Source organism: Sinorhizobium terangae, assembly GCF_009601505.1.
In the GTDB taxonomy this organism is placed as follows: Bacteria; Pseudomonadota; Alphaproteobacteria; order Rhizobiales; family Rhizobiaceae; genus Sinorhizobium; species Sinorhizobium terangae.
The window spans coordinates 1-57,355 of sequence record NZ_WITC01000017.1 but is presented as its reverse complement, the minus strand read 5'-3'; the positions used below and the strand labels follow the sequence as shown (position 1 = coordinate 57,355).

The 57,355-nt window shown below is 62.4% G+C and carries 50 protein-coding genes (1 of these 50 cut by a window edge); 25 read left to right on the top strand and 25 right to left on the bottom strand.

From position 1 onward, the window contains the following. On the top strand, positions 1-1,398 hold the 3' portion of the coding sequence (gene lpdA, locus GHK62_RS02065; RefSeq protein ID WP_153436691.1) for a dihydrolipoyl dehydrogenase. Its footprint begins 9 nt before the window's first position; 1,398 of the gene's 1,407 nt are visible here — the last part of the coding sequence; its start codon lies beyond the left edge, outside the window; it ends in the stop codon at positions 1,396-1,398. An 86-nt stretch (positions 1,399-1,484) separates the two neighbouring features. After that, entirely contained in the window at positions 1,485-1,958 is a 474-nt protein-coding gene (locus tag GHK62_RS02060) for a DUF2867 domain-containing protein (protein ID WP_153436690.1), read from the top strand. A 69-nt stretch (positions 1,959-2,027) separates the two neighbouring features. Here GHK62_RS02060 and GHK62_RS02055 read toward each other — a convergent pair whose 3' ends face one another. Continuing rightward, a complete protein-coding gene (locus GHK62_RS02055; RefSeq protein WP_153436689.1) occupies positions 2,028-3,113 on the bottom strand; it encodes a TraB/GumN family protein in 1,086 nt (361 codons plus the stop codon). A gap of 224 nt (positions 3,114-3,337) precedes the next feature. Then, positions 3,338-4,273, bottom strand: coding sequence for a tyrosine recombinase XerC (locus GHK62_RS02050; RefSeq protein ID WP_153436688.1), 936 nt, complete (start codon positions 4,271-4,273; stop codon positions 3,338-3,340). A gap of 152 nt (positions 4,274-4,425) precedes the next feature. Here GHK62_RS02050 and GHK62_RS02045 point away from each other — a divergent pair, with 152 nt between their 5' ends. Further along, positions 4,426-5,340 (top strand): GNAT family N-acetyltransferase, encoded by a 915-nt coding sequence (locus GHK62_RS02045; RefSeq protein WP_153436687.1) that lies wholly within the window; start codon positions 4,426-4,428, stop codon positions 5,338-5,340. Between the two features lie 212 nt (positions 5,341-5,552). On the opposite strand, the gene fsa is transcribed toward GHK62_RS02045, so the two are convergent. Continuing rightward, positions 5,553-6,206: a fructose-6-phosphate aldolase gene (gene fsa, locus GHK62_RS02040; protein ID WP_136508991.1), complete on the bottom strand. Its 654-nt coding sequence runs from the start codon at positions 6,204-6,206 to the stop codon at positions 5,553-5,555. Positions 6,207-6,385: 179 nt separating this feature from the next. On the opposite strand from fsa, the gene GHK62_RS02035 reads away from it, so the two are divergent. From GHK62_RS02035 to GHK62_RS02005, 7 genes are all read left to right on the top strand, one after another. Continuing rightward, a complete protein-coding gene (locus GHK62_RS02035; RefSeq protein ID WP_153436686.1) occupies positions 6,386-8,590 on the top strand; it encodes a primosomal protein N' in 2,205 nt (734 codons plus the stop codon). Positions 8,591-8,714: 124 nt separating this feature from the next. Beyond that, on the top strand, positions 8,715-9,101 hold the full coding sequence (locus GHK62_RS02030; protein WP_153436859.1) for an AGROH133_08824 family phage infection protein: 387 nt from the start codon (positions 8,715-8,717) through the stop codon (positions 9,099-9,101). Between the two features lie 249 nt (positions 9,102-9,350). Then, the gene (locus GHK62_RS02025) at positions 9,351-9,917 is read left to right on the top strand and encodes a F0F1 ATP synthase subunit delta (RefSeq protein WP_184108648.1); all 567 of its coding nucleotides are present in this window, start codon (positions 9,351-9,353) and stop codon (positions 9,915-9,917) included. Further along, entirely contained in the window at positions 9,917-11,446 is a 1,530-nt protein-coding gene (gene atpA, locus GHK62_RS02020; RefSeq protein WP_153436685.1) for a F0F1 ATP synthase subunit alpha, read from the top strand. The genes GHK62_RS02025 and atpA overlap by 1 nt, the downstream gene beginning before the upstream one ends. A gap of 27 nt (positions 11,447-11,473) precedes the next feature. Further along, complete coding sequence (locus GHK62_RS02015; RefSeq protein WP_153436684.1) at positions 11,474-12,355, top strand: F0F1 ATP synthase subunit gamma; 882 nt, start codon at positions 11,474-11,476, stop codon at positions 12,353-12,355. Positions 12,356-12,378: 23 nt separating this feature from the next. Next, the gene (atpD, locus tag GHK62_RS02010; RefSeq protein WP_153436683.1) at positions 12,379-13,893 is read left to right on the top strand and encodes a F0F1 ATP synthase subunit beta; all 1,515 of its coding nucleotides are present in this window, start codon (positions 12,379-12,381) and stop codon (positions 13,891-13,893) included. 122 nt (positions 13,894-14,015) lie between these two features. Continuing rightward, positions 14,016-14,420: a F0F1 ATP synthase subunit epsilon gene (locus tag GHK62_RS02005; RefSeq protein ID WP_153436682.1), complete on the top strand. Its 405-nt coding sequence runs from the start codon at positions 14,016-14,018 to the stop codon at positions 14,418-14,420. Positions 14,421-14,958: 538 nt separating this feature from the next. On the opposite strand, the gene GHK62_RS02000 is transcribed toward GHK62_RS02005, so the two are convergent. Beyond that, a complete protein-coding gene (locus tag GHK62_RS02000) occupies positions 14,959-16,062 on the bottom strand; it encodes a saccharopine dehydrogenase family protein (protein ID WP_153436681.1) in 1,104 nt (367 codons plus the stop codon). Positions 16,063-16,185: 123 nt separating this feature from the next. Here GHK62_RS02000 and GHK62_RS01995 point away from each other — a divergent pair, with 123 nt between their 5' ends. Then, positions 16,186-16,617, top strand: coding sequence for an Lrp/AsnC family transcriptional regulator (locus GHK62_RS01995; protein ID WP_153436680.1), 432 nt, complete (start codon positions 16,186-16,188; stop codon positions 16,615-16,617). Positions 16,618-16,629: 12 nt separating this feature from the next. Here the strand turns inward: GHK62_RS01995 and GHK62_RS01990 are convergent, their stop codons facing one another. Then, on the bottom strand, positions 16,630-17,517 hold the full coding sequence (locus GHK62_RS01990; RefSeq protein WP_153436679.1) for a DUF6030 family protein: 888 nt from the start codon (positions 17,515-17,517) through the stop codon (positions 16,630-16,632). 125 nt (positions 17,518-17,642) lie between these two features. Beyond that, positions 17,643-18,554 carry a LysR substrate-binding domain-containing protein gene (locus GHK62_RS01985; protein WP_234886741.1) on the bottom strand — a complete coding sequence of 304 codons (912 nt, stop codon included), beginning with the start codon at positions 18,552-18,554 and terminating at the stop codon, positions 17,643-17,645. Between the two features lie 205 nt (positions 18,555-18,759). On the opposite strand from GHK62_RS01985, the gene GHK62_RS01975 reads away from it, so the two are divergent. The 4 genes from GHK62_RS01975 (at position 18,760) to GHK62_RS01960 (ending at position 24,891) form a co-directional block, all read left to right on the top strand. After that, positions 18,760-19,902 (top strand): iron-containing alcohol dehydrogenase, encoded by a 1,143-nt coding sequence (locus GHK62_RS01975; RefSeq protein ID WP_153436677.1) that lies wholly within the window; start codon positions 18,760-18,762, stop codon positions 19,900-19,902. Position 19,903: 1 nt separating this feature from the next. Then, positions 19,904-21,403 carry an aldehyde dehydrogenase gene (locus GHK62_RS01970; protein WP_153436676.1) on the top strand — a complete coding sequence of 500 codons (1,500 nt, stop codon included), beginning with the start codon at positions 19,904-19,906 and terminating at the stop codon, positions 21,401-21,403. A 45-nt stretch (positions 21,404-21,448) separates the two neighbouring features. Continuing rightward, positions 21,449-22,573, top strand: a complete 1,125-nt coding sequence (locus GHK62_RS01965) for a mandelate racemase/muconate lactonizing enzyme family protein (protein WP_153436675.1) — start codon at positions 21,449-21,451, stop codon at positions 22,571-22,573. 302 nt (positions 22,574-22,875) lie between these two features. Continuing rightward, positions 22,876-24,891, top strand: a complete 2,016-nt coding sequence (locus GHK62_RS01960; protein WP_153436674.1) for an acyltransferase family protein — start codon at positions 22,876-22,878, stop codon at positions 24,889-24,891. Between the two features lie 35 nt (positions 24,892-24,926). On the opposite strand, the gene GHK62_RS01955 is transcribed toward GHK62_RS01960, so the two are convergent. The 4 genes from GHK62_RS01955 to GHK62_RS01940 are packed head-to-tail and all read right to left on the bottom strand — an operon-like array spanning position 24,927 to position 28,463. After that, the gene (locus tag GHK62_RS01955; RefSeq protein WP_153436673.1) at positions 24,927-25,778 is read right to left on the bottom strand and encodes a metal ABC transporter permease; all 852 of its coding nucleotides are present in this window, start codon (positions 25,776-25,778) and stop codon (positions 24,927-24,929) included. Beyond that, positions 25,775-26,635 carry a metal ABC transporter permease gene (locus GHK62_RS01950; RefSeq protein ID WP_153436672.1) on the bottom strand — a complete coding sequence of 287 codons (861 nt, stop codon included), beginning with the start codon at positions 26,633-26,635 and terminating at the stop codon, positions 25,775-25,777. Before GHK62_RS01950 ends, GHK62_RS01955 begins: the two co-directional genes overlap by 4 nt. Next, positions 26,632-27,561, bottom strand: coding sequence for a manganese/iron ABC transporter ATP-binding protein (locus GHK62_RS01945; RefSeq protein WP_153436671.1), 930 nt, complete (start codon positions 27,559-27,561; stop codon positions 26,632-26,634). Before GHK62_RS01945 ends, GHK62_RS01950 begins: the two co-directional genes overlap by 4 nt. Continuing rightward, the gene (locus tag GHK62_RS01940) at positions 27,558-28,463 is read right to left on the bottom strand and encodes a metal ABC transporter substrate-binding protein (protein WP_153436670.1); all 906 of its coding nucleotides are present in this window, start codon (positions 28,461-28,463) and stop codon (positions 27,558-27,560) included. Before GHK62_RS01940 ends, GHK62_RS01945 begins: the two co-directional genes overlap by 4 nt. Positions 28,464-28,597: 134 nt before the next feature. On the opposite strand from GHK62_RS01940, the gene GHK62_RS01935 reads away from it, so the two are divergent. Then, entirely contained in the window at positions 28,598-29,026 is a 429-nt protein-coding gene (locus GHK62_RS01935) for a Fur family transcriptional regulator (protein WP_153436669.1), read from the top strand. A 7-nt stretch (positions 29,027-29,033) separates the two neighbouring features. On the opposite strand, the gene GHK62_RS01930 is transcribed toward GHK62_RS01935, so the two are convergent. The 11 genes from GHK62_RS01930 to GHK62_RS01880 all read right to left on the bottom strand — a co-directional run bounded on the left by GHK62_RS01930 (position 29,034) and on the right by GHK62_RS01880 (position 41,236). After that, positions 29,034-29,954 carry a DMT family transporter gene (locus tag GHK62_RS01930; protein ID WP_153436668.1) on the bottom strand — a complete coding sequence of 307 codons (921 nt, stop codon included), beginning with the start codon at positions 29,952-29,954 and terminating at the stop codon, positions 29,034-29,036. A gap of 166 nt (positions 29,955-30,120) precedes the next feature. Beyond that, entirely contained in the window at positions 30,121-30,726 is a 606-nt protein-coding gene (locus GHK62_RS01925) for a deaminase (protein ID WP_153436667.1), read from the bottom strand. Positions 30,727-30,824: 98 nt separating this feature from the next. Continuing rightward, positions 30,825-32,297 (bottom strand): nucleobase:cation symporter-2 family protein, encoded by a 1,473-nt coding sequence (locus GHK62_RS01920; RefSeq protein ID WP_153436666.1) that lies wholly within the window; start codon positions 32,295-32,297, stop codon positions 30,825-30,827. Between the two features lie 336 nt (positions 32,298-32,633). Next, positions 32,634-34,358, bottom strand: a complete 1,725-nt coding sequence (locus tag GHK62_RS01915; protein WP_153436665.1) for an ABC transporter substrate-binding protein — start codon at positions 34,356-34,358, stop codon at positions 32,634-32,636. Between the two features lie 81 nt (positions 34,359-34,439). Beyond that, a complete protein-coding gene (locus tag GHK62_RS01910; protein ID WP_153436664.1) occupies positions 34,440-34,859 on the bottom strand; it encodes a DUF2160 domain-containing protein in 420 nt (139 codons plus the stop codon). Then, positions 34,859-35,683, bottom strand: coding sequence for a carbohydrate ABC transporter permease (locus GHK62_RS01905; RefSeq protein WP_153436663.1), 825 nt, complete (start codon positions 35,681-35,683; stop codon positions 34,859-34,861). Before GHK62_RS01905 ends, GHK62_RS01910 begins: the two co-directional genes overlap by 1 nt. A gap of 20 nt (positions 35,684-35,703) precedes the next feature. Then, entirely contained in the window at positions 35,704-36,570 is an 867-nt protein-coding gene (locus GHK62_RS01900; protein ID WP_153436662.1) for a carbohydrate ABC transporter permease, read from the bottom strand. 3 nt (positions 36,571-36,573) lie between these two features. Beyond that, entirely contained in the window at positions 36,574-37,644 is a 1,071-nt protein-coding gene (locus tag GHK62_RS01895; RefSeq protein ID WP_153436661.1) for an ABC transporter ATP-binding protein, read from the bottom strand. Positions 37,645-37,664: 20 nt separating this feature from the next. Beyond that, the gene (locus tag GHK62_RS01890) at positions 37,665-38,735 is read right to left on the bottom strand and encodes an ABC transporter ATP-binding protein (RefSeq protein ID WP_153436660.1); all 1,071 of its coding nucleotides are present in this window, start codon (positions 38,733-38,735) and stop codon (positions 37,665-37,667) included. Between the two features lie 89 nt (positions 38,736-38,824). Then, positions 38,825-40,342, bottom strand: coding sequence for a glycerol-3-phosphate dehydrogenase (gene glpD / locus GHK62_RS01885; RefSeq protein ID WP_184108649.1), 1,518 nt, complete (start codon positions 40,340-40,342; stop codon positions 38,825-38,827). Between the two features lie 129 nt (positions 40,343-40,471). Then, on the bottom strand, positions 40,472-41,236 hold the full coding sequence (locus tag GHK62_RS01880) for a DeoR/GlpR family DNA-binding transcription regulator (protein WP_153436658.1): 765 nt from the start codon (positions 41,234-41,236) through the stop codon (positions 40,472-40,474). A 269-nt stretch (positions 41,237-41,505) separates the two neighbouring features. On the opposite strand from GHK62_RS01880, the gene GHK62_RS01875 reads away from it, so the two are divergent. The 7 genes from GHK62_RS01875 (at position 41,506) to GHK62_RS01845 (ending at position 49,761) form a co-directional block, all read left to right on the top strand. Beyond that, the gene (locus GHK62_RS01875; protein ID WP_153436657.1) at positions 41,506-42,276 is read left to right on the top strand and encodes an SDR family NAD(P)-dependent oxidoreductase; all 771 of its coding nucleotides are present in this window, start codon (positions 41,506-41,508) and stop codon (positions 42,274-42,276) included. A 122-nt stretch (positions 42,277-42,398) separates the two neighbouring features. After that, on the top strand, positions 42,399-43,313 hold the full coding sequence (locus tag GHK62_RS01870; RefSeq protein WP_153436656.1) for a LysR family transcriptional regulator: 915 nt from the start codon (positions 42,399-42,401) through the stop codon (positions 43,311-43,313). A 240-nt stretch (positions 43,314-43,553) separates the two neighbouring features. Then, a complete protein-coding gene (locus GHK62_RS01865) occupies positions 43,554-44,033 on the top strand; it encodes a formate dehydrogenase subunit gamma (protein ID WP_184108651.1) in 480 nt (159 codons plus the stop codon). Further along, positions 44,030-45,586, top strand: a complete 1,557-nt coding sequence (locus GHK62_RS01860) for a formate dehydrogenase beta subunit (RefSeq protein WP_153436655.1) — start codon at positions 44,030-44,032, stop codon at positions 45,584-45,586. Before GHK62_RS01865 ends, GHK62_RS01860 begins: the two co-directional genes overlap by 4 nt. Positions 45,587-45,810: 224 nt before the next feature. Then, complete coding sequence (gene fdhF / locus GHK62_RS01855) at positions 45,811-48,693, top strand: formate dehydrogenase subunit alpha (RefSeq protein ID WP_153436654.1); 2,883 nt, start codon at positions 45,811-45,813, stop codon at positions 48,691-48,693. 20 nt (positions 48,694-48,713) lie between these two features. Then, positions 48,714-49,541: a formate dehydrogenase accessory sulfurtransferase FdhD gene (gene fdhD / locus GHK62_RS01850; RefSeq protein ID WP_153436653.1), complete on the top strand. Its 828-nt coding sequence runs from the start codon at positions 48,714-48,716 to the stop codon at positions 49,539-49,541. Beyond that, the gene (locus GHK62_RS01845) at positions 49,531-49,761 is read left to right on the top strand and encodes a formate dehydrogenase subunit delta (protein WP_153436652.1); all 231 of its coding nucleotides are present in this window, start codon (positions 49,531-49,533) and stop codon (positions 49,759-49,761) included. The genes fdhD and GHK62_RS01845 overlap by 11 nt, the downstream gene beginning before the upstream one ends. 111 nt (positions 49,762-49,872) lie before the next feature. Here the strand turns inward: GHK62_RS01845 and GHK62_RS01840 are convergent, their stop codons facing one another. The 3 genes from GHK62_RS01840 to rocF form a co-directional block, all read right to left on the bottom strand. Beyond that, entirely contained in the window at positions 49,873-50,352 is a 480-nt protein-coding gene (locus tag GHK62_RS01840; RefSeq protein ID WP_153436651.1) for a chemotaxis protein CheW, read from the bottom strand. A 230-nt stretch (positions 50,353-50,582) separates the two neighbouring features. Next, complete coding sequence (rocD, locus tag GHK62_RS01835; protein ID WP_153436650.1) at positions 50,583-51,788, bottom strand: ornithine--oxo-acid transaminase; 1,206 nt, start codon at positions 51,786-51,788, stop codon at positions 50,583-50,585. Between the two features lie 78 nt (positions 51,789-51,866). Next, positions 51,867-52,790: an arginase gene (rocF, locus tag GHK62_RS01830; RefSeq protein WP_153436649.1), complete on the bottom strand. Its 924-nt coding sequence runs from the start codon at positions 52,788-52,790 to the stop codon at positions 51,867-51,869. Between the two features lie 140 nt (positions 52,791-52,930). On the opposite strand from rocF, the gene GHK62_RS01825 reads away from it, so the two are divergent. Both GHK62_RS01825 and GHK62_RS01820 read left to right on the top strand, forming a co-directional pair. Next, entirely contained in the window at positions 52,931-53,365 is a 435-nt protein-coding gene (locus GHK62_RS01825) for an Lrp/AsnC family transcriptional regulator (RefSeq protein WP_153436648.1), read from the top strand. 237 nt (positions 53,366-53,602) lie between these two features. Beyond that, positions 53,603-54,079 (top strand): VOC family protein, encoded by a 477-nt coding sequence (locus tag GHK62_RS01820; protein ID WP_153436647.1) that lies wholly within the window; start codon positions 53,603-53,605, stop codon positions 54,077-54,079. Positions 54,080-54,214: 135 nt separating this feature from the next. Here GHK62_RS01820 and GHK62_RS01815 read toward each other — a convergent pair. Next, on the bottom strand, positions 54,215-57,355 hold a 3,141-nt coding region (locus tag GHK62_RS01815; protein ID WP_167528125.1), incomplete at its 5' end, for a translocation/assembly module TamB domain-containing protein.

Sequence of the window (57,355 nt, the reverse complement as noted above, 5' to 3'; positions counted from 1 at the left end):
GATCTCATCGTTATCGGAAGCGGACCCGGCGGCTATGTCTGCGCCATCAAGGCAGCGCAGCTGGGCATGAAGGTTGCCGTGGTCGAAAAGCGCAGCACCTATGGCGGCACCTGCCTCAACGTCGGCTGCATCCCCTCCAAGGCGCTGCTGCATGCTTCCGAGATGTTCCATCACGCACAGCATGGTCTCGACGCGCTGGGCGTGGAGGTCGCAAGCCCCAAGCTCAATCTTGAAAAGATGATGGCCCACAAGGACGCGACCGTTAAGTCGAATGTCGACGGCGTCGCATTCCTGTTCAAGAAGAACAAAATCGACGGCTTCCAGGGCCTGGGCAAGGTCCTGGGACAGGGCAAGGTCTCCGTCACCAACGACAAGGGCGAGGAACAGGTCCTCGAAGCGAAGAACATCGTCATCGCCACCGGATCCGACGTCGCCGGCATTCCGGGCGTCGAGTTCGAGTTCGATGAGAAGGTCATCATCTCGTCGGACGGAGCGATCAAGCTGGAAAAGGTTCCTGAGAGCATGATCGTCGTCGGCGGCGGCGTCATCGGCCTCGAGCTCGGCTCGGTCTGGGCGCGTCTCGGCGCCAAGGTGACCGTGGTCGAATTCCTCGACACGATCCTCGGCGGCATGGACGGCGAGGTGGCCAAGCAGCTCCAGCGGATGCTGACGAAGCAAGGCATCGACATCAAGCTCGGCGCGAAAGTGACCGGCGTTGCGAAGCCCGGCAGTGGCGCGAGGGTCACCTTCGAGCCTGTCAAGGGCGGTGAAGCCACCACGCTCGATGCGGACGTCGTCCTGGTCGCGACCGGCCGCAAGCCGTGCACGGAGAATATGGGCCTTGCCAAGGCGGGCGTCGTGCTCGACTCGCGTGGCCGGGTCGAGATCGACCGTCACTTCCAGACGAGCCTGACCGGAGTCTACGCGATCGGCGACGTCGTGCGCGGTCCGATGCTTGCTCACAAGGCGGAGGACGAGGGCGTGGCCGTGGCGGAAATCATCGCCGGGCAGGCCGGTCACGTGAACTACGACGTCATTCCGGGCGTCGTCTATACCCAACCGGAGGTCGCTTCCGTCGGCAAGACCGAGGAGGAGCTGAAGGCTGCGGGCGTCGCCTACAAGGTCGGCAAGTTCCCCTTCACCGCCAATGGCCGTGCCCGCGCGATGCTCCAGACGGATGGTTTCGTCAAGATCCTCGCCGACAAGGAAACCGACCGCGTGCTCGGCGGCCATATCATCGGCTTCGGCGCCGGCGAGATGATCCACGAGATCGCGGTGCTGATGGAATTCGGCGGATCGTCGGAAGACCTCGGCCGCACCTGCCATGCCCATCCGACGATGTCGGAAGCGGTCAAGGAAGCGGCGCTCGCCACCTTCTTCAAGCCGATCCACATGTGACAATTGGCCGGGGGCTGCGACAAGCGCCCCCCTGCTAATCACCGCCACGGGACGCGAACATGGGCGAGCCGATATGAGGATCGCTCATGAGACCGCGAAGCGTCGCCGCCCATCTTCCGAACGCATTGCTGCCCGAAGCCGACTGGGCGGATCGCTACGAGCTTCTCATTTTGAACGAGCGGCTGACGGCGGGCGAGGCGGCCCGGCGCATGCTCGGCCGCTTGCCGGCCTGGGTCCGAGCGCTTCTGGTACTTCGCAACCGCATCGTCTCGCCCGTCGGGCTGAAGACCGCTGCACCCGCCGCGGATCGCGGCTTGATCGGGTTCTTTCCGGTTTTGCTCGACGACGAGCGCAAGGCCGTTCTCGGCTTCGACGACCGGCATCTGGATTTTCGCGTTGTCGTGGACGTCCGTGATGGTCCGGCCGACAGCCAGGTGGTCAGTGTCACGACTCTGGTGCGTCGCCGGAATCTTTTCGGCCGCATCTATCTCGCGGTCGTCACGCCTTTCCACAAGACGATCGTCCCGGCATTGTTGGCCGGGCTTAACGAACGACGTTGAACGTGATCTCTAATGAGATGAGACGCGGGATGCGAGCGGAAAACCGCACACACTTTTCCTCATCCCGCTCTAGTTTACCGGCGTGACGGTGAAACCGCGTTGACGCAGGAGCTCGACCAGGCCTTCCGCGCCGGAGAGGTGCAGCGCACCAACGGCCATGAAGGCGTTGCCGCCCTTCAGGATCGGTTCGGCACGTGTCGCCATGATCTTGTTGCGGTCGATGATGATGCGCTGCTCGAAATCGGCAAAACCAAAGTCTTTTGCCGCAGTCTGCAAGGACACGGACTTCATCATCGGCATGATCATTCCGGTGTCGCCGGAGAGATAGAGATCAGTCGTCGTCGTCATGACATCGTCAATCGTCTTGCCGAGCGCCAGCGTCTCGATCAGCGCCTGCAGGTGGAGCTCGACGGGCAGCGAGTCCATTGCCGAAAGCTGCTCGACCAACGTCTCCAGGCCCTTCAGCGTCTTCCCTTCCCTGATGGCGTCCTCCGCCAGCTTCTTGTCGAGGAAGGACGCGCCGCCGGCCTTGCGCGAGATCTCGCAGGCCGGAAGCGCCACGAAACTTGCAATCATCCACGGCTTCATCTTGGCGACGAGCGGCAGCGGAATGCCGCGTTCCTTGAGACCGGTTTCCAGGCGGGTGCGATCCTCGGGCTTGAGGAAGTCGTTGATCGTCTTGTCGCCGGCAAACATGGTCAGGTCCGGGCGCATCATGATTGCGGCCGCCGCCTTCTTGTCGTCGACGATCTCGTCCGATTCGACGATGACGATGGCCGCCTTGGCAAAGGCGTCCGCAGCACCTTGCGGCATCGCCAGGACGCGCGGGTCGGTGACGTGCATGGTGCCGAGCAGCCAGGAGGGTGCCGATCCTTGGGCTTCGATTTTCCAGAGGAGGCCCTTTCCGTTCGGCACCGCGTCGGCCTCTTGGCGCAGCGCGGCGAGACGCGTCGGGTCCGACTGTTCCAGTCCGGTCAAGATGTTGCTGCCGCCGCAGGCGGACTCTTCGGCGGCGCGCGCATCCGAAATGGAAAGCAGTGCGGCGATCAGGCTTGCGAGCACCAGAAGATTGAGGGACGCGATCAGCCACAGGGCGCTGTCTGCGAGCCTGTCGGCAAGATTGCGAACGGGTATTGAGATCGGAAACGTCATCATCGGCACCGGTCCTGCGCAATTCTACTTTCCTGGAATTGCTCCCTCGATCACGATGATTTTGGGTCGAATCGACCCAAAATCATCAACGTGATCGATTCTAATAAGTTAGAGCGGGATGCGGGCGGCAAACCGCTCACACTTTTCCTCATCCCGCTCCAGAACCCTACGCTGCGAGGGTCACGGGTTCCTTAACGCGTTTGGTTAACCCGGTACTTTGCCGAATTTCAGGCGCGGGGATGGGCGCGATCGTAGATTTCCAGGAGACGAGCCGAATCGACGCCGGTGTAGACCTGCGTTGTCGACAGGCTGGCATGGCCGAGCAGTTCCTGGATGGTGCGCAGGTCGCCCCCGCCGGCGAGAAGATGCGTCGCGAAGGAATGACGCAGTGCGTGCGGCGTTGCCGAATCGGGAAGGCCGAGGGCGGCGCGCAGTTTCTGCATCTCGCGCTGGATGATCGCCGGCTGGAGCGTGGCGCCGCGGGCACCGCGGAACAGCGGTGCATCGGCGGCGAGATGGTAGGGGCAAATCCCGGTGTAGGTGGCCACGGCCTCGGTAGCAGCGGCAATGAGCGGGACGATTCGCGTCTTGCCGCCTTTGCCGCTGACGCGCAGCGAAGAGCTGGCGCCAGCGAAATCGTTGGGCGTCAGCGCAAGCGCCTCGGAAATGCGCAAGCCGCAGCCGTAGAGTAGCGTCAGAACGGCGGCATTGCGGGCGGCGATCCACGGCTCTTCAGCAAGCTGCGCGTCCGCGGTGACGACCTTCAGCGCCTCGCGGTCCGTCAACGGTTTCGGCAGGGATTTCGGTTGCTTCGGCGAGCGTACGGCCTTAGCGCCCGCGGCGTTGGCAAGACCATTTTTCTCCAGGTAGCGCAGGAAAGAGCGGAGGCCCGCCAGCCCGCGCCCGAGCGTGCGCGCCCCCGCACCGTGTTTGCGCCGCTGTGCAAGGAAGCCACGCAGATCGGCCGGGCGCAACGCGCGGATATCTGCGAGGCGCGGTGGCCCGGCGAGATGGCCGGTGAGAAAGGTCAGGAATTGTCGCGTGTCGCGCTCATAGGCCTCGACCGTCTTGGCAGACAGCCGCCGTTCCTGGGTGAGGCTCGCCAGCCAGCGCTGGCGCTCCGCCATGATTTCGGGGTGACCAATTGCAAGTAGCTCGTTCATCGTCGCTCCGGCGATTCCGTGTGCCGTACACTATGTCGCCGGGCGTCTTATGTTTTTGCTAATGCACTTCTTTTTGCTGTTGCACTCTTGGAATTTGTCATTGTTCGATCATATTGAACTGCGATGGTCGGTCAGCAAACGCGGATGGGACTATGGCGAGACGGGACATGGGGGGCGGATTCGCGCATTTTGCTGAGGTCATTGCCCTGGTTTCGCAGGGACAACCCGGCCATATCGTCGACACCCTGATTGCGGAACGCGGCCAGAAGATCGTTCGCCACCCATTGTGGCCGGCCATGCGGCCCTTTCTCTACACGCTGCTCAATTATCGCAAGGCGATCGAGTTTGCCGATGCGGTGGCCAATATGCCGGGCTTTCAGGCGTTCGAACACTTGAGCTCGCTGCTTTCGCTCGACATTCGCGTCGACAAGGTCGAGCGCATTCCGGCAAAGGGCGGCTTTCTCCTTGTCAGCAATCATCCGACCGGCATTGCCGATGGTATAGCGGTATTCGATCTTCTGAAGTCCCGCCGGCCGGACATGATGTTCTTTGCCAATCGCGACGCAATCAGGGTCAATCCGCGCTTCGTCGAGATGGTCATTCCGGTCGAATGGCGTGAAGAATACAAGAGCAAGCTCAAGGCCCGCGAAACGCTGCAGGTCACCAATCGCGCCATCGAAGAGGGCAAGGCAACCGTTCTTTTCCCTTCGGGCCGCATCGCCTATTGGGCCGATGGGCGGCTCAATGAACGTCCATGGAAAAGCTCTGCCGTCGGTTTTGCGCGCAAATATGGCCTGCCGATCCTGCCGGTGCACATGAGCGCGCGCAATTCCGGCCTCTTCTACTGGTTCGCCAAATGGTCGACAGAGCTGCGCGACATGACGGTCTTCCATGAACTTCTGAACAAGAAGGGCGACCTTTTCGATTTTCGCGTCGGCAATCTGATCGCGCCCGAAGCGCTCGACGGCGATCCGGCAGACGTTACGCGTGCCCTCGAACGGCATACGGTCCATGCACTTGCTGAGGACAGCGATGCAGTGTTCCAGCCGTCGGTCAGCCAGATCTGAACGGCACGGCTCTCTCATGTCCGCGCCTCATCCGGCCTGCCGGCCATCTTCTCCCCGCAAGCGGGGCGAAGGACCCTCTCCCGCCTGCGGGGAGAGGGCTAGTCCTCGGGTTTAAACCCGAGGAGAGGGGCCGATCACACCGTGACCCGAACGCACGAAGGCCTCGCATCGCTGCGAGGCCTCTCAAACTCTGCGCCCTTGAACGCGACCGATCAGCCGATCTTCTGGCCGGTCTTTGCCCAGTCGGCCAGGAACATTTCCAAGCCCTTGTCGGTCAGCGGGTGCTTGACCAGCGCCTTCAGCGTTGCCGGCGGTGCGGTAACGACGTCGGCGCCGATGAGGGCGGCTTCCTTGACGTGGTTGACCGTGCGCACCGAGGCGGCGAGGATTTCCGTCTCGTATCCGTAGTTGTCGAAGATGTGGCGGATTTCACGGATGAGATCCATGCCGTCGAAGGCGATGTCGTCGAGGCGGCCGATGAAGGGCGAGACGAAGGTCGCGCCGGCCTTGGCGGCGAGCAGAGCCTGGTTGGCGGAGAAGCAGAGGGTGACGTTCGTCTGATGGCCGTCCGAGGTCAGCGCCTTGCAGGCCTTGAGGCCGTCGAGTGTCAGCGGCACCTTGATGCAGATGTTGTCGGCGATCTTCGAAAGGGCGGCCGCCTCCTTCATCATCTCGCTGTATTCGGTTGCCGTCACTTCCGCCGAAACCGGTCCGTCGACGATCGAGCAGATTTCCTTGGTGACTTCGACGATGTCGCGGCCCGACTTCAGGATGAGCGAGGGGTTGGTGGTGACGCCGTCGAGCAGGCCGAGATCGTTCAGTTCCCGGATTTCCTTCACATCGGCGGTATCAACGAAAAATTTCATGGAGGTATCTCCCTTGGGGCATGATTGCCGTTCGGGCGCATATCTGCCGGACGGAAAATCCGCGGGCAGAAACCGCGCGTTGAAACTCTGATGGAACCGTGACAAACCCTGCTATCCACAAGGCAGCGGTTCGCTGCGCAGTTTTCTTTAGCTGAAAGCGGTGGCAAGGTCACGGCAAAATGACTCTTGATTCAACCGATTTATTCGGGGCCGTATTCGACCGCCGCATTGTGCCCGTCCTGGTGCCGATGCCGGCGCCGAAGGCCTATTCCTACGTGGTGCCGGATGGCATGGCGGTCGAGCCGGGCTCGATCGTGCAGGTGCCGCTGGGCCCGCGCCTCGTCGTGGGCGTCGTCTGGGACGGCGCCGATGATGGTACGGTCGATCCGAAGAAATTGAAGCAGATCGAGAAGGTTTTCGACTGCCCGCCGCTGACGGGCGACATGCGGGCCTTTCTCGACTGGGTGGCGGCCTACACGGTGACACCGCCTGGCCTCGTCGCACGCATGGCGCTGCGCGCGCCGACGGCTTTCGATCCGGAGCCGATGGTGGAAGCGCTGCGGCTGACGGACCAACGGCCGGAGCGCATGACGTCGGCGCGCGAACGCGTCATCGCCGCTGCGAGCGACGGGTTTTCCTGGACGCGGTCCGGGCTCGCGCATGCGGCGGGCGTTTCTTCGAGCGTGGTCGACGGCCTTACCGCGCAAGGCGTGTTCGAAACCGTCTTCATGCCGCCGCCGCCCGTTGTCGCCCCGCCCGATCCGGATTTCGCCGCTCCCCGGCTGGAGGGTGCGCAAAAGGACGCCGCAGCCGACCTGCTGGAGGCGGTGGAAGAGGGGAAATTCTCCGTTTCCCTGATCGACGGCATTACAGGCTCCGGCAAAACAGAAGTCTATTTCGAAGCGATCGCCGCGACCTTGCGGGCCGGCAAGCAGGTGCTGATTCTGCTGCCGGAAATCGCACTTACCGCAAGTTTCCTCGAACGCTTCCAGGACCGCTTTGGCGCGAAGCCCGCCGAATGGCATTCGGATCTCGCACCGCGAACGCGCGAGAAGGTATGGCGGCAGGTGACGACAGGCCAGGTTCGTGTCGTCGCCGGTGCCCGTTCGGCCCTGTTCCTGCCCTTCGAGGATCTTGGCCTGATCATCGTCGACGAGGAACACGATCCCGCCTACAAGCAGGAGGACCGCGTTTTCTACAATGCCCGCGACATGGCGGTCGTGCGCGGGAGGATCAGCGGCTTTCCGGTCGTGCTGGTCTCGGCAACCCCCTCCGTCGAAAGCCGGGTCAACGGCGAGATGGGCCGCTACAGGCCGATCCACCTGCCGACGCGTTTCGGCGATGCGGCGCTGCCGCATCTCGGCGTCGTCGACATGCGCCGCCATCCGCCCGAGCGCGGCGGCTTTCTTTCGCCCGTGCTCCTCAACCAGGTCGGCAAGGCGATCGGCCGTGGGGAACAGGCGCTCCTGTTTTTGAACCGGCGCGGCTATGCGCCCCTGACGCTCTGCCGCGTCTGCGGCCATCGCTTCCAGTGCCCGGACTGCTCGAGCTGGCTCGTCGAGCACCGCTTCCGCGGCCAGATCCAGTGCCATCATTGCGGCTATTCGGAAAGGACGCCGGAGGCCTGCCCCGAATGCGGCACGCTCGATCATCTGGTCGCCTGCGGCCCGGGGGTCGAGCGCATTGCCGAGGAGGTCGAGCGGCATTTTCCCGAGGCCCGGACGATCGTGCTCTCCTCCGACCTGATGGGCGTCAAGCGACTGAGGCTGGAACTGGAAGCGATCGCGCGCGGCGAGGCGGATATCGTCATCGGCACACAGCTCGTCGCCAAGGGCCATAACTTCCCGCTGATGACGCTGGTCGGCATCGTCGACGCCGATCTCGGTCTCGCCAACGGCGATCCGCGTGCGGCGGAGCGCACGTTCCAGCTTCTCTCGCAGGTGACGGGCCGCGCCGGGCGGACAGGCTTGAAGAGCCTCGGCCTGCTGCAGACCTATCAGCCGCGACACCCGGTGATGCAGGCGATCGTCTCGGGCGATTCGGACGCCTTCTACGACCGCGAGATCAATGAACGGGAACGTGCCGCGCTGCCGCCTTTCGGCCGCCTCGCCTCGATCATCGTTTCGGCCGAAACGCGCAACGACGCCGAGAGCCATGCGCGCGGCCTGCGCATGGCGGCCCCGCGCGTTGACGGCATCTCGATCCTCGGTCCGGCCGAGGCGCCGCTCGCGCTCATTCGCGGACGACACCGTTTCCGCCTGCTCGTCCACGGACGGCGCAACAGCGACATGCAGGCCTTCGTCAAGGCGATGATTGCCGGCGGGCCCAAGGAGAGGGGATCGATCAGCGTGCAGCTCGACATCGATCCGCAGAGTTTTCTGTGATCGATGGATCGAACGCCACGGAGCGGATTCACATCGGCGCCGACATGCGCTAGACCTCCCCCGGTGCTGCGTCTGCGGGGAACCACCCGAGCGCGACGCAATGGGGGTAATCAGCGGGGACGGCATGGAGTTCTACATTCCGACGGAAACCGGGGAGTTTCTGGCATTTTGCGCGGCGGCGACCGCGGCACTCATCGGCCTTTTCATGCTCTTCGCTCCGCGCCTTGTCTTTCGCGCGGCCGGCATCGGCCTTGCCGAAGGGCGCCGCGGCGGCCTTGCGGAAGCACGCTCCACCATGGGCGGCATGCATGTCGGTCTCGGCCTCGGCGCCATCCTGCTCGGCCAGCCGATGGTCTATCTTGCGGTCGGCGCCGCCTTCGCGCTCGCGGCCTTCGGCCGCATCCTGTCGATCATGAGCGACAATGGCGCAACGCTTTTCAACTGGACCGCCCTTGCTGTTCAGGCGGTGCTTGCGATCCTTCCGCTTGCTTACGTTTTCGGGCTGATCTGACAAGCGTAAGCAGGATTTCACCGTTCCGTTCGGGATTTACGGCAAAATTCGGCCGACGAAGGTCGACTTATGCCGCATTCCTGCCGTTGGCGTGTTGCGAGTCCAAACATCCTATGCTAGACGAACCGCGAATTGCGGGGGAAGTGGGTCGAAAGGCCTCGATAGCCTGCGAGTTATTGCAGCAAATTCAAGATGTTAAGTCAGCGGTTCGCCGCAGCTGACGTTCTTGGATGATTTTGAGAGAAGCTTGTGCCCGTGGCAGACACATCCCAGCTTATTTCCGGTGTTGCAGAAAGATATGCGTCCTCGCTCTTCGAGCTGGCTCTTGAGGCTGGTTCGGTCGAGGCCGTTGGCGCCGATCTCAATCGCGTCCAGGCGCTGATCGACGCTAGCGATGATCTGAAGCGACTGATCGTGAGCCCTGTCTTTTCTGCCGACGACCAGTTCAAGGCCATTTCCGCGGTCGCGGAAAAGGCTGGAATTTCTGGGCTGGTTGGCAACTTCCTCAAGGTCGTTGCCCGTAACCGCCGTCTTTTTGCGCTGCCGGGCATCATCAAGGCATTCCGCCTGATTGCTGCGCGCCACCGCGGCGAAATTTCCGCTGACGTCACGTCGGCCCACGCGCTCACTCAGGCGCAGGAAACTGAATTGAAGGCGACGCTCAAGGGCGTCACCGGCAAAGACGTGGCGGTCAACGTCACCGTCGACCCGTCTATTCTTGGAGGTCTGATCGTCAAGGTCGGTTCCCGCCAGATTGACACCTCCCTTCGCACCAAACTCTCTACCCTTAAGCTTGCACTGAAAGAGGTCGGCTGATGGATATCCGCGCCGCGGAAATTTCCGCAATTCTCAAAGATCAGATCAAAAATTTCGGCCAGGAAGCAGAAGTCTCCGAAGTTGGCCAGGTGCTTTCCGTCGGTGACGGTATCGCCCGCGTCTACGGCCTCGACAACGTTCAGGCAGGCGAGATGGTCGAATTCCCGGGTGGAATTCGCGGCATGGCGCTGAACCTCGAAGCCGACAACGTCGGTGTGGTTATCTTCGGTTCCGACCGTGACATCAAGGAAGGCGACACCGTCAAGCGGACCGGCGCCATCGTGGACGTCCCGGTTGGTCCGGAGCTGCTCGGCCGCGTCGTCGACGCGCTCGGCAACCCGATCGACGGCAAGGGCCCGATCAATGCCAAGCAGCGCGCCCGTGTTGACGTCAAGGCTCCCGGCATCATTCCGCGCAAGTCGGTTCACGAGCCGATGTCGACCGGCCTCAAGGCGATCGACGCCCTCATCCCGGTCGGCCGCGGCCAGCGCGAACTCGTCATCGGCGACCGACAGACGGGCAAGACCGCGATCATTCTCGACACCTTCCTGAACCAGAAGCCGATCCACGACAACGGCCCGGAACAGGACAAGCTCTATTGCGTCTACGTCGCCATCGGCCAGAAGCGTTCGACCGTTGCTCAGTTCGTGAAGGTTCTCGAAGAGCGCGGCGCGCTGCAGTACTCGATCATCGTTGCTGCAACCGCTTCCGATCCGGCTCCGATGCAGTACCTCGCTCCGTTCGCCGGCTGCGCGATGGGTGAATACTTCCGCGACAACGGCAAGCATGCCCTGATCGGCTACGACGACCTTTCCAAGCAGGCCGTCGCCTACCGTCAGATGTCGCTGCTTCTGCGTCGCCCGCCGGGCCGCGAAGCCTACCCGGGTGACGTCTTCTACCTGCATTCCCGCCTTCTGGAACGTGCGGCGAAGCTCAACGACGACAATGGCGCCGGCTCGCTGACGGCTCTGCCGGTCATCGAAACGCAGGGCAACGACGTGTCCGCGTTCATTCCGACCAACGTGATCTCGATCACCGACGGCCAGATCTTCCTTGAAACCGACCTGTTCTACCAGGGCATCCGTCCGGCCGTTAACGTCGGTCTCTCGGTTTCGCGTGTCGGCTCCTCGGCGCAGATCAAGGCGATGAAGCAGGTCGCAGGTTCGATCAAGGGCGAACTCGCGCAGTACCGCGAAATGGCGGCCTTCGCACAGTTCGGCTCGGACCTCGATGCCGCAACGCAGCGCCTGCTGAACCGCGGTGCCCGTCTGACCGAACTCCTGAAGCAGCCGCAGTTCTCGCCGCTGAAGACGGAAGAACAGGTCGCCGTGATCTTCGCCGGCGTCAACGGCTATCTCGACAAGCTGCCCGTCAACCAGGTCGGCAAGTTCGAGCAGGGTCTGCTCTCCTACCTGCGTTCGGAAGGCAAGGACGTGCTGGAAACGATCCGCACGGAAAAGGCGATTTCCGACGACACCAAGGGCAAGCTGAAGGCTGCAATCGACACCTTCGCCAAGTCTTTCGCCTGAGCGGGTTTCATTTAGGACGGACAACGGATGCCTTCACTTAAGGATCTGAAAAACCGGATCGCCTCCGTCAAGGCGACGCAGAAGATCACCAAGGCGATGAAGATGGTCGCCGCGGCGAAGCTTCGGCGTGCGCAGGAGGCGGCCGAGGCCGCCCGGCCTTACTCGCAGCGCATGGCTGCCGTTCTTGCCAACATCGCCCAGGCGGTGGGTGCGGACGAAAGCGTACCGCAGCTGATGACGGGAACCGGCAGGGACGATACGCATCTGCTGATCGTCTGCACGGCGGAACGCGGCCTCTGCGGCGGCTTCAACTCGCAGATCGCGCGCTTTGCCCGCGATCATGTGCGCAAGCTGCTCGCAGCCGGCAAGACCGTGAAGATCATCTGCGTCGGCAAGAAGGGCTTCGATATCCTGCGGCGTGAATTCGCGTCGCTGATCATCGACCGTGTCGACCTGCGTGAAGTCAAGAAGATCGGTTTTGAAAACGCCGATCAGATCGGGCACAAGGTCATCGCGCTCTTCGAGAAGGGCGAGTTCGATGTCTGCACGCTGTTCTACTCCGAGTTCAAGTCCGTCATTTCGCAGGTTCCGACCGCGCAGCAGCTCATCCCGGCCTCGGCTGGCGATGTTTCCGCCGAGAGTGCGGATGCTTCGGCGATCTACGAGTACGAGCCGGACGCAGCCGCCATCCTGACGGATCTCATCCCGCGCAACATCTCGGTGCAGATCTTCCGGGCTCTGCTCGAGAACGTCGCTGGCGAAATGGGTGCCAAGATGAGCGCCATGGACAATGCGACGCGCAACGCCGGTGAGATGATCAACAAGCTGACGCTCAACTACAACCGTCAGCGGCAGGCGCAGATCACCAAGGAACTCATTGAAATCATCTCTGGCGCGGAAGCGCTCTAAGGTTACGAAAGAGGGTAAGAATTATGGCTAAGGCAGCTACCCCGAAAGAAACCGCAGCGGCGAAGAAGCCCGCTGCTCCGCGTAAGGCAGCTTCCGCCAAGACAGTCGTTACGGCTACCGGCGCTGTCGGTCGCGTCACGCAGGTTATCGGCGCCGTTGTCGACGTCGCTTTCGAGGAAGGTCAACTCCCGCAGATCCTGAACGCGCTCGAAACCGACAACAAGGGCAACCGCCTTGTTCTCGAAGTCGCGCAGCATCTCGGCGAAAACTCCGTCCGCACGATCGCCATGGACTCGACCGAAGGCGTGGTTCGCGGCCAGTCGGTCACCGACACCGGCGGCCCGATCTCGGTTCCGGTCGGAAAGGAAACGCTCGGCCGCATCATGAACGTCATCGGCGAGCCCGTCGATGAAGCCGGCCCGCTGGAAACCTCGGCACGCCGCGCGATCCACCAGGACGCACCGGCCTATGTCGAGCAGTCGACGGAAGCACAGATCCTCGTCACCGGCATCAAGGTCGTCGACCTGCTCGCTCCCTATGCGAAGGGCGGCAAGATCGGCCTCTTCGGTGGTGCAGGCGTCGGCAAGACCGTTCTGATCATGGAACTGATCAACAACGTCGCCAAGGCGCACGGTGGTTACTCGGTCTTCGCAGGCGTCGGTGAGCGTACCCGCGAAGGCAACGACCTCTATCACGAAATGATCGAATCGGGCGTGAACAAGCACGGTGGCGGCGAAGGCTCCAAGGCTGCTCTCGTTTACGGCCAGATGAACGAACCGCCGGGCGCACGCGCTCGCGTCGCGCTCACCGGCCTGACGGTCGCCGAACAGTTCCGCGACGAAGGCCAGGACGTTCTCTTTTTCGTCGACAACATCTTCCGCTTCACCCAGGCGGGTTCGGAAGTGTCGGCTCTGCTCGGCCGTATTCCTTCGGCGGTGGGTTATCAGCCGACGCTCGCAACCGACATGGGCGCGATGCAGGAACGCATCACCACGACGACCAAGGGCTCGATCACCTCGGTTCAGGCCATCTACGTTCCGGCTGACGACTTGACCGACCCGGCGCCGGCAACCTCGTTCGCGCACCTCGATGCGACGACGGTTCTGTCGCGCTCGATCGCCGAAAAGGGCATCTACCCGGCCGTGGACCCGCTCGACTCGACCTCGCGCATGCTCGACCCGATGATCGTTGGCGAAGAGCACTACGAAGTGTCGCGTAAGGTGCAGTCGACGCTGCAGCGCTACAAGGCGCTCCAGGACATCATCGCCATCCTTGGCATGGACGAACTTTCCGAAGAGGACAAGCTGGCCGTTGCCCGCGCCCGCAAGATCGAGCGCTTCCTGTCGCAGCCGTTCTTCGTCGCCGAAGTCTTCACCGGTTCGCCGGGCAAGCTGGTTGCGCTCGAAGACACGATCAAGGGCTTCAAGGGCCTCGTCAACGGCGAATACGACCATCTGCCGGAAGCTGCCTTCTACATGGTCGGTTCGATCGACGAAGCCATCGAGAAGGCCAAGAAGCTGGCTGCCGAAGCCGCTTAATCAGCATCGTGAACCGTGGCGTGAACACTTCACGCCACGGTTTTCATTCTGCCGTGACGAGCGGCAGAGAACATGCCCCAGCCGCTGCCAACCGGCGGCGCGCGCACCAGAAGTGAATGGTCATGGCCGACAGTTTCAATTTTGAGCTTGTTTCCCCCGAGCGCCTGCTGCTTTCGGAAAAAGTGACGGAAGTCGTCATCCCGGCAACCGAGGGCGAGATGACCGTGATGGCCAATCACGCGCCGACGATGACGACCGTCAAGCCGGGCGTGGTTACCGTGAAGACGGCTGACGGCAAGACCGAGCGTTTTGCGGTTTTCGGCGGCTTTGCCGATATCCTGCCGACCGGTTGCACGCTGCTCGCCGAGTCCGCCGTGCACGTCGATGAGCTCGACCGTTCGGTGCTGGAAAACCGCATCGACGCCGTTCGCGCCGAATTGGAAGGCGCGGGCGACGAGAAGAAGACGCGCCTCGAGCAATTCATCGCCGAACTGACGAAGCTCGGGGAGATCGTCATCCCGGCCTGAAAGGGACATCCCGATAAGGGATGATGCCTATCGAACCCCGCCTCGAGCGGGGTTTTTCATGTTCAGCGCAAGCGCTTCCGCATTCGCCAGGGCGATGTTGGCGAAGGCCGGTCGAGCGAGCGGGCGCGACTGCAGCGATGTCGACCAATTTGCCCCTCACCCTGACCCTCTCCCCGCAAGCGGGGCGAGGGAACGCCGTCGCGGCTCTCCGCGCTCCGTCACCATCGACCTCTCTTCGCTACGGGCGGAGAAGGGCGATCGAAGCGGTGCCGCGAGTCTCCTTCGCCCCGCTTGCGGGGAGAAGGTGGCCGGCAGGCCGGATGAGGCGATGCGAGACGGGATGACCCTTGAACGCAAAAATGCCCGGACCTTGCCCGGGCATTTCTCGTGTCTCATTTCGTCGGCGCGTTGGGAACGCCCCTCTACAGCGCCGCGCGTCTTATGAGACGCGCAAAGGATGCTGTCGCACTTTGAATTGCTGCATGTTTTTATCCTTAAATCGGCTACGATTAAGGAAACATGCAGCAGGAGCAGCGCTTCAGCTCGCCGCGCGTTCCGTCTCGTGCTTATGCGCGTAGTAATGACCGAAGCGGTTGGCGAGGAAGGTGTCGAGCGCGATGTCTTCCTGGCGGACGAAGCCCTTCGTCGTGATCTTACCTTCGGCAAGCAGGTCGAGGACGGCGCAGATGCTGCCGGCCGTGGTGATCTGGATGCCGCTCTGCATGCTTCCGGCGACAACACCGCTATAGACCTTGTTGGCGTAGGTTTCCTGAACCAGGCGGCCTTCGCGGAAGCCGGAGACGGTGACGAAGATGACGACGACGTCCTGCGTCGTGGTCGGCAGGGCATTCTCCAGAATGTCCTTCAGCACCTCGCGGCGATGGCGCAGGCCGAGGTCGTTCAGGAGCGCCTTGAAGATGGCGGCGTGACCCGGATAGCGAATCGTCTTGTAGTTCAGCGTGCGGACCTTGCCCTTCAAGGTTTCGCAAAGCGTACCAAGGCCGCCGGAGGTGTTGAAGGCCTCGTAGGTGATGCCGTCGAGCGAGAATTCCTCGCGCTCTTCCATCGCCGGAACTTCGATCAGGGAACCCTCGACAATCGCTTCGCAGGGCTCGATATATTCGTTGATGACGCCGTCCGTGCTCCAGGTCAGGTTATAGTTGAGAGCGTTGGACGGATATTGCGGCAGCGCGCCGACGCGCATGCGCACGCTCTCCAGCGTCTCGAAGCGCTTCGCCAGGTCGTTGGCGACGATCGAGATGAAGCCCGGCGCAAGGCCGCACTGCGGAATGAAGGCGGTCTGCGCTTCTGCCGCGATCGCCTTGACCTGGCGGGTCGATTCAACGTCCTCGGTCAGGTCCAGATAATGGATCCCGGCTTCGGCGGCGGCTTCGGCAATGGCGACTGTCAGGTGGAACGGCGCGGCGCTCAATACGGCGAACTTGCCGGTGAGCAGGCCGACGAGAGCCTTCCTGTCAGCGATATCGATGGTCGCGGTCGAGATGGCGTCGTGCTTCTCGACCTGTTGCAACTGCTCGGCGCTGCGGTCGGCAACACAGACGCGATAGTCGCCGGTATGCGCCAGCATGCGCGCGATGGTGGACCCGATCTTGCCGGCGCCGATGACAACGATGTCTTTCATTCTTTTCCCCAGGGTATGAATTGCTTCCTATTCTATTCTCCCGCGATCGCTTGTTGATTTGAAGCGTCGATGCGGCTAAATCGCCGGTCAATATTCGGCAATTCGCCAAAATGGATCGACGATATGCAAGTGACCGACAAGGACCGTGAGCTCCTCGCCATCCTGAGCGAGAATGCGCGCATGCCAACGGCGACGATTGCGCGCCGTCTCGGTCTTTCACGCACGACGGTGCAGGCGCGAATCGATCGGCTGGAGCGCGAGGGCGTCATTGCCGGCTACGGCGTGCGGCTTTCGGAAAGCTACGAGAAGGGTTTGGTGAAGGCGCATGTGCTGATCACCATCGCGCCGCGGGCGCTGAGCCGCGTCACGCCCGAGCTTAGCGCCATCCGGGAGATCCGCACGCTTCATTCCGTCAGCGGCAGTTTCGATCTCATCGCGGTGGTGGCTGCGGCTTCGATCAGCGAACTCGACCTGCTGATCGATCGCATCGGCGAAATCGACGGGGTCGAAAAGACGCTGTCGTCGATCATTCTTTCGACCCGCATCGACCGTTGAGCGTTAGCGGTTTCAGCGGACTGATTGCTCAGTCGTCGATGGCGAGGCGCTGCTTTTCTCAGGCACGGCGTTCGGCGCGTTCCAAGCCGCCGGACCGCGCACGAAGGAGACCGTCGAACCGTCACCGGGTGTAAGCCATTTGCTGCGGTCGAAGAAGAGTTCGGCGATGCTTTTCGGCCGTGATCGCGCCGCCTGGTTGGCGAGGAAATTGTAGCGGGGCACGTCGCCCGCTTCCTGCTTGAACTGGATGCGGCTGCCGAAGCGTTTGAGGTCGAATTCCTTGAGCGCCTGGATCTGCAAGGCGATGCTTTCGCCATCCGCCCAGCGGACCTGCGTCAGGAATACCGAGGCGGCTTTGGCGGCGGCGCTGGTGACGGCCTGCGCGTCCTCGGGCCGTTCGATGTTCAGCTTCACGCGGAACGACGTGATTTCGTCTTCGTCGCTGCCTTTGACGAAAATGAAGATCGACGAGGGATTGTCTTCGCCGGGCCGGGTAAGGGGGACGAGCGACGAGCATTCCCAGCGGCCACTCTCGGCGGATTTCCATTCGAGTTCGCGAAATCCCGCGTCGCGCAAGCCGTCACAGAGCGCGCGCGGATCGCTGCGGATTGCGCGCAGAAACTGCTGCTCCGGTGTGTGCAGATCCTCAAAGGTCCGGACCGGCAGCAGCATGCGCGGCGCCTCCGTTTTCCTGGGGGCCTCGCGTGCCGGTGTGGTTTGCTTCGTCTCCTGCTTCGCCGTCTCCAAGAATGTGGTTGGCAGCCCGGCGGCCGCAAGCAGTTGTTTCAGGTTGCGCTGCTCATTGGCAAGGAGAACGGTCGCGAGGATCGCTGTGAAGACGAGCCCCACGGCGAGGAAGAAGAAGGCGATGCCGGAATGGCCTTTCTGCTTCTTCTCCATCGGGCGTCAGCGCCTCGCCTCGAAGGGCGCCTGACCGACCCAAACTGAGTCCGCGGCAAGCATCTTTAAGCACTCAGCCAAAGTTCCGCCGCGCGGAAACTGCCCATCCATGAGAGGGAGGCTATTCATGCCGGGCTGCTCAGTGCTGCGTGGAGGCGGAGGACTTCGTCCGTCGATGGCCGGTTGCGTGGCCGCCCGAGATAATAGCCATAGCCGGAGGCGAGACTGCGTTGGCCGAGCATCGCCAATCGGCCGTCGTTCAAATGTTCCCGCACCAGGCCGAGGCTGCCGAGCGCCACTCCATCGCCGCGCAGCGCCGCATCGATCGCCATCACATAGGTGGAAAAGGTGTATTTGGGGCGCGGCTTTACGCCGTGCCGGGATGGCTCGATCCGCTCGAACCATTTCTGGAACGAGATCCAGTTGGCGTTGAAGCGGTCGTAGTCGATGAGATCGAGCGCTGCTATGGTGTCGGGCTGCAACTCGGCCGCCTGAAGACCCCGGGCGCCGAGATAGTCGGGCGAGGCAACCGGTGCCAGCTCTTCGGCCATCAACAGGGTCAGCGACCAACGCGGGTGGTCTCCGGTGGAATAGAGGATGACGAGGTCGTTGTTTTCCGAGGCAAGCTCGGAGGGGCTGTCGGTCGTCAAGAGGCGAATGGAAATACCGGGGTTCTCCTTGCCGAACTCGCGCAGCCGCGTGCCGAGCCAGAGGTGCGAGACCGAGCCGCTGGCGGCGATGGAAATCGTTTGGCCGGAGGCACCGCGGAAAGGTTCGAGGCTTTCCTCGAGATAGTCGAGCGAGGCGCGTACCCGCTGGAAAAGCCGCTCGCCTTGCGGTGTCAGTTCCAGGTTCTTGCCGCGACGGTTGAAGAGACGGCTGCCCAGATGATCCTCAAGCGTCTTGATGCGACGGCTGACAGCCGCCTGGGTGATGTTGAGCTCGCGACCGGCGCGGGAAAAGTTCATGTGCCGGCTCGCGGCATCGAAGACGCGAAATGCCTCCAGCGGAATGCGGTCGAGCAGACGGTTTTCCATGACTTCAGGTTATCAAAAAGGCCGAAAATTCACCGGATTTGAAAATATCAGATCGTGTTGCAGGGTAAAGCCGCGACATACAGCGCCGCGCGTCTTATCAGACGCGCAAAGGACGCTGTAATACTTTGAATTGCTGCCTGTTTTTATCCTTAAATCGGATACGATTCAGGGAAACATGCAGTAAGGTCAGCCGGGAGCACGACCCTTGCAGTTCTCCATGTCCTTCATTCCGGAAATCCGTTTCGGAGAGAATATTCATCAGACCCTTGGCCTCGCCGCAAGGACGCTTGGCGCGCAACGCGCGATCATCGTTATCGATATCTTTCTCGCGCAGTCCGGTTTGAGCGAAAGTGTCACGAAAGCTCTTGAGCAGGAGGGCATCCGCACCCGCGTCCTCTCGGAATTCACCGGAGAGCCGAAGCTTGCCCATCTGCACGCGGCGCTTGAAACGGCGGCGGGTTGCGATCTTGTCGTAGGCATTGGCGGCGGGTCAGCGCTCGACATCGCCAAAATCGTCGCCTGTTGTGCGGCCTCGGACCGGGACCCGATGCACTATGCGCTCGGCGCCAATCCGTTGCCGAAAAACCCCTTGAAGAAAATCCTGGTGCCGACGACGGCCGGCACCGGGTCTGAGACCTCCGCTACCAACATTTTTTCAGGCCCCGAAGGCAAGAAGCTCTGGATCTGGGGGGCGGAGACAAAGGCCGATCTGGTGCTGCTCGATCCAGCACTGACCATGACTTTGCCTGCCAACCTCACCGTCTGGTGCGGGCTCGATGCGTTCGTCCACGCGTTCGAAGCGGCGACCAATCGCAACACACACAGCGGCGCCCAGTTTTATGCGCATGAGGCATTGCGGCTCATCACAAACGCGCTGGAGACGGCGGTGAAGGAGCCCGGCAATCTGGAGGCGCGCGGCCAGGTGCTGCTCGGTTCCTGCCTTGCCGGGGTTGCCATCGACAATTGCGGCACGGCGATCGCGCACAACATCAGCCATGCATTGGCCGGGCTCGCACCAGTGCACCACGGGCTTGCCACCGCGCTTGGCTTCGAGGCGACGATCGGCTGGCTTGTCGAGGCGGACACGGCCGATCTCGACCGCGCGGCAAGGGCTTGCGGCGTGGATAAGGCCGCCGAACTTCCCGCCTTCGTCTCCGAACTGATGGACCGCTGCGGCGTCGTGCGTGCTCTACCGAGGACATTCGGCGCCTTCCGCGCCGACGATCTCGCCCGGGAAATGAAAGCTCCGGAAAACCAGCCCATGCGCCGGTCGACGATCCGCGACGTGATGGATGCCGATATCGATCGCTTTGCGGCGAAGTTGATGGCGCTGGCGAAAGGACAATGAGATGGCGAAGGAATACACGCGCGCCTATTGGGAAAGCCTGCTTGCCGAACTGACGTTCGAGGGTCGGCATTTCATCGATGGCGCGCGCCGGGCCTCCGTGTCCGGCGAGACGTTCACGCGCTTCCGGCCGATGGATGGAAGGCCGGGTCCGGAACTGGCACGCGGCAACTCCAAAGATATAGGCGCGGCCGTGGCAGCCGCCCGCGCCGTATTCGAGAGCGGGGCGTGGCGCAAGAAGGAGCCGCTGGAAAAGAAGAAGATCATGCTCAAATGGGCGGATCTCATCCGGCAGCACGGCGAGGAACTCGCTTTGCTGGAAACGCTCGATGTCGGCAAGCCGATCATGGCGTCGCTCAACGTCGATGTCCGGCTCGCAGCCGAAGGCATCCAGTATTACGGCGAGATGATCGACAAGCTCTATGACGAGATCGCGCCGACCGGGCCGAACGCACGTGCCTTGGTGCGGAAAGTGCCGCTCGGCGTCATCGGTGCGATCACGCCGTGGAACTATCCGCTGATCATCGACGCCTGGAAGCTCGGCCCGGCGATCGCGGCCGGCAATTCGGTCGTGCTGAAACCGGCCGAACAGTCTTCGCTCTCCGCCATCCGGCTCGCTGAACTCGCAGGGGAGGCGGGGCTTCCGGCTGGTGTGTTCAACGTCGTCACCGGATACGGCGAGGAGGCCGGCAAGCCGCTGGCGTTGCACATGGATGTCGACATGATCGCCTTTACCGGCTCGACCGAAGTCGGCAAGCTGATCATGGGCTATGCGGCGCAGTCGAACGTCAAGCGCGTGGCGCTGGAACTGGGCGGCAAGTCGCCGCTCGTGGTCTTCGACGACGCCGACCTCGATGCGGCGGCAAGTGCCGCCGCCTGGGGCTGCTTCTACAACTCCGGCGAAACCTGCCACGCATCGACGCGGCTGATCGTCCAGCGCTCGGTGCAGGAGACGCTGATCGAAAGGATCGAGGCGGTGACCAGGCGCGAGATCACGCTCGGCCATCCGCTCGATCCTTCGGCGCAGATCGGCGCCTTGATCGAGGAAGACCATATGAACAAGGTGCTTTCGATGATCGATGCCGGCGAAAAGGAAGGTGGGCGCCGTGCGTTTGGCGCCAAGCGCGTCATGGATGAAACCGGCGGCTATTATGTTTCGCCCGGCGTCTTCGTGGACGTCACCAACGACATGATGCTCGCGCGCCAGGAAATCTTCGGGCCGGTGCTCGCCGCCATTCCCTTCGACACGGAGGAGGAGGCGCTGAGGATCGCCAACGACACCATCTACGGGTTGGCGGGCGCGGTCTTTACCCGCGACATGGACCGGGCGCATCGCTTCTCCGAGGCGATCCATGCGGGCACGGTCTGGATCAATAGCTACGACATCTCGAACTTCGCAACACCTTTCGGCGGCTTCAAGCAATCCGGCTTCGGCCGCGACCGTTCAGTGCATGCGATCGACAAATATTGCGACTACAAGACCATCTGGCAGCAGTTCGGTTAGAGTCTCTGAGGGATGTGAAGAACAAAGAGGCGGATCGGAAGAGCCATGAGCAAGATCGTTTCCGTAGAGATCACCCATCACCGCCTGCCGCTCGACCCGCCGTTCAAGGCAAGCTGGGACGGGCGGCCGCGCAGACACTTCGATGCGACGATCGTCAGGGTGCGCGACGACGAGGGTCGCGAGGGGATCGGCTCCGGCGACCTCATGAAAGGCTTCGAGGGCCGCGAAGACCTCTTCATCGGCGAGGATCCGCGCCATGTCGAGCGGCACTACGAGGTGCTGTCGCATATCAACTTCCACTATGGCCGCTGCTGGCCGATGGATCTGGCGCTCTGGGATCTGACCGGAAAAATCACAGGCGAGCCCGTGTGGCGGATGCTTGGCGGTCGGGCGGAAAGAGTTCGTCTCTATGCCTCCTCCGGCGTCCTCCGCGATGCCGGCGCGATGGCGGCGCAGGCCGAAAGCTATCTGGAGGAAGGCTTTCCGGCGATGAAGGTTCGCTTCACCGCGTCCGCCGGCGGCCGCGACGGCTGGCGGGAGGACGTGCGGGCGCTGGAGGCGATCCGCGCGCGGGTCGGCGACCGGCTGGAATTGATGGTCGATTGCAATCAGGGCTGGCGCATGCCCTGGGATACGATGCTTGCCTGGACCTTCAAGGATGCGCTTGCAGTTGCCGGGGAACTGGAGCGGCTCGGCGTCTACTGGATGGAGGAACCGCTGCATCGCTCCGACCGGAAAGGCATGAGACGATTAAGCGATGCGACGTCCATCCGCATCGCCGGCGGAGAGATGACGCGCGAGCTTTACGAGTTCCGCGACATCATCGAGGAGCGGGCCTTTGACGTGATCCAGCCGGACGTGGCGCTGGTCGGCGGCATCACCGGCTGCCGCAGGCTCGCCTGGCAGGCGCGCGAGGCGGGCGTGATGTTCACGCCGCACTCCTGGACCAACGGCATCGGCGTGTTGGCAAACGCGCATCTGACGGCGGGCGTCGGCGATGCGCCCTGGCTCGAATATCCTTACGACAATCCGGAATGGAGCGAAATGCGCCGCGACTATCCGCTGGCAGTGCCGCTCCGACATCAGAAGGGCTGGCTCGAACTTGGCGAGGCGCCCGGCCTCGGTGTCGTTCTCGACGAGGGGCGGTTGAACGCGACCCGGATCGGCTGAGACATTAGTTGCACTGCGCTTTCGCTAATGCCAAATCTCATCCACGCCGGTCGTCTGGTGCGCATTGAGGTTGATTGACAGCGAGTTATCAACCTTTGTGACATTTAGCGCCGAAAGTGATCCGCCCGTTTCCGGTCCTGGCATTGCTTTGTGCGCCATTTTAGACAGTTAATGCACAATCGACTAATTCGATCTCGAAAGTGACGCAGGTTGGCGATCGGATCAACAGACCTAATGCGTTTCGAGGCTCTATCGAGGCCGTCCGGGTCCCCCGACCTGCTTAGCGGGGCCGAACCAAAGTGATGGTCGAGCCGAATATTCGTGCTGTACCGCGGCGTGATGACATTCAGGGCCTGCGGGCTATCGGCGCACTTCTGGTCGCGATTTATCACATATGGATCGGTCGGGTTTCCGGTGGTGTCGATGTCTTTTTCATCGTCTCCGGGTATCTGCTTATTGGGTCGCTGGCGCGCCAGGCGGAAGCCGGGCACCACGTGGACCTCGTCCTCTTTGCCACCAAGTTGGCCCGTCGGCTTCTGCCCTCGTCCTTTCTGGTGGTTGCTGTGATCGCAATGTCGGCGCCGTTTTGGCTGCCGAGGATGCGATGGGAAGCCGGGATTCATCAGATTGCGGCGAGCTCGGCATATGTAGAGAATTGGTTCCTCGCGACTGCGGCGATCGACTATCTCGCACGAGACGAAGTGGGAAGCCCGGTCCAGCACTATTGGGCAATGTCCGCCCAGGTCCAATGCCTGCTGATTTTGGCAGCGGGTATTGCCATATTTGCCTTGATAAGGCGTCGGCCGTCGCGCACCGACCTGCTGGTGTTTCTCACAAGTGTATTTGCGCTGTCGTTGGCCTACTCGATCTATAGCACGTCCCGAAACCAGGCATTCGCCTACTACGACACCTTTGCACGTATCTGGGAATTTGCGCTTGGTGCAATCGCTCGCCTGCTGCTGCCCGGCATCATTTTGTCGCCAACGCTGCGGACCGTCGGCGGATGGGTTGGTTTGGCGGCTATTCTGAGCTGCGGCATCCTGCTTGAGGTTTCGACTGTTTTTCCCGGTTACGCGGCGCTCTGGCCGACACTCGCCGCCGCGGCGATCCTTGTTTGTGGCGATGGTCCGCCGTTACGGTTCGGCGTCGCAAGGTTGCTGGCTGCGCGACCGCTTACGTGGCTTGGGGACATCTCTTATTGTCTGTATCTCTGGCACTGGCCAATCCTCGTCTTCTATCTCACCTACACGTATCAAACCTCGGCCGGTCCAATAGAGGGCTCGGTCGTCCTGCTCGTCTCGATCGTCCTCTCCTATCTCACGACGCGAATCGTGGAGGCGCGTTTTCCCCGACGGAAGAAGGATGACCGCCCCTTGCAAACGGCCTTCGGAGCGATCATCGCCCTTGCAGTGATCGCTGCGGGCCTGTTCGTCTGGAGAGTAGAGGCCGCCCAAAGCATGGCCGAGGAGCGACTGCGTGTCGTTGATCCCGAGCATTACCCCGGTGCGGCTATCAAGGGGCTCGCGGCGGGTTCGAGTGAGATCCCCGTCCATCCCGGACCAATGACCGCAAGGTGGGACGATGCCGACGTATATCGGGACGGTTGCCACCAGTCGCTGCTGGGCACCGCCTTGCTCAGTTGCAGTTATGGACCGAGAGACGCAAGCCACACTTTGGCGCTCGTCGGCGGTTCGCACAGCGTGCATTGGCTACCTGCCCTGCAGGGCGTGCTGCAGCGGTATCCAGAGTGGAAAATTGTCACCTACACCAAGAGCAGTTGCGTCCTGAGCTCGGAGGTGTCGTCCGACGTACCCGCCTATCGTGATGCTTGCACCAAGTGGAACGAACTGCTGATGGAAAGATTGCTGACCACAAAACCGGATCTGATTTTCACCACATCCACGCGGGTAGTCGGTGGTGTCGAGGAAGTTCCGGCTGGTTATCAACGGCAATGGGAGAAACTGGCGGCGGCGGGAATTCCGATCGTGGCAATGCGCGACACGCCCTGGTTTGGCTTTGACGTTCCCGAGTGTGTGGAAATCAATGGCCGCTTCTCGCCGAAATGCACTGTAGAGCGGAATTCGGTGCTCGCTCCGATCAGCCCGACACGCGCGGTGTCCTTCAAGAAAAACCTGCATTTCCTGGACTTTTCCGATCATTTCTGCACCGCGGAAATCTGCCCTGCCGTCATCGGCAATGTGCAGGTCTATTACGACAAGCATCACGTAACAGCGACTTACATGCGCACGTTGAGCGAGGAGCTTGCTCGTCAGCTTGCGCCGCTATTATGCCACGCGGAACCTCTGGCGCGGAAATGAACGTCGCGAGCGCCTTGGCTCCAGTCATGAGAGCGCTAATCATTTGAATTCAACGCGCTCGCCAGGCGTGCCGTCCTCCAGGTGGAATAGGCGAAGGCGGCGAGGAAGATCACCGTCATCAGCATCACGATGGTCGGGGCAGGGGCGCTGTCGATGAAGAAGGACAGGTAAACCCCGGCAAATGAGGCGACGACGGCGACAAGCACCGCGACGATCAGCATGCCGCCGAATGTGCGCGTCAACAGAAAGGCGATTGCCCCGGGTGCGATCAGCATCGCGATCGCGAGAATGAGGCCGACGGCCTTCAGCGCGCCGACGATCGTCAGCGACAGGATCGCAAGCAGCCCGTAGTGCAGCCATCCGACCGGCAGCCCGACAGCGCGCGCCTGGGCGGGATCGAACGCGTGCAGCAGCAGGTCGCGCCACTTGAGGCCGAGAACACCGGCAGCAACAAGCGCAATAATGCCCGTTTCCAGAATATCGCCCCAGCCGATGCCGAGCATGTCGCCGAAAAGAATGTGGTCGAGATGCACGTCGCTCTGGATCTTGGTGTAGAGCACCAGGCCGAATCCGAACATGCCGGAAAAGACGATGCCCATTACCGCGTCCTGCTTGATGCGGCTGTTTTCCTTGAGATAGCCGGTCAGGAGCGCACAGCACATGCCGGCGGCAAAGGCGCCGACGGCGAGCGGCAGGCCGACGATGTAGGAGATGACGACGCCGGGAAAAACAGCGTGCGAGATCGCATCGCCCATCAGCGACCAGCCCTTGAGGACGAGGAAGCAGGAGAGCATTGCCGTCGGGATCGCGACCAGCACCGAGATCAATAGCGCATTGCGCATGAACTCGAATTCGAACACGGCGAGAAGCATGTCGAACGAGATCATCGTGCGGCCTCCAGGGCTTCGGAGCCGCGACGGCGGGCGGCGATCAGCCCATGCTTCGGAGCGAAGACGAAGGCGAGGAGGAAGATCAGCGTCTGCAGCACGATGATGATGCCGCCGGTCGCGCCATCGAGGAAATAGCTCGCATAGGCGCCGAAGAAGCTCGTAGCCGCGCCGATCGCGATGCTGATCGCAATCAGCTTCGGGAAACGATCGGTGATCAGGTAGGCGGTCGCCCCGGGGGTTACAACCATGGCGATGACGAGAAAGGCGCCGACGGTCTGAAGGGCGGCGACGGTAGAGGCCGAGAGGAGCGTGAAGAACAGCACTTTCAGGAAGGTCGTCTTGATGCCGATTGAGCGGGCATGGCTCTCATCGAAGAAGGTGACCATCAGGTCCTTCCATTTCGCGAAGAGGATCGCCAGCGAGACGACGCCGATGATTGCGAGCTGCAGCGTGTCGGCCGGGGTGATGGCGAGGATGTTGCCGAGCACGATCGTCTGGATGTTCACCGAGGTCGGCGATAGCGACACCATGAAGAGGCCGAGGCCGAAGAAGGACGTGAAGATCAGCCCGATGATCGTGTCCTCCTTCAGCCGCGTGCGCTGGTTCAGGAACAGCATGGCGGCTGCGGCAAGGGCGCCAGAAAAGAAGGCGCCAAGCGAAAAAGGAAGCCCCAGCATATAGGCACCGGCGACCCCGGGCACGATCGAGTGGGAAAGCGCGTCGCCGATCAGCGACCAGCCCTTGAGCATGAGATAGGCCGAGAGGAAGGCGCAGACCGCACCGACCAATGCGCTGACCCACATGGCGTTCAGCATATAGCCGTATGTGAACGGCTCGACGAGGGTGGCGATCATTCGCTGTCCGCCTCGCTCTCAGGCTTTGCCGGCTGCGTCACCATGCGCCCCTGCGCGCCGTACATGACGAGCGGGCGCTCGTCGTCGCTGATGACGGCAAGCTGGCGTGGGTCGGCGTCGTCGTGCAGATGCTCGCCGCCGAGCACGAAATGGCGCAGCACGCCGCCGAAGGCGAGTTCGAGGTTTTCGCGGGTGAACGTGGTTGCCGTCGGTCCGTAGGCGAGCACCGTGTTCTTCAAAAGCACGGTGCTGTCGCAGAACTCCGGCACGCTGCCGAGATTGTGGGTGGAGACGAGCATCACGCGCCCCTCGTCGCGCAGGCCGATCAGCAGACGGATGATCGCATCCTCAGTCTTGACGTCGACACCGGTAAAGGGCTCGTCGAGCAGGATGACGCGGCCGTCCTGGGCGAGAGCGCGGGCGAGGAAGACGCGTTTCTTCTGACCACCGGAAAGCTCGCCGATCTGGCGCTTGCGGAAATCGCTCATGCCGACACGCGCAAGTGCGGCCTCGACCGCGTCATGATCCGCTTTCTTCGGGATCCGAAGCATGTTCATGTGGCCGTATCGGCCCATCATCACCACGTCCTCGACGAGAACCGGGAAGTTCCAGTCGACCTCCTCGGCTTGGGGCACGTAGGCGACGAGGTTTCGCTTCAGCGCCGCCGATACGGGAAGCCCGAGGATCGAGATTTCGCCCTGCGCCAACCGGACGAAGCCCATGATTGCCTTGAACAGGGTCGACTTGCCGCTGCCGTTGACTCCGACGAGGGCTGCGATCGTGCCGGTCGGGATCCCGAAGGAAGCATCGCGAAGCGCCCGGTGACCGGTGCGATAGGTCACGGTGGCGCCGCGGACGCGGATGCCGCTGCCCTCGTCCGTTGGAGCTGGCGCCGGCCCGGCGCGTTCCTTTACCTCAAGTTTCATTGCGAGAGACCTTTCGCGATCGTTTCGGAGGTGACGCGCAGGAGATCAATGTAGGTCGGCACCGGGCCATCGGCCTCGCTCAAGGAATCGACGTAGAGCACACCGCCATATCTCGCGCCGGTTTCCCGCGCCACCTGTTCCGCCGGATCCGGCGAGATCGTGCTCTCGGAAAAGACCACCGGAATGTTGTTGGCACGGACCGCGTCGATCACCTTGCGCACCTGCTGCGGCGTGCCCTGCTGATCGGCATTGATCGGCCAGAGATAAAGTTCCTTCATGCCGAAGTCGCGGATCAGGTAGCTGAAGGCGCCCTCGCTCGAGACGAGCCAACGCTTTTCCGCCGGGATCTTCTCGAGTTCGGCCCGGATCGGCGCGACAGCCGCCTCGATCTTCTGCTTATAGGCCTCGGCATTCGCCTTGTAGGTTTCGGCGTTCTGAGGGTCGAATTTCACGAAGGCGTCGCGGATGTTGTCGACATAAATCAGTGCTGCCGAGGGCGACATCCAGGCATGCGGATTCGGCTTGCCGGTATACGGACCCTCCGCGATCCCCATAGGCTCGACGCCTTCCGAGACGACGACGCCGGGAATGTCATCGAAGTTCTGGAAGAACTTTTCAAACCAGAGTTCCAGGTTCAGCCCGTTCCAGAGAATGAGCTTGGCGTCGTGCGCTTTCAGGATGTCGCGCGGCGTGGGTTGGTAGTTGTGGATCTCTGCGCCAGGCTTGGTGATCGATTCGACGATTGCCGCGTCGCCCGCGACATTCTGCGCCATGTCGGCAATGACCGTGAAGGTGGTGACAGCCTTGAATTTTTCCTGGGCCAGCGCCGCGCCGGGAATGAAGGAAAAGGCGGCCGCCGCCGCTGCTGCCGCCAATATCATGCGCCTCGTGCGATCGATCATCCATTACTCCTTAGAACCAGCGTCGATGTCATCCGACACTATGGGTAGGCGAATGACCTGCATAAGTCAATGCAAATGAGAACCATTTGCAACTAGCTATTTTCAAACAGGTCGCCCTTGGCTAGTGTCGGCTAATGAGACAAAGCAAGAATCGGATCAAGGAACTGGAAGGAATCCTGCGGGACGGCGGCGTGCGCGTTACCCGCCAACGCGCTGCAATCCTTAAGATTCTGGCCGAGGCCGAGGACCATCCCGATGCCAGCGAATTACACCGGCGCGCGAAGGAAATCGATGCGACGGTGTCGCTCTCGACCGTCTACCGGACCTTGTCGGCACTGGAGCAGCAGGGGGTCGTGCAGCGGCATGCCTTCGAGAACGCAACCGCTCGATTCGAGACGGCCGACGCCCCGCATCACGACCATCTGATCGACATAGATACCGGTGCGGTGATCGAGTTCCGCTCGGACAAGATCGAGCAGTTGCAGGCGGAGATCGCCGCCGAGCTCGGCTACGATCTGGTGCGCCACCGGCTGGAGCTTTATTGCCGGAAGCGAAAGGATTGACCAAGGATCACCCTTGGGCTTCGGCCGCCGCTGCGCGTTGGCGCGCCGGTATAGTCATGGCGGCGACGCCGGCGACAACGCAGCAGAGGCCGATCCACGCAGTTGTCGGTAGAGTTTCGCCAAGGAACAGGACTCCGATGGCAACGCCGATCGGGACGCGTACATAGGCCTGTGCCGTTGTGCCGACGGATCCGAGCGTGTGGATCAAGCGGAAATAGATGACGAAGGCGAGTGCCGTCGAGAAGGCTGACAGGCAGACGAGCGCGATCAGCGATTCGGGCGAGGGGTTGAGCGTCCAGGGCCGATCGATGACCAGGCTCGTTGGGACGAGCAAGATCGCGCCGGCGAGAAGCGACCCTGCGGCGGGTATCATCGGATCCAGCCCCTTGAAATTCTTCCCGAAGATTGCCGCGCCCGCATAGCAGATGGTTGCAAGAATAACGGCAAGCTGCGGGATGAGCTGATCGCCGATGCCGCTAAAGGCTTCGAGCCCAATGATCAGGCTGATGCCGGTGAGACCCGCAATGACGCCCACGAATTTGCGGGCAGTAACGGGTTCGTGCCGGGTGATCAGAGCCGTCAAAAGGAAGGCGAAGATGGGCGTGGTGGAGTTGAGGATCACCGCCACGCCAGCGTCGATCGTCCGCTCAGCCCAGGCAATCAGTGTGAACGGAACGACGCTGTTGAGGCAGGCCTGGAACAGAAAACGCTTCAAGGTGGCCGTGTCACAGGGCAACGAGAGGCCGCGCCATCCGATCACTGCCAGGAGAATTGCGCCGGCGAGCAGGGTGCGCGCTGCAATCAGCGTCACCGGTGGAATGGTTTCGACCCCGATCTTGATGAAAGTGTAGGAGGCGCCCCAGAGGGTCGCAAGCGCGAGAAGAAGCAAGAGTTCGACGGCGATGTTTATTTTGGCGGCAGCGGTCATCAAGTCCATCCTTGAAGCAAGTCCAGGCCGCTCTTTTAGCATCGTCGGACAGTGGATGCTTCGGTCACGATCGAAATGTGATGCATTTTTGCGGAGGTCTCCCCGAGGAGGGGAGATCCTTTCAAAAGCCGCTGCGGCTGCGCTGAGGCCTGATTGCGGAAGCCGCTTAGTTCAGCGGAATGGCGTTATCCCCCTTGCTGGCCTGATACGTGGCAGACAGCTCAGCGTATTTCCTGCCGATCGCCTGGGCGCGCTTTTCGAGAGACGCGCGATCGGACTCGGGAAGACTGGCGATCAGACCCGGGATCGATTGGCCTTTCCAGAAGGCGTTCGTCCTGTTGTAGCCGCCGGGCTCCAGCGTAAAGACCTCTTTCAGGATCCTGAGGTCGTGCGGGATGGAAAAAGCATCTCGCGAATCCTCGTGGCTGAAGAAATAGTAGAAATTGTCGAAACCTGCCCAGGTGATCGCTGAGAGGCACATGGAGCAGGGCTCGTGCGTCGACAGGAAGATGAGTTCGCGCGCGTCGGGGCGGTCGGATCCCGCCATTTCGTAGAACCGCTTCAAGGTATGCACTTCGCCGTGCCAGAGCGGATTCTCGGTTTCGTTGTTGGTCTCGACGAGAACGATCGACAAATCCGACTTCTTGAGCAGGGCGGCGCCGAAGACCTTGTTGCCGGCCGCCACTCCGGCCTCCGTTGCAGGGACGATCTCGCGCTCCATTGTCGTCAGCAGTGCGTCGAGCAAGGGCAGCATTTCGCTTTCTTGTGTCATGCAGTTCTTCCTTGATTGGGTGCGTGTCCGGCATCTTGGTCGGCGTCGGTTCCAACCGTCGCCGACCAAGATGTAAGCGCCGGCGAGAGCATGGATGTTCAGTGGGCCTCGGAAGCGATCACGGGCACCTCGATGCCTTTTGCATCGTAGAGCTTGCCGTTGAGGAAATAGTCGCCGTCGTGAAGCCGTGCGATGTCCTGATACCGGAGCGTACGTTCCGTTCCGGCAACGAACACCGACTGCTGGTCGGAGTTCCCGACCGTCAGGTGGTTGAAGATCAGGTTGAGGCTGATTGCCATGAGCGCGGCGGAGCTGATGCCGGAGTGGAAGATCGTTGCGACCCAGGCCGGAAAGTGCTCGTAGAAGCCGGGAGAGGCGATCGGGATCATGCCGAAACCGATGGACGTGGCGACGATGACCAGGTTCATATTGTTGTTGTAGTCGACCTTGGAGAGCGTCCGGATGCCGCTGGCGGCGACCGTGCCGAAGAGCACGATGCCGGCGCCGCCGAGCACGGCGCTTGGAACCGCCGCGACGACGCGGCCCATGACCGGCAGCAAGCCGAGCGCCACCAAGAACATGCCGCCTGTCGCCACCACGTAGCGGCTCTTCACGCCCGTGACGGCCACCAGCCCGACATTCTGGGCAAAGGCACTTTGGGTGAAGGAGCCGAAGACCGGCGCGATGAGGCTGGAAAGCATGTCCGCCCTGAGGCCGTCGCCCAGGCGACGCGAATCCACTTTGGTTTCGATGATTTCGCCGACGGCGAGAATGTCCGCCGAAGTCTCGACCAGGGTCACCATGATGACAATGAACATCGAGATGACCGCTGCGATCTCGAAGGTCGGATAGCCGAAATGGAACACGGTCGGAAGGGAGAAGAGCGGCCCCTCGGCCACCTTAGTGAAATCGGTCATGCCGGCGAAATAGGCAATGACGGTGCCTATAAAGAGCGCAATCAGGATCGACAGCCTTGAGATCGATGCGCTGCCAAGCTTGCTGAGCAGGAGCACGATTACGAGCGTTGTCGCCGCGAGCTGGATGTTGGCCGGGCTGCCGAAGTCCGGCGCAGCACTGTTGCCTCCCATAGCCCAGCGCGCGGCGACGGGCATCAAGGTCAAGCCGATGGTGGTGATCACGATGCCGGTCACGAGCGGCGGGAAGAAACGGGTGATCCGCGAGAAGACGGGTGTGATCAGAAGCCCGATCAGCGACGCGGCCATGACGGCCCCGAGCACCGACTCGATGCCGCCACTGCCGGAAATGGCAATCATCGTCGCAACGCCCGAGAAGGAAACGCCCTGGACGAGCGGCAACCGGCTTCCAAAAAACGGCAGGCCGATGGTTTGCAGGATGGTGGCGAGGCCGCCGGCGAAAAGAGAGGCAGTGATCAGCAGGCCCACGTCGCTGGAGCTGAGGCCTGCCGCCTGGCCCAGGATCAGCGGTACGGCGACGATGCCGCCATACATCGTCAGAACATGTTGCAGGCCATAGGCAAGATTGGCGCTGATGCCGAGATTCTCGTCTTCCGGCCGCGTATGTCGTACAGTTTCGTCTGCGTTGTTTGCCAAGGTAATCTCCTCCAATACCTTTGCATGTATTCCCGCCTCTTCATAAGGCAGGTGGCAAACTATGGCAGCGACGGCGAGGCATTACCTTATTGAAAAAGGGGAAACAGTTTTCGGTTCATCAGCGGTAATACGGTCGATCTGCTATCTCCCGATTGCTTATTTTATCCATTCGTCTCCGGATACTTGCCGTTGTAAGACGCGCCCCGCCCGGCCTGGATGGGATAGAGTGCCTGCTTCTTCATCAAACGAAAGCCGGAGCTGTTTCCAGCCCCGGCGCCGCATCTCCAGATGTCGTGGCGCCGCCCGAAAATTCGGACGGCACCTGCCTTGGGAGGCTTAGTTCGTCTGCCAGCTCTTGACCAGTTCGTCATAGTTGACGGTCATCGGCTTTTCCTTCTCGTTCTCGACCTTCAGCTGTGGAGCGAGGTTACCGGCCTTGACGGCTTCCGCGTTCCAGTATTCGAGGTCGTGCTCTTCGGCGAGCTTCGGGCCGATGTCGCCCTGGATGCCGGCGCGCTCGAGGCGCTGCAGCACCTTTTCCTGCTCGGCGCAAAGCGAGTCCATGGCCTCCTGCGCGGTCTTGGCACCGGAAGACGCGTCACCGATCGCCTGCCACCAGAGCTGGGCCAGCTTCGGATAGTCAGGCACGTTCGTTCCGGTCGGCGACCACTGCAGGCGGGCCGGTGAGCGGTAGAACTCGATCAGGCCGCCGAGCTTCGGTGCGCGCTCTGTGAAGCTCGGATGATCGAGCGTCGACTGGCGAATGAAGGTGAGACCGACATGGCTCTTTTTCACGTCCACGGTCTTGGAGGTCACGAACTGCGCGTAGAGCCAGGCGGCCTTGGCGCGGTCGTCCGGCGTGGATTTCAGGATCGTCCAGGAACCGGCGTCCTGATAGCCGAGCTTCATGCCGTCCTTCCAGTAGACGCCGTGCGGGCTCGGGGCAAAACGCCACTTCGGCGTGCCGTCCTCGTTCACCACCGGCAGGCCCTGCTTCACGAAGTCTGCGGTGAACGCCGTATAGGTGAACATTTGCTGGGCAATCTCACCCTGCGACGGAACCGGACCGGATTCCGAGAAGGTCATGCCCTGGGCGGCCGCCGGAGCATAGGCCTTCAGCCAGTCGAGATACTTCTGAATGGCATAGACCGACGCCGGGCCGTTGGTGTCACCGCCGCGCGCAACGCAGGATCCGACGGGGCGCGAGTTCTCGTCGACCCTGATGCCCCACTCGTCTACCGGCTTGCCGTTCGGGATGCCCTTGTCGCCGTTGCCGGCCATTGACAGCCAGGCGTCGGTGAAGCGCCAGCCGAGCGACGGGTCCTTCTTGCCGTAATCCATGTGGCCGTAGACCTTCTTGCCGTCGATCTCGCGGCCATTGAAGAACTCGGCGATGTCCTCGTAGGCCGACCAGTTGACCGGAACGCCGAGGTCGTAGCCGTACTTGGCCTTGAACTCTTCCTGGATTTTCGGATCGTTGAACCAGTCGTAGCGGAACCAGTAGAGGTTCGCGAACTGCTGGTCGGGGAGCTGGTAGAGCTTGCCATCCGGGGCTGTGGTAAAGGACTTGCCGATAAAGTCATCAATGTCGAGGTTGGGGTTGGTGACGTCCTTGCCCTCGTTCGCCATGAAATCGGTCAGGCTGCGGGCCTGCTGATAGCGCCAATGGGTACCGATCAGATCCGAGTCGTTGATGTAGGCGTCATAGACGTTTTCGCCCGACTGCATCTGCGTCTGCAGCTTTTCGACGACGTCGCCTTCGCCGATCAGGTCGTGGGTGATCTTGATGCCGGTAATGTCGGAGAAGGCCTTGGCCAGGGTCTTCGATTCATATTCATGGGTGGTGATCGTTTCGGAGACGACCTTGATTTCCATGCCGGCAAAGGGCTTTGCCGCATCGATGAACCACTGCATTTCCGCTTCCTGGGCGGCGCGGTCGAGCGACGAGAGGTCGCCGATTTCCTTGTCCAGGAACGCCTTTGCCTCATCCATGCCGGCGTAGGCCGACCCGGTGAGAGCCAGCAGCATGGCTGCCGTCGTCGTTAGAAGATGCCGTCGCATAAGTTCCTCCCTTGGGTTTTGCGATTGCAGTTCATTGCAGTTTCGAGGAGCGCGCCGTCGACGCGCCCCTCATTGCGTTTCTCAGACGTAGCGGAAGACGCCGATGGCATAGACCACCGAGAGCGCGACCGCCCACCAGAGGTTTGTGCCGACGAGCCCCAGCCAGCCGAGATGAATGAAGGCGGATCCGAGCAGCGAGACGAAGAGTCGGTCGCCGCGGGTGGTTTCGAAGCGCAGGATGCCGACGCGCGGATTTCCTCCGGGCCGGGCATACTCCCAGACGGCCATCAGCGAAAGCAGCGTGAAGATCGTCAGAAAGAACATGGCGGTCGGGAAGGACCAGGCCATCCACCCGCCGGGGATCAGCGGGGCGAACCAGTCGCGTTCGCCGTCCTTGAGCGGCAGGGCGGAAACAAGCAGGCCCGCAGCTACGACATAGACGACGAGCACCGCGACAAGTGCGACGGGCCAGCGGTTCTTGCGAGTGGCGATGGTTGCCATCAGACCCTCCCCAGGGCGAAGCCCTTGGCGATGTAGTTGCGGACGAAGTAGATGACGAGCGCGCCGGGAATGATCGTCAGCACGCCGGCGGCGGCAAGCACACCCCAGTCGAGACCGGACGCCGAGACGGTGCGGGTCATGGTGGCGGCAATCGGCTTGGCATCGGTGGTCGTGAGCGTACGCGCGATCAGGAGTTCGACCCACGAGAACATGAAGCAGAAGAAGGCGGCGACGCCGATGCCGGATGCGATCAGCGGCACGAAAATTTTCACGAAGAAGCGCGGGAAGGAATAACCGTCGATATAGGCCGTCTCGTCGATCTCCTTCGGCACGCCCGACATGAAGCCTTCGAGGATCCAGACCGCCAGCGGCACGTTGAAGAGGCAGTGCGCGATGGCGACCGCGATATGCGTGTCGATCAGGCCGAAGGCGGAATAGAGCTGGAAGAAGGGCAGCGCGAAAACGGCCGGCGGTGCCATCCGGTTCGTCAGCAGCCAGAAGAACAGGTGCTTGTCGCCGAGGAACCGATAGCGCGAGAAGGCGTAGGCCGCCGGCAGCGCCACCGAGACCGAGATCACCGTGTTCATCACGACGTAGGTGATCGAGTTGATGTAGCCGTTGTACCAGGAAGGATCGGTGAAGATCACCCGGTAGTTCCGGAGCGTTGGATTCTGCGGCCAGAGCGAGAACGTGCTGAGAATCTCGCCCGTCTCCTTGAAGCTCATATTGACCAGCCAATAGATCGGCAGGAGCAGGAAGACGATGTAGATCGTCGGGACCAGCCAGGAGAGGCGTTGTGACAGCGGTTGCGTATTGGTTTTCATAATGTCTCCTCCCTCCTTTCTCAGCCTTGGGCGTCGCTCGTGGTCATCACCGTGTAGAAGATCCACGACAGAAGCAGGATGATGAGGAAGTAGATGATCGAGAGGGCTGCGGCCGGGCCGAGATCGAACTGGCCGATCGCCATCTTGACGAGATCGATCGACAGGAAGGTCGTCGAATTGCCCGGTCCACCGCCGGTCACGACGAAGGGTTCCGTATAGATCATGAAACTGTCCATGAAGCGCAGCAGGAAGGCGATCAGGAGCACGCGCTTCATCTTCGGAAGCTGGATGTAACGGAAGACGGACCAGCGCGAGGCGCCGTCGATCTTGGCCGCCTGGTAGTAAGCGTCCGGGATCGAGACGAGGCCGGCATAGCACAGCAGCACGACGAGGCTCGTCCAGTGCCAGACGTCCATGACGATCAGCGTCACCCACGCATCGATCGGATTCTGCACATAGTTGTAGTTGATGCCGAGCGAGGCGAGCGTGCGTCCGAGGAGGCCGATGTCGACGCGGCCGAAGACCTGCCAGATGGTGCCGACGACGTTCCACGGAATGAGCAGCGGCAGTGCCATCAGCACCAGGCAGATCGGAACGCCGATGCCCTTCTTTGGCATGTTCAGTGCGATCACGATGCCGAGCGGAATCTGGATCGTCAGGATGATCGCCGAGAAGATCAGGTTGCGGGTGAGCGCGTCCCAGAAGCGGTCGGATTCGAGTGTATCCACGAACCAGTCGGTGCCGGCCCAGAAGAACTCGTTGTTGCCGAAGGTGTCCTGCACCGAATAGTTGACGACGGTCATCAACGGGATCACGGCGGAGAAGGCGACGAGCACCAACACCGGCAGGACCATGAACCAGGCCTTGTTGTTCCAGGTCTTTTCCATGGCTCAAGCCTCCTCACCGACGCGCCAGGAATCGGCGTAGATATTGATTGCCTTCGGATCGAAGGTGACGCGCGGCTCGGCGGGGATCTCGCCGTCCTCGTCGACGACGATCGAGATCGGCCGATCGGCAAAGCGGGCGCGGACGATCTTGCGGCGTCCGATATCCTCGACCTTGGTGATCGAGACCGGCATGCCTTCGCGCCCAAGCACGATGAACTCCGGGCGAATGCCGAGTTCGGTCTTGGCCCCGGACTGGATTTTCGGCAGGAAATTGAGCGGGATGCTCTCGCCGCCGATCGCGGCCTTGCTGCCTTCGATCGTCGCCGGCAGCACATTCATGCCCGGTGAGCCGATGAAATAGCCGACGAAGGTATGGCGCGGCCGTTCGAAAAGCTCGGCCGGCGTGCCGATCTGGACGATCTGGCCGTCATACATGACGACGACCTTGTCGGCGAACGTCAGCGCCTCGGTCTGGTCATGCGTCACATAGACCATGGTGAAGCCGAACTGCCTGTGCAGCCGCTTGATCTGCGAGCGCAGCACCCATTTCATTTCCGGGTCGATCACGGTCAGCGGTTCGTCGAAGAGGATGGCGCTGACGTCCGAGCGGACGAGGCCGCGGCCAAGCGAGATCTTCTGCTTCTGGTCGGCGGTCAATCTCCGGGCCGTCTTCATCGCCCAGCCGCCAAGGCCGGTCATCTCGATGATCTCCTTGACGCGCCGGTCGACCTCCGCCTCCGGCACATGCCGGTTGCGCAGCGGGAAGGCGAGATTGTCGTAAACGGTCATCGTGTCGTAGATCACCGGGAATTGGAACACCTGGGCGATGTTGCGTTCCTGGGTGGAGAGATGCGTGACATCGTGGCCGTCGAAAAGGATGCGTCCCTCGGACGGATTAATGAGGCCGGAAATGATGTTGAGAAGCGTGGTCTTGCCGCATCCGGAAGGACCGAGCAGCGCATAGGCGCCGCCGTCGTTCCACTCGTGATGCACTTCCCTCAGGGCGTAGTCCGCCTCCGACTTTGGCTTTGCGCCGTAGGCGTGGCGGATATGTTCAAGGTTGATTCTGGCCATGTTCTCCTCCCAGCGCCGCCTCAGGCCGTTCCGCCGATCGCGCGACCGTCCGGCCCGAAGGCCATCAGGTGGCGTGTATCGACAAAGACTTTGAGAACCGCGTCTGGTTCGATGTCGTGAATGCCGGGCGCGAGCATGACCCAGCGCGCGCCGGCAAAGCTGACGTGAATGAAGCTCTCCGAGCCTGCGATTTCAGAGATCGCCGTCTTGACGGTAAGCGCATTGCCGCTGCCGTTCGGCGGATCGAAAGAAAGGTGGTGCGGCTGGAAGGCGACGGTGCAGGGGCCGTCGGGAACGGCCGAAAGATGGGCCGGGACGGTAAGCACGGGCTTTCCATCGAGCGTGAAATTCGCTCCCGTCTTCACGAGCTCGATCGTGTTCAGCGGCGGATCGGCGAAAGTGCGCGCGGTGACGATGTCGATCGGGCGGCGATAAACGTCGATCGTGCGGCCGAACTGGGTGATGCGGCCCTCGCTCAAGGTGGCGGTATTGCCGCCGAGCAGCAGGGCCTCGGACGGCTCGGTCGTTGCATAGACGAAGATCGCACCGGAGGCGGCGAAAATCTTCGGCAATTCCTCGCGCAGTTCCTCGCGCAGCTTGTAGTCGAGATTGGCGAGCGGTTCGTCGAGCAGCACCAGGTCGGCGTTCTTGACGATCGCTCGTGCAAGCGCGGTGCGCTGCTGCTGGCCGCCGGAAAGGTTCAAGGGTGTGCGGTCGAGATAGGGGGTGAGCTTCAGGAGCTCGGCCGCCTTGCGCACGTCCCGATCGACGGTTGCGCCATCGGCGCCCTTGATGCGCATTGGGGAGGCGATGTTGTCGTACACCGTCATCGCCGGATAATTGATGAACTGCTGGTAGACCATGGCGACGGAGCGTTGCTGCACCGGCAGGCCGGTGACGTCGGCGCCATCAAAGCGAAGCGATCCGGAGGCGGGCTTGTCGAGACCGGCCATCAGCCGCATCAGCGACGTCTTGCCGGAGAGCGTGGGGCCGAGCAGCACATTGAGCGACCCCCTCTCCAGCACAAGGTCGGTTGGGTGGATATGGGTCTCCCCGCCCACGACCTTGGATATGTTCTTCATTTCAAGCATCGAATTCTCCGGTGTTCCACCCAGCCATCGGCAGTCTCAAATTGCACGGTCTCGGAGGGGGATTTTGGTTTTCCGCCTGCGTACCGTGCCTAGGCGGCAGCGTTGGCCGCGCCCTGCATGTACTCCTCCAGCTCCGCGGCCTCCGCCGGCGAGAGCTTCAGTCCCAGTTTCGTCCGGCGCCACAGCACGTCCTCCGCGCACCGCGCCCATTCCTGCTCGATCAGCCAATTGACTTCGGTTTCGTAGAGATCGGCTCCGAAACGCCTTCCGAGATCGGTCTCGCTCGCCGCCTTTCCGAGAAGCCGGGCCGCCCGCGTGCCGTAGAGCCGCACGAGGCGGCGCGCGTGTGAACTGGCGAGAAAAGGGTAGCGCGCCTTGAGGCTGGCGACCTCGGCGTCGTAGCCGGTAGCGGGAAAATCGCCGCCCGGCAGGTTCGATCCGGCGGTCCATTTCCGGCCCTTGACTCCGATTGCCTCGCCAATTTTTTCGAGTGCAGACTCACTCAGCCGCCGATAGGTCGTGAGCTTGCCGCCGAAAATGTTCAAGAGCGGCGCCTGGCCGTTCTCACCCTCGAGGCGCAGCACGTAATCGCGGGTCGCCTCCTGCGCCTTGCTGGCGCCGTCGTCGAACAGCGGGCGCACCGCCGAATAGGTCCAGACGATGTCGTCGCGCGTTACCGGATCGGTGAAGTATTCGCTCGCCGCCTTGCAGAGATATTCGATCTCGGCGTCGCTGATCCGCGCCTCCGCGGGGTTGCCGTCGAAATCGTGGTCGGTCGTGCCGATCAGGGTGAAATCGTTCTCGTAGGGAATGGCGAAGATGATCCGCCCGTCCGGGTTCTGGAAGAAATAGGCGCGCGGATCGTCGAACTTCTTGTTCACGACGATATGGCTGCCCTGGACGAGGCGCACATTGTGCACGTCGTTCTTGCCGATCGTGTCGGCAAGCACGCGATCCACCCAGGGACCGGTGGCATTGACGAGCATTCGGGCACGCAGGGTTGCGCGCGCGCCGGTCACCATGTTTTCCGTTTCGATAGTCCAGTGTCCGTCGTTGCGGCGCGCCGAGACGACTCGGGTGCGCGGCATGACCCGCGCCCCGCGATCGGCGGCGTCGCGCGCGTTCAGCACCACCAGCCGCGCATCGTTGACCCAGCCATCGGAATATTCGAATGCCTTGGTGAAAAGCCGCTTCAGCGGCGCTCCCGCCGGGTCGCGGGTCATGTCCAGCGTCCGGGTCGGGGGCAGCAGCTTGCGACCGCCGATATGATCATAGAGAAACAGGCCGAGGCGGATGAGCCAAGCGGGGCGTAGACCGCCTTTATGGAAGGGCAGCACGAAGCGCATCGGCCAGATGACATGCGGTGCCATCGCCCACAATATCTCGCGCTCCATCAGCGCCTCGCGGACGAGGCGGAACTCATAATATTCGAGATAGCGCAGACCGCCGTGAATAAGCTTGGTGGAGCCGGACGATGTGCCGGAAGCGAAATCCTTCATTTCGGCCAATGCGACGGAATAACCCCGACCGACCGCATCGCGTGCAATGCCGCATCCGTTGATGCCGCCGCCTATTACGAAGACGTCGAAGATCGTCTGCTCTGGCACTGTATTTCCCCTCCGCATTTCGCAATGCACAAATTGATGCGGCTGCGAAAGTGAAATCAGTTAAAACGAAAATATATCGAATGTCAAACGAATGTTTCCGCGAAGCCGGGCCCCGCAAAGCGGTCCGAGTCAGGCATCGGTCTCGACCAGCCGAACGTCCTGTTCCGCGCATATTTTCCGAACATTTTCAATGATGCAGCGGTCGGTGATAAAAGTCTGGACCTGGGAGATGTGGCCGATCCTGACCGGTGCGGTTCGTTCGAATTTCGTGGAGTCCGAAACGAGAATGACGTGCCGCGCATTGGCGATGATCGCCTGGGCGACTTTCACTTCCCGGTAATCGAAATCGAGAAGTGCGCCGTCGTGGTCGATCGCCGAGGCTCCGATGACGGCAAAGTCCACCTTGAACTGCTTGATGAAGTCGACGGCGGCCTCGCCGACGATGCCGCCGTCTGAGCCACGCACGACACCGCCCGCAATCACCACCTCGATCGACGGGAATACGCGCAACCTGTTGGCAACATTGATGTTGTTGGTGATCACCATCAATTCCTTGTGGTCGAGCAGCGCTTCTCCCACCGCTTCGGTGGTGGTGCCGATATTGATGAACAGCGAGGCGTTGTCAGGGATAAGCGCGGCGGCGGCGCGGCCGATCGCCTGCTTCTCGGTCGCGGCGATCTGGCGGCGTGCGTCATATTTGACGTTTTCCTTGCCGCTCGGGAAGATGGCGCCACCGTGGATGCGGTTAAGCACCCTTGCGTCGCAGAGATCGTTGAGATCCTTGCGGATCGTTTGCGGCGTCACTGAAAAGCGCTGGGCAAGCTCCTCGACAAGCACGCGCCCCTCTGTTTTTGCCAGTTCCAGGATTTCTGCCTGCCGCCCGCTGAGATACATTCCGGCTCCCCAGTTTTCGTTTTTTTTCATAATATGCAAAAACGAAAGCCATGCAATTTCAGAAGTCGGCGTTCTTGCATGATGCCGGTTTCGCGGCAACCGCTGGCTCGCCCATGTTGCAATCCGGCAATGGATGGGCGAGCCTGTCGGTCTGTCAGGCCAGGAGAAGAGATTGTGGCGCTCTTTTCTCCCGCGTTCTGCTTCAATTTATGGCTGTTGATCGGCGCGTGTGATCCGGACTGGGATTTGGGGTCAGAGGGGGGAAGGGCATGTTTCATCCGGCCTTGTTCAAGGGCATGAACGTGGTGGTGACCGGCGGTGGCCGGGGTATCGGGCTGGAGGTTGCGCGACAGTTTCTCGATTGTGGCGCGCATGTCCTTGTCCACATGGGCAGGACGGTCGCCCGCGAACGGCACGATTTTCTCGAGTTGGCCGCAACCGAGGGCAGGGCGTTTCTTTGCGCCGCCGATTTTCTCGTCGCTGGCGGCGTCGAAACTCTGGCGGATGCCGTCCGGGAGCGCTTCGACAGGGTCGATGTCCTCATCAACAATGCCGGCACGATGGTCGGGCGCTTCCCGGCAGCCGACCTGACCGACGAAGACTATCGCACCGTCGTGCAGCTCAACCAGACGTCGGTCGTCGAGATGACGCGGGCGATGTTGCCGCTGCTGCGCAGGGGCACCCATCCTGCGATCGTCAACACGGTATCGATCTCCGCCTCGACCGGCGGCAGCGCCGGCTCGTCGATCTACTCTGCCACCAAAGCTTTCGTCGCGACCTATTCGAAGGCACTGGCGCGCGAACTGGCGCCGGAGGGCATCCGCGTCAATTGCGTCTCGCCGGGAACGATCGCCACCGATTTCCATGAACGCTATTCGTCGCCGGAGAAACTCGAGGCAACGCGCAAGACGATCCCGCTCGGCCGGCTCGGCTCAGCCGAGGATTGTGCGCCAGCCTATCTCTTTCTCGCGTCCCATGCGCTTTCGGGCTATATCACCGGCCAGGTGCTGGAGGTGAACGGCGGGCAGCTCATTGCTTGAGCGGAATCCGCTGTCTAGCTGCCCTCATCCGCCTGCCGGCACCTTCTCTCCGCAAGGGGGCGAAGGGACAAGCGACACGGGGGAGAGGGGTAGGTCAAATCATCGCGACCTAAAGGCCAGGAATGATCGATAAGCTGGAGTTCTTTCTCGCACTTGCCCGCCAACGGCATTTCGGCCGGGCGGCGGAGGAGTGCGGTGTCACGCAGCCGACCCTTTCGGCGGCGATCCGCCAGCTCGAAGACCAGCTTGGCGTCATGCTCGTCAATCGCGGATCGCGTTACCAAGGTCTGACGCCCGAGGGCCAGCGGGTGCTCGAATGGGCGCGGCGAATCGTCAGCGACACCCGTACCATGCGCGAGGAGATGCGCGCGGCACGCAAAGGTCTGTCCGGGCATATCCGGCTAGCCGCGATCCCGACGACGCTTGCCATGGTACCGATGATCACCGCGCCGTTCCAGGAAAAGCATCCGGATGTGACGTTTTCGGTGCTTTCGACGACGTCGCTGCAGATACTGACGCTTCTGGAAAACCTCGAGATCGACGCGGGCTTGACCTATCTGGAGAACGAGCCGCTCGGCCGCGTGACCGCCGTGCCGCTGCAAATCGAGCAATATCATCTGGTTACCGCTTCCGGCACGCCGCTATCGGATCGCAAAAGCGTGACCTGGAAGGAAGTCAGCAACGTTCGGCTTTGTCTATTGACGGCCGACATGCAGAACCGCCGTATCATCAATCAGCATTTTGCCGAAGCCGGCGCGGTCCCCAGCCCGACACTCGAATCGAATTCGATGATTGTGCTTTTCTCTCACGTCCGCACCGGCCGGTGGGCGAGCATCATGCCCTTCAACGTTGCGAAATCATTCGGTTTTCACGAGGATATCCGGATGATCCCGATCATCGATCCGGATGTCCATCACACGGTCGGCCTGGTCGCCACCTACCGCGAGCCCTTCACGCCGCTAGTCTCCGCGCTCCTGCATGAAGCCCGCATCCTGGGCGAGCGCAACGAGGCCCTGGAACACGTTCACCGAGCCTGAACGCGATCAATTTCAATAAGTTGATGCAAAGGCCGCATTGCGTCTCGTCTTATCCTGCATTGATAGATTTTTCCTATCGATTAACGGAACAGCATTATTGACCCTTCCGGCCTTACGCGCGAAGCTTAATGGGCAAAGATCGACGAGGCTCCGGTCTTTGCCGAGATGAAAACATTCGGCGCTGCAACGGTCGGGCGGAAGGCCTGGTCGCGCCGCGCCAGAGCCGGGAGGGCTCTTCGGGTGAATATTCAGCTGCCGCGCGCAGACGTGGCTGAGCGAACGCTCGCGATTGTCGGTGAACTCAAGGGGCTCGAAGGCCCGCTTCTTCCGATCCTGCATGAAATCCAGGACGAATTCGGCTATGTGCCTGAAGAGTGCTTGCCGGTGATTGCGCGTGAGCTCAACCTTTCGCGCGCCGAAGTTTATGGCGTCGTCACCTTCTACCATGATTTCCGCGAGCACCCGGCCGGGCGTCATGTGCTGAAGCTCTGTCGTGCCGAAGCCTGCCAATCGATGGGCGGCGACCGGCTGGCCGAACGCGCCAAGGCGCTGCTCGGCATCGACTTCCATGAAACGACGCCGGATGGCGCGGTGACGCTGGAGCCCGTCTACTGTCTTGGGCTCTGTTCCTGCTCGCCGTCGGCAATGCTCGACGGTGAGGTGCACGGACGGATCGACGACGCAGAGCTTGAGGCGCTGGTCGCGGAGGCGCGCCGATGACCGTGAAGATCTACATTCCGCAGGATGCCGCCGCACTTGCGCTCGGCGCCGAACGTGTCGCCACGGCGATGGCCGAAGAGATCGCGGCCCGCGGGCTCGACGTCGCTATCGTCCGCAATGGTTCGCGCGGCATGCATTGGCTGGAACCGCTGGTCGAAGTCGAAACCGCCGAGGGCCGCATAGCCTACGGCCCGGTGAAGGCGAGTGACGTCGCTCCGCTTCTGGATGCCGGGCTGGTCTCGGGCGGCGCGCACCCACTCTGTCTCGGGAAGACGGAAGAGATTCCGTTCCTCAAGCAGCAAACGCGGCTGACCTTCGCCCGCTGCGGCGTCACAGACCCGCTGTCGCTCGACGACTATCGCGCCCATGGCGGCCTGCGTGGTCTCGAAAAGGCGGTGGCCATGCAGCCTGCAGCCATTGTTGCGGAGGTAACCGAAAGCGGCCTTCGCGGACGCGGCGGTGCCGGATTCCCGACCGGCATCAAGTGGAAGACGGTTCTCGAGGCGGCGGGTTCGCGCAAATACATCGTCTGCAATGCCGATGAGGGCGACAGCGGCACCTTCGCCGACCGGATGATCATGGAGGGCGATCCCTTCGTGCTGATCGAGGGCATGGCGATCGCCGGCATCGCGACCGGCGCCACGAAGGGCTATGTCTACACGCGCTCCGAATATCCGCACGCGATCGCGGCGATGGAGCAAGCGATCGAGATCGCCCGCGCCGCTGGCGTGCTCGGGGTCTCGATACTCGGTTCCGCTCATGCTTTCGATATGGAAGTCAGGACCGGCGCCGGCGCCTATGTCTGTGGCGAGGAGACCTCGCTTCTGAACAGCCTCGAAGGCAAGCGAGGACTGGTGCGCGCCAAGCCGCCGCTTCCGGCGCACAAGGGTCTGTTTGACTGTCCCACTGTCATCAACAACGTCATCTCGCTCGCCTCCGTGCCGATCATTCTGGACAAGGGCGCGGCATTCTACCGCGACTTCGGCATGGGCCGGTCGCGCGGCACGATCCCGATCCAGATCGCCGGCAACGTCAAGCACAGCGGCCTTTATGAGGCCGCCTTCGGCCTGACGCTCGGCGAGATCGTCGACGAGATCGGCGGCGGCACGGCAAGTGGCCGGCCGGTCAAGGCGGTGCAGGTGGGCGGCCCGCTCGGCGCCTATTTCCCGCGGGCGCTGTTCGACACCCCGTTCGACTACGAGGCCTTCGCAGCCAGGGATGGCCTGATCGGCCATGCCGGAATCGTCGTCTTCGACGACACGGCAGACATGCTGAAGCAGGCGCGCTTCGCCATGGAATTCTGCGCCGTCGAAAGCTGCGGCAAGTGCACGCCCTGCCGCATAGGCTCGACACGCGGCGTCGAGGTCGCGGACAAGATCGCGGCCGGCATCGAGCCTGAGAAGAATCGCGAGCTGCTCGCCGATCTTTGCAACACGATGAAATTCGGCTCGCTCTGCGCGCTCGGCGGCTTCACGCCCTATCCGGTGGTGAGCGCGATGACGCATTTCCCGGAGGATTTCTCGCCGGCTCCGGCGGTGGAGGCTGCGGAATGAACGTGGCGGCCTTTACCCCCCTCTGGCCTGCCGGCCATCTCCCCCACAAGGGGGGAGATCGATGCGCGGCCGGCCACCCGCTCCAACCGAAACGCTTCTGCGAGTGGAATGCCTCGGTGAAGACGCCGAGCGTGCCACATCCATTCTCCCCCCTTGTGGGGGAGATGCCCGGCAGGACAGAGGGGGGTGATCTCTCCCTGAACGCAATTTCTCAGGAGGCCTAAATGTCTCTCATTCATGAAATCGACTACGGCACTCCCGCTTCCAAGTCCGAAAAGCAGGTGACGCTCACCATCGATGGGCGCGAGATCACGGTGCCGGAGGGCACGTCGATCATGCGCGCGGCGATGGAAGCCGGCATCGAGGTGCCGAAGCTCTGTGCCTCCGACATGATGGAAGCCTTCGGCTCCTGCCGCCTCTGTCTGGTCGAGATCGAGGGACGCGCCGGAATGCCGGCCTCGTGCACGACGCCGGTGGCGCCGGGCATCAGCGTCTCGACGCAAACCCAGCGGCTCAAGGACGTCCGCCGCGGCGTGATGGAGCTTTACATCTCCGACCACCCGCTCGACTGCCTGACCTGCGCGGCCAATGGCGACTGCGAACTGCAGGATATGGCCGGCGCCGTGGGCCTGCGCGACGTGCGCTACGGCTATGACGGTGCGAACCACGTCAAGGCACGGAACAATGGTGGCGAGATCAATCTCAAGTGGGCGCCGAAGGACGAATCCAATCCCTATTTCACCTTTGATCCGGCGAAATGCATCGTCTGCTCGCGTTGCGTGCGCGCCTGTGAAGAGGTGCAGGGCACGTTCGCGCTGACGATCGGCGGGCGCGGCTTCGACTCCAAGGTTTCGGCGGGGATGAACGAGGATTTCGTTTCTTCCGAATGCGTCTCCTGCGGCGCCTGCGTGCAGGCCTGCCCGACGGCGACGCTTACCGAAAAATCGGTGATCGAGATCGGCCAGCCGGAACATTCGGTGGTCACCACCTGCGCCTATTGCGGCGTCGGCTGCTCGTTCAAGGCGGAGATGCGCGGCGAGGAACTGGTGCGGATGGTGCCGTGGAAGGACGGCCAGGCAAACCGCGGCCATTCCTGCGTCAAGGGGCGTTTCGCCTATGGCTATTCGAACCACAAGGACCGCATCCTCAATCCGATGATCCGCGAAAAGATCACCGATCCCTGGCGCGAGGTCACCTGGGAAGAGGCGTTTGAGCATGTCGCGTCCGAATTCCGCCGTATCCAGTATCAGTACGGCCGTGATTCCGTCGGCGGCATCACGTCGTCGCGCTGCACCAACGAGGAGACCTATCTGGTGCAGAAGCTGGTGCGCGCCGGCTTCGGCAACAACAATGTCGACACCTGCGCCCGCGTCTGCCACTCGCCGACCGGCTACGGCCTCAACCAGACCTTCGGCACCTCGGCCGGCACGCAGGATTTCGACAGCGTCGAGCATACGGATGTCGCCGTCATCATCGGCGCCAACCCGACCGACGGCCACCCGGTATTCGCTTCGCGGCTCAAAAAGCGCCTGCGCGAAGGCGCTAAATTGATCGTCATCGATCCGCGCCGGATCGACCTCGTTCGCTCCGCCCATGTCGAGGCGTCCTACCACCTGCCGCTGAAGCCCGGCACCAACGTCGCCATCCTGACGTCGATGGCACACGTGATCGTCACCGAAGGGCTCGCCAACGAAGCTTTCATCCGCGAGCGCTGCGACTGGTCGGAATATGAGGACTGGGCCGCATTCGTCGCCGAGCCCTATCACAGCCCGGAAGCGACCGAAGCCTATACCGGCGTTCCAGCCGAGCTGGTGCGCGGCGCGGCGCGCCTTTACGCCACCGGCGGCAACGGCGCCATCTACTACGGCCTTGGCGTCACCGAGCACAGCCAGGGTTCGACCACCGTCATGGCGATCGCCAACCTCGCCATGCTGACCGGCAATATTGGCCGGCCCGGTGTTGGCGTCAATCCGCTGCGCGGCCAGAACAACGTGCAGGGCTCCTGCGACATGGGCTCCTTCCCGCACGAGCTGCCCGGCTATCGGCATATTTCAGACGATGCGACGCGCGACGTCTTCGAGAAGCTCTGGGGCGTGACGCTCAACAACGAGCCGGGCTTGCGTATCCCGAACATGCTCGATGCCGCCGTCGACGGGACCTTCAAGGCGCTCTATATCCAGGGCGAGGATATCCTGCAGTCGGATCCGGACACCAAGCATGTCGCTGCCGGGCTTGCGGCGATGGAGTGCGTCGTCGTGCACGACCTCTTCCTCAACGAAACGGCCAACTACGCCCACGTCTTCCTGCCGGGGTCGACCTTCCTCGAGAAGGACGGCACTTTCACCAATGCCGAGCGCCGGATCAACCGCGTTCGCCGTGTGATGCGGCCGAAGAACGGCTATGCCGATTGGGAGGTGACGCAGAAGCTCGCCCAGGCCATCGGACTTGACTGGAACTATCGCCATCCGTCCGAGATCATGGACGAGATCGCGGCAACGACCCCGACCTTCGCCATGGTCTCCTACGACTATCTGGACAAGATGGGCTCGGTGCAGTGGCCCTGCAACGAAAAGGCGCCGCTTGGTTCACCGATCATGCATGTCGATGGCTTCGTGCGCGGCAAGGGCAAGTTCATCCGCACCGAATTCGTCGCAACCGACGAGAAGACCGGTCCGCGCTTCCCGCTGTTGCTCACCACCGGCCGCATCCTCAGCCAGTACAATGTCGGCGCCCAGACACGGCGCACCGAGAACGTGATCTGGCATGCGGAAGACCGGCTGGAGATCCATCCGCACGACGCCGAGCAGCGCGGCATACGCGACGGCGATTGGGTCAGGCTGGCCAGCCGTGCGGGTGAGACGACGCTGAGATCGTTGATCACCGACCGCGTCGCGCCGGGGGTGGTTTACACCACCTTCCATCACCCGACGACGCAGGCGAACGTCATCACCACCGACTTCTCCGACTGGGCGACCAACTGCCCGGAATACAAGGTGACGGCGGTGCAGGTCTCGCCCTCAAACGGTCCGTCCGACTGGCAGCGCGACTATGACGAGCAGGCGCGGCAGGCGCGCCGGATCGCCGGCAAGCTGGAGGCGGCGGAGTAGGGAGTGCGGGAGCACGTCGCATGACCGGTATCAAGACGAGCGTGAAAGTGGCTGAAGCCGCCCGCCGCGCAGGGACCCTTGTCGCAGGGTCCCGGGTGGTGCCCGAGGAGACGCCGATCGCGTTGACCTATGGCGGCTCCACACACGCGGTGATGATGGCGACGCCCGCCGATTTCGAGGATTTTGCTGTCGGCTTCAGCCTGACCGAAGGCATCATCACTGAACCGGACCAGATCGAGGCTGTCGACGTCGTGGCAGAGGACAAGGGCATCGACCTGCAGATCACCCTTCGGGACGAAGAGAACGACATGCTGCGCCAGCGGCGCCGGCACATGGCCGGCCCGGTCGGTTGCGGTCTCTGCGGCATCGAATCGATCGAGCAGGCCGTCCGCCATACCCCGGATGTCTCGGGGGCGGCACTCAGGCTTTCGCAGATGGACGTCGTCAAGGCCGTCGCACTGCTCAACGGCCAGCAGCCGCTGCATTTCGAGACACGCGCCGTGCACGGCGCGGCGTTCTATGTGCCGGGAAAAGGCCTGATTGCCGTACGCGAGGATGTCGGACGCCACAATGCGCTTGACAAGCTCGTCGGTGCGGCGGCGCGTGCCGGCTTCAAGGGCAGTGAGGGTGCCGTCGTCGTCACCTCGCGCGTATCGGTCGAGATGGTTCAGAAGACTGCGATCATCGGTAGCCCGGTGATCATTGCCATTTCGGCGCCGACGGCGCTCGCCATTCGCACGGCGGAAGAGGCGGGCATGACACTCATCGCGCTCGTGCGCGGCGACGAATTCGAAATTTTCACCCATGCCGCGCGCATACATTCCGGAGCTGTTGCCGATGTCGCCTGATACCAATGCCAAGCTCATCTACATGGCTAACCAGATCGCCACGTTCTTCAAGAGCCAGCCGGCGGCGGAGGCGGCGGCGGGCGTTGCAACCCATATCAACAAATATTGGGAGCCGCGCATGCGCCGCAAGCTGTTCGAGCACATCGAGGCCGGCGGCGAGGGACTGAACCCGCTGGTCCTCGAGGCGGCCGCGAAGATCCGCCGTCCGGAAGCGGCGTAATCTGTTTTCGGCGGTGGGCCGCCCCTCCCCAACCCTCCAGCCTGTCGCCCCGAACGGAAAAGGCCGCCTCACAGGGCGTGAGACGGCCTTCATCCAAGATTAAGCGAAACCTCACGCGGCGAGTTCTTCCACGTCCCGCTCCTTGAACATGCGGGCGAGGTTCAGGAAGCAGATCATGCCCGATTCATTGGCGATGATACCTTCGGCAAAACTCTTGTCGAAGGAGGCCGTCACTTCCGGTACCGGCTGAACCTGGCTGCCCTGAACGGTGAGAATGTCGGAGACGCGGTCGACGACGAGGCCGATGACCATGTTGTGCACTTCAGCGACGACAATCGCGCTGCGTTCGTTGGCGACCGTCGACTTCATTCCGAGCTTGTGGGCAAGGTCGATGATCGGGATTACCGTGCCGCGCAGGTTCATTACGCCGATCACTTCCGGCGGAGAATGCGGAATGGGTGTCGACGGCGCCCAGCCGCGGATTTCGCGGATCGTCGTGGTTTTGACGCAAAATTCCTGATCGTGAAGACGGAACGCTATGATTTCCAGCGTCTCGCCGTCAAATCCGGCCGTTCTCAGTGTGCCTGTCATCGAAGGTCCCTCCAGCTTTCCGGTCGATGCCTCCCGCCGCGAATAAGCGCAGCTTCCAGCCAATCAGGAGGCGTCGTTAGATCCGCCGAGGACATCCGGCGAGGCGCAAGGTGCATCATGCGCGGAGGAATCCGCTTTGCGCTTTGGGGCGCTAGTCTAAGCCGCGATTCGTTAAGACTTGCTTTTGCGGCCGACCCGCCCCGATGCCGGGACGGATCGGAAGTATGGTATCATGCGGAGGCGAGCACGGCGGCGAAATGTTCGACCGCCCAATCGACCTGGTCCTCGGTGATGACGAGGGGCGGGGCGATGCGGATCGTGTCGCCATGGGTGTCCTTGGCGAGAATGCCGCGCGCCTTCAGTGCCTCGCAGTATTTGCGGGCGCCGCCCGCTTCCGGACCCAGCTCGACCGCGAGCATGAGGCCGCGACCGCGGACTTCCTTGATGATGTTGGAGCGGACATCGCGCAGGCCGTTCTGAAAGCGCTCGCCCATCCGGGCGGAATTTTCGATCATGCCCTCTTCGGTGAGCGCCTTCAGCGCGGCCCTCGCAATCGCGCAGGCAAGCGGATTGCCGCCGAAGGTCGAGCCGTGCTGGCCAGGTTTCAGGACGCCGAGTACCTCGGAATTCGAAAGCACGGCCGAGACCGGGTAGAAGCCGCCGGAGAGGGCCTTGCCGATCAGCGTCACATCCGCCTCGATGCCCTCATGCTCTTCCGCAAGCAGCTTGCCGGTGCGGCCGAGACCAGTCTGGATTTCGTCGAGAATGAGCGTGATGCCGTGCTTCGTGCAGAGCTCGCGAACCCCGGCGAAATATCCAGTCGGCGGCACGATCACGCCGGCTTCGCCCTGGATCGGCTCGACAAGGAACGCGACCGTATTTTCGTTGATCGCTTCGCGGAAGGCGTCGATGTCGCCGAAGGGAACGATCGTGAAACCCGGCGCAAAAGGTCCGAAGCCGCTGCGGGCGTCCGGATCGGTCGAAAAGCCGACGATGCCCATGGTGCGGCCGTGGAAGTTGTTGGAGCAGACGATGATCTCCGCCTTGTCGTCGGCAACGCCCTTGACCTCGTAACCCCATTTGCGCACGGCCTTGATGGCGGTCTCGACCGCCTCGGCGCCGGAGTTCATCGGCAGCACCTTGTGCGAGCCGGTAAGCGCCGCGATCTCCTCGTAGAAATGCGCGAGCTGGTCGTTGCGGAAGGCGCGCGATGTGAGCGTCAGCTTCTGCGCCTGCTCGATCATCGCCTTGAAGATCTTCGGATGACAATGGCCCTGGTTGACGGCGGAATAGGCCGAGAGGCAGTCGAGATAACGATTGCCGTCGATATCCCAGACATAGACGCCTTCGCCGCGCGAGAGCACGACGTCGAGTGGCTTGTAGTTATGGGCGCCCAGCCGGTATTCGGTTTCAATCAGGGCCTCGGTTGTTGTCATCAATGATCCTCCAGGTTGTATGTTGGCGCCGCGCCTCCCATGGCCATGCGCGGGATCGCCGGGACGTCTCGGCTGCTTTCAGGCGCTGCGGGTCGGCCGGTCAAGAATGCGGCGGCCGAAGAGGCTTGCGGTCAGTTCCACCAGAATACGGGCGCTCTTGCCGCGGTCGTCGAGGAAGGGATTGAGTTCGACGACGTCGAGCGACGAGACGAGATCGCTGTCGCACAGCATCTCCATGATCAAATGCGCTTCGCGGAATGTCGCGCCGCCCGGCACGGTCGTGCCGACACCGGGCGCGATTTCCGGATCCATGAAATCGACGTCGAGGCTCACATGCAGGAGGCCGTTGGCGGCGCGGACCTCATCAAGGATCTGACGCATGATGTGGGCCATGCCGATCTCATCGACGGCGCGCATGTCGTAGACCTTGACGCCGTGCTCGGCGATCTCCTCACGCTCGCGCGCGTCGACCGAGCGAATGCCGATCTGATAAACCTTCTTCGGGTCGACCAGCGGCCGGTCGCTGGCGAGGACCGGGGCGAATTCCGCCTCGCCGCAGAAGAAGGCGACAGGCATGCCATGCATGTTGCCGGAGGGCGACGTGTCGGGCGAATTGAAGTCGGCATGCGCATCGAGCCAGAGGACGAAAAGCGGCCGGCCGGCTTCATCGGCGTAGCGGGCCATGCCGGAGACGCTGCCCATGGAAAGCGCGTGGTCGCCGCCGAGGATGATCGGGAAATGCCCCTTGCGGGCGGCGTCGTGCACGGCGTCGTTCAAGGCCCGGGCGAAGGCTGCGACCATCTGCAGATTGTTGGCGCGCGGATGATTGGCGAGGTCGCGCGCCGGCAGCGGCCGGACGTCGCCTTCGTCGTGAACCGTATGGCCGAGTTCGGCCAGAACCGTGTCGATGCCGGCGATCCTCAACGCTGTCGGGCCCATGGCCGCGCCGCGCCGTCCGGAGCCTTCTTCGATGGGTGCGCCGATCAAGGTGATGGTCTTCATTTCCGCCCTTTTCCTTCCTCTGATTCCCGCGAGAGTGGCGCGGATTATCGTCAAAAGGCATGACAGCAAAAAGATGGAAAACTGTCGATTGGAAGGCTATTGTTGCCGTATTGATAAGACGAATCTGGCAAATTGCAAACATGGACGATCTCGATCAAACCCTTATTAGCGCGCTCAGACAGAATGCGCGCACACCCGTGTCGAAGCTCTCGGCGATAACGGGCGTGTCGCGCGCAACCGTTGCCGCGCGCATTGATCGGCTGGTGGCAAACGGAACCATCGCGGCCTTCACGATCCGCACGGGGTCCGAAATTCCGGCTTCCGGCGTGCGCGCCGTCGTCATGATCGAGGTTCACGGCAAGATGGCCGATCGCGTCGCGGATCAATTGCGCGGCCTGCCGCAGGTCAGGGCGCTGCACAGCACCAACGGGCGGTGGGATTTCATCGCCGAGCTCGAGGATCGCGACCTCGTCAGCTTCGACGAGACGCTGAGGCGCATTCGGCTGATCGACGGCATCACCGTGACCGAGACCAACATCCTCCTGAAGACCAGCAAGATGAGTGGAGCGTTCTGACGCGGCTGCATGTCTCCTGAATCGGAGCCGACCCAAGGAATCATGCGGCACCTCAAAGCGCGATCGCGCCATCCTTTTCGCGGGGCCGCAAGCTAATTTGTTCTTGATTTGTTCTGATTTCCCTGTAAGATATCCAACCTCAGCGAAAAAGAGAGGCAGAAGGACTGCGCGGCGTCCGCCCGCATCCGTTCTCATTCATTGCAAACCGGTCACGTATCGCGATCCAGGGAGGTTGTCATGGCCATGTACAATGGCGGCCCGGCACGGCAGATGTGCATAAAGCTGTTCGTCAGGCATGGGGACGAGGAGCGAGCGATCGCCTTCTATCGTGATGTCTTCGGCGCCGAGCTTCTGCAGCGCCATGAGTGGAGCGGTATCCTGACGAGCGCCGATCTCTGCCTCGGCGATTCCATCTTCCGGGTGGCTGGCGCCAATCCGCGACGGGACGCCGAGCCGGGCCTCGGCGGGCCGCGATCGCCGCATGCACTCGGCACGACGGCGGCGATCCTTGAACTCCATGTCGACGACGTGGATCGGGTGCTCGGACGGGCGATCGGTTCTGGCGCGAGCCTGCGCAATGCCGCCGAAACGTTGCCAACGGGAGATAGGGTCGGCGCCCTCATCGACCCGTTCGGACATATCTGGGCGCTGTTCACCGCCATGGACGAAAGCGAAGTGGTGGACGCGTTTGGAGTCGACCGAAATGCGGCTTGACGCGAGGCTCCGCTCACCCCTTCCCAATGCCCTTCCCTGGGAGTGGGGCACCTTCTCCCCGTCCTGACGGGGAGAAGGAACAGGCCGCGTCCGACCGGCAAATTCCCGTCCCCTCTTCCCCGCTTGCGGGGCTCTCTAATATTCCCTCTCGAAGAACACGCCGCCGGCAGCTGAGCCGTCGCCTGCGGCTTCGCCCTTCAGCTTAACGCCCCTTCCGACATCGAAATTGATCACAGCCTTGCTGGAGCTCGAATCCGAGCCCTGCTGCAATTCGAGGTACGTGCGGTCGTTGAGGTACTTGCCGGCGCGCACCTGGGCGCCGCCGCTCTCATCGGTCGTGATGTCGAGATCGTCGACGCCGAGTTTGTTGCGCAGACCGTCGAGCACGGATGTCGAACCGCCGCCGGCGAGCTGGCTGACGGCCGAGGCGAGCTGGGCGATCTGGAATGCCGACAGGTTGGAAAGGGACCGGTTGAAGATAAGGCGCGCCAGAATTTCATCCTGAGGCAGCGCCGGCGAGGAGGAGAAGGTCACCTGCGGATTGTTGGCAAGCCCGGAGACATTGACGGTGATGGTCGTCGAGCCGGCGCTCGAGGTGGCGTCGAGGTCGAGCGTCGGGATCAGGTCGCCGCCGAAACCGATCCGCCCGCGCGTAAACGTCAGGCGCTTGCCGAGAATTTCGAGCCGCCCGCGGCGCATGTCGAAGCCGCCGGCAACGATCGGCTGCACGGCTGTGCCCCGGATCGTCAGCTCGCCGCCGAGCTCAGCGTCGATGCCGCGCCCGCGCACGAAAAACTGTCCTGGAGCACTGACGACAAGGTCGAACGCAATGACGCCCTGAGCCTGGACCCCGACGCCCGCGGAAGTATCCCTGCGAACGCTCCTTGCCATCTGCTGCACTTTGGCCGGGGCGTTCCTGTGCTTGATGTCGATCTCGGATAGAGAGGTGGGCAGTTTTTCTGGAACGGTGATTGCCGCGCGGCGGATCGTCAGCCTGCCGCCGAGCACGGGAGTGGCGACCAGCGGACCTCTCAGCGTCAGGTCGCCAGCGAGGTTTGCGGTAAAGAGCGTGCCGTCGACATAGGTGGCGTTGTTGAGGCGGATCCTCAAATCCGCAGGGAAACCGGAACCGGCCGCAATCCCGACGGTCCCGCTCGCCTCGATCGAGCCGCCCGTGGCAAGATTGGTGGAGAGCCTCGAAATCGTCGCCTGTCTGCCGTCGAGTGTGACATTTGCTGCGATGTCGTTGAAAGCGAGATTGCGCCGGACGTCGACCAGCCGGCCACCGGCCGTCGTGATTGTCCCGGAGATCTGCGGAGCCTTCGCCGGGCCGGAAACCGAGAGATCGATCGTTGCCGAGCCTGTGAGCGTGAAGCCGTTTTCCGCCATGATACCGGCAAGCAGCGCGAAGGGCACGTTGCCGGAGAATTTCATCGAAAGAGGCATCGTGCCGCCAAGCTCGACGCTGCCGCCGCCCCTGATGGAAAGCCCGGAAGCGCCCGACAATACGGTATCGAGCGTGACGCGATTGTCGACGAGCCGACCTTTGGCGGTAATGTCGACCGCGCTGACGCCCGCCGAACGCACCTGCGCCAAAGAAGCGCCGCTCCATTTGAGATCGTATCCGACCACCGGTGCGGCCGGGGTGCCATCGAAGTCAACCGTTCCGGCGATCGTGCCTTCGGCGCCAAGGGTGGGTGCGAAGGTGTTGATCAGAGCGGCGGGCATTGCGTTCAATCGTGCCGAAAGGTCGAGCTTTTCCCCCGCTGTGCCGGTGATTGTGATCGTACCTCGGGACGCCTGAATGACAAGGTCCATGAGACGCACGACGCCGTTGTCGATCGCCACAACGGTCGGCTCGGCGAGCTTCAACGGAAGTCGCTTCGGCGTCGCCGAGAAGGAGGCAAGGCGGATTTCCGTGCGGCCGGCAGCGCTCGAAAGATCGCCCTTGGCCGCCAGCGGTCCGCCATCATAGTTTCCGTCGATCGAAAAACCTGTCCTGCCCGCCTGTTGCTCGAAAGCGAGATTGAGGCCGGAAACGCGATTCTGCCCCTGCGCGATGCTGTCCGCCCGGATGCTGCCCCGGATCGCGAGCGCTGCGACATCGGCAATGCTGATGTCCGCGACAGGTTTTGCGATCGTCAAGGCGTCGCGCTTGATGCCGCTGCCGCTTGCCTTGACTGACACGGAGGTGACGCCATCGACGGTGCGGACCGTTGCGGAACCGGCGAGATCGCCGGATGCGGTCTGGCCAGCCATGGCGGCCAAGAGGCCGAGATCGGGCAGGTTGAAGTCGATCGTGCCATCCGGCTTGAAGTCGGGCGTCAGGTTGAGCGCGCCAGTCAGCCGGTTGTCGCCGATCCTTGCCTGCAAGGTCGGGATCGTCGTGCGGCCGTTCTCGGAGACCACGTCGGCACGCACATCGATCGCCTGGCCGCCGAGCGCGCCGGTTGCCGTCAGCTTGGCTTGCGGGCTGCCGGGCTTGGCTGTCACGTCGGCATTGATCGCCAGGTCCGTCAGGTTGCGGCCGGCCAGCGTTGCGCCGCTGGAGGTCATCTGAGCCTTGATGCCGAGTTCGTTGAGCGGGCCGGAGATGTCGGCGTTGAACGCCGCGTTGCCCTCAGCGTCCGCCAGCAATTTGCCGAGGTTGGGAAGCGTGCCTTCGATCGCCGCCGTCAGCGCGCCATCGGCAAGCGCGGCGGTGCCGCGGGCGTCGACGGTGCCGGACGAGAGATCAAGCGCGCTCAGTCGGACGCTGCCGCCTTCGCCGGTCTCGACCTTGCCGGAGATCGCGATCGTCCTGTCGAACTTCGTGGCGAGGCCGGGCGGCAGCAGATGCGGCTCGGCGAAGAGCTTGAAGTCGGCAGCGGCGGTTGCATTCGCGCGGTTGAGGCGGCCGGTGACGTTGCCGCGGAAGGCGCCGCTTTCGATCGTCAGCGGATCGAAGCGGACTTCGCCTTCGGCAACCGTGATCGTGCCTTTCGCCGTGACGTCCTGCGCGACGATGCCGGTGGAGCGAACCGACGCAATGGAGGCGCCGTTCCAGACGAGATCGTAGCCGACCACCGGCGCTGCGGCCGCCCCGCTGACATTGACGGTGCCGCCGATCGCGCCCTCGGCGCCGAGCGTCGGGGCGAAGGTGTTGATCAGGGTGGCGGGAAGCGCGTTGATTTGCGCCGAGATATCGAGTTGCTCGCCAACGGTGCCCGCGACGTCAATCGCGCCGTCCGACGCGAGAATGGTGAGATCGTCGAGGCGAACAACGCCGCTTTCGAT

Excerpts from the sequence above, each read along its gene's own strand:
- GHK62_RS02060 (WP_153436690.1), top strand. The coding sequence starts at position 1,485 with ATGAGACCGCGAAGCGTCGCCGCCCATCTTCCGAACGCATTGCTGCCC.
- GHK62_RS02055 (WP_153436689.1), bottom strand. The coding sequence starts at position 3,113 with ATGATGACGTTTCCGATCTCAATACCCGTTCGCAATCTTGCCGACAGG.
- GHK62_RS02050 (WP_153436688.1), bottom strand. The coding sequence starts at position 4,273 with ATGAACGAGCTACTTGCAATTGGTCACCCCGAAATCATGGCGGAGCGC.
- GHK62_RS02045 (WP_153436687.1), top strand. The coding sequence starts at position 4,426 with ATGGCGAGACGGGACATGGGGGGCGGATTCGCGCATTTTGCTGAGGTC.
- fsa (WP_136508991.1), bottom strand. The coding sequence starts at position 6,206 with ATGAAATTTTTCGTTGATACCGCCGATGTGAAGGAAATCCGGGAACTG.
- GHK62_RS02035 (WP_153436686.1), top strand. The coding sequence starts at position 6,386 with ATGACTCTTGATTCAACCGATTTATTCGGGGCCGTATTCGACCGCCGC.
- GHK62_RS02030 (WP_153436859.1), top strand. The coding sequence starts at position 8,715 with ATGGAGTTCTACATTCCGACGGAAACCGGGGAGTTTCTGGCATTTTGC.
- atpA (WP_153436685.1), top strand. The coding sequence starts at position 9,917 with ATGGATATCCGCGCCGCGGAAATTTCCGCAATTCTCAAAGATCAGATC.
- GHK62_RS02015 (WP_153436684.1), top strand. The coding sequence starts at position 11,474 with ATGCCTTCACTTAAGGATCTGAAAAACCGGATCGCCTCCGTCAAGGCG.
- atpD (WP_153436683.1), top strand. The coding sequence starts at position 12,379 with ATGGCTAAGGCAGCTACCCCGAAAGAAACCGCAGCGGCGAAGAAGCCC.
- GHK62_RS02005 (WP_153436682.1), top strand. The coding sequence starts at position 14,016 with ATGGCCGACAGTTTCAATTTTGAGCTTGTTTCCCCCGAGCGCCTGCTG.
- GHK62_RS02000 (WP_153436681.1), bottom strand. The coding sequence starts at position 16,062 with ATGAAAGACATCGTTGTCATCGGCGCCGGCAAGATCGGGTCCACCATC.
- GHK62_RS01995 (WP_153436680.1), top strand. The coding sequence starts at position 16,186 with ATGCAAGTGACCGACAAGGACCGTGAGCTCCTCGCCATCCTGAGCGAG.
- GHK62_RS01990 (WP_153436679.1), bottom strand. The coding sequence starts at position 17,517 with ATGGAGAAGAAGCAGAAAGGCCATTCCGGCATCGCCTTCTTCTTCCTC.
- GHK62_RS01985 (WP_234886741.1), bottom strand. The coding sequence starts at position 18,554 with ATGGAAAACCGTCTGCTCGACCGCATTCCGCTGGAGGCATTTCGCGTC.
- GHK62_RS01970 (WP_153436676.1), top strand. The coding sequence starts at position 19,904 with ATGGCGAAGGAATACACGCGCGCCTATTGGGAAAGCCTGCTTGCCGAA.
- GHK62_RS01965 (WP_153436675.1), top strand. The coding sequence starts at position 21,449 with ATGAGCAAGATCGTTTCCGTAGAGATCACCCATCACCGCCTGCCGCTC.
- GHK62_RS01960 (WP_153436674.1), top strand. The coding sequence starts at position 22,876 with ATGGTCGAGCCGAATATTCGTGCTGTACCGCGGCGTGATGACATTCAG.
- GHK62_RS01955 (WP_153436673.1), bottom strand. The coding sequence starts at position 25,778 with ATGATCTCGTTCGACATGCTTCTCGCCGTGTTCGAATTCGAGTTCATG.
- GHK62_RS01950 (WP_153436672.1), bottom strand. The coding sequence starts at position 26,635 with ATGATCGCCACCCTCGTCGAGCCGTTCACATACGGCTATATGCTGAAC.
- GHK62_RS01945 (WP_153436671.1), bottom strand. The coding sequence starts at position 27,561 with ATGAAACTTGAGGTAAAGGAACGCGCCGGGCCGGCGCCAGCTCCAACG.
- GHK62_RS01940 (WP_153436670.1), bottom strand. The coding sequence starts at position 28,463 with ATGATCGATCGCACGAGGCGCATGATATTGGCGGCAGCAGCGGCGGCG.
- GHK62_RS01935 (WP_153436669.1), top strand. The coding sequence starts at position 28,598 with ATGAGACAAAGCAAGAATCGGATCAAGGAACTGGAAGGAATCCTGCGG.
- GHK62_RS01930 (WP_153436668.1), bottom strand. The coding sequence starts at position 29,954 with ATGACCGCTGCCGCCAAAATAAACATCGCCGTCGAACTCTTGCTTCTT.
- GHK62_RS01925 (WP_153436667.1), bottom strand. The coding sequence starts at position 30,726 with ATGACACAAGAAAGCGAAATGCTGCCCTTGCTCGACGCACTGCTGACG.
- GHK62_RS01915 (WP_153436665.1), bottom strand. The coding sequence starts at position 34,358 with ATGCGACGGCATCTTCTAACGACGACGGCAGCCATGCTGCTGGCTCTC.
- GHK62_RS01910 (WP_153436664.1), bottom strand. The coding sequence starts at position 34,859 with ATGGCAACCATCGCCACTCGCAAGAACCGCTGGCCCGTCGCACTTGTC.
- GHK62_RS01905 (WP_153436663.1), bottom strand. The coding sequence starts at position 35,683 with ATGAAAACCAATACGCAACCGCTGTCACAACGCCTCTCCTGGCTGGTC.
- GHK62_RS01900 (WP_153436662.1), bottom strand. The coding sequence starts at position 36,570 with ATGGAAAAGACCTGGAACAACAAGGCCTGGTTCATGGTCCTGCCGGTG.
- GHK62_RS01895 (WP_153436661.1), bottom strand. The coding sequence starts at position 37,644 with ATGGCCAGAATCAACCTTGAACATATCCGCCACGCCTACGGCGCAAAG.
- GHK62_RS01890 (WP_153436660.1), bottom strand. The coding sequence starts at position 38,735 with ATGCTTGAAATGAAGAACATATCCAAGGTCGTGGGCGGGGAGACCCAT.
- GHK62_RS01880 (WP_153436658.1), bottom strand. The coding sequence starts at position 41,236 with ATGTATCTCAGCGGGCGGCAGGCAGAAATCCTGGAACTGGCAAAAACA.
- GHK62_RS01875 (WP_153436657.1), top strand. The coding sequence starts at position 41,506 with ATGTTTCATCCGGCCTTGTTCAAGGGCATGAACGTGGTGGTGACCGGC.
- GHK62_RS01870 (WP_153436656.1), top strand. The coding sequence starts at position 42,399 with ATGATCGATAAGCTGGAGTTCTTTCTCGCACTTGCCCGCCAACGGCAT.
- GHK62_RS01860 (WP_153436655.1), top strand. The coding sequence starts at position 44,030 with ATGACCGTGAAGATCTACATTCCGCAGGATGCCGCCGCACTTGCGCTC.
- fdhF (WP_153436654.1), top strand. The coding sequence starts at position 45,811 with ATGTCTCTCATTCATGAAATCGACTACGGCACTCCCGCTTCCAAGTCC.
- fdhD (WP_153436653.1), top strand. The coding sequence starts at position 48,714 with ATGACCGGTATCAAGACGAGCGTGAAAGTGGCTGAAGCCGCCCGCCGC.
- GHK62_RS01845 (WP_153436652.1), top strand. The coding sequence starts at position 49,531 with ATGTCGCCTGATACCAATGCCAAGCTCATCTACATGGCTAACCAGATC.
- GHK62_RS01840 (WP_153436651.1), bottom strand. The coding sequence starts at position 50,352 with ATGACAGGCACACTGAGAACGGCCGGATTTGACGGCGAGACGCTGGAA.
- rocD (WP_153436650.1), bottom strand. The coding sequence starts at position 51,788 with ATGACAACAACCGAGGCCCTGATTGAAACCGAATACCGGCTGGGCGCC.
- rocF (WP_153436649.1), bottom strand. The coding sequence starts at position 52,790 with ATGAAGACCATCACCTTGATCGGCGCACCCATCGAAGAAGGCTCCGGA.
- GHK62_RS01825 (WP_153436648.1), top strand. The coding sequence starts at position 52,931 with ATGGACGATCTCGATCAAACCCTTATTAGCGCGCTCAGACAGAATGCG.
- GHK62_RS01820 (WP_153436647.1), top strand. The coding sequence starts at position 53,603 with ATGGCCATGTACAATGGCGGCCCGGCACGGCAGATGTGCATAAAGCTG.